This window comes from Bacillus fungorum, assembly GCF_002746455.1.
Classification (GTDB): Bacteria; Bacillota; Bacilli; order Bacillales; family Bacillaceae_G; genus Bacillus_A; species Bacillus_A fungorum.
Genome location: NZ_NWUW01000003.1, coordinates 1 through 57671, shown reverse-complemented (window position 1 = coordinate 57671; position 57671 = coordinate 1). Strand labels below are relative to the sequence as shown.

The window sequence follows — 57671 nt, the reverse complement described above, 5'->3', positions numbered from 1 at the left end:
TTGATCCACCAACTGGTATTACATATGGTGTATTACCTTTTTCACTTACTTCTTTCGCAACTTTATGCATCTCGTCCATAAGATCTGCTCCGTTTGGTACAACAATTACGTTTTCAGCACCTAATAAGTGATATAAGAAATAGTTTCCGTTAAAGTCTGGCTTCTCTTCTGGCTCAAGCCCTTCTTCTAATACAAGGATACACTTCATTTTTTCTTTTACCGCAGCTGCCAGTGTTAATCGGCAATGATTAGACTGAATACCACCAGCTGTAATTAACGTATCCGCACCTTTTGCCTGCGCATCCGCAACTAGAAACTCTAACTTTCTCGTCTTATTACCGCCTGCTGTTAAACCAAGTAAATCATCTCGTTTAAAATAAATAGTTGGCCCACCAAGTGCCTCAGAAAAATTATTTAATTTTTCAATTGGTGTATATGACTCTGTATATTTTTTTCTCGGGAATTTAGCTAAATTCATAAATAACGCTCCTTTTGTACTTATTTCACAATGTATGTAACGATACTATTATTACATGTAAAAATGATGAAGTCATCTTTCTGGGGTAAAAATGTTAATGTAATTTCATTTCGGTACATGAAATTTATACCGACCGATATTTCAAATATATCGATTTACCAACAAAAACGACAACACAAAAAAAGAGTACTACTCTCCTCAAGCATTTCTCTTTTTCATCCAGACGATAGATGTAAAATAAATTATTGGAAATACAATATATAAATCCCATAAAATGGTTATTGAAACTACACTAAAATACAGATCCCTAGATAATAACCAAACTCCACAAAGGACCATCAAAATAAATTCCCTCACAAGCACTACAATAACAGCTAAAAAAAAGACGGAAGCAAAAGCAACGTGGCCAATAGGGTACATTACGTTCTCCTTTAGCATTGCTACTTACACTTTTACATTCATACTACATATTCTTTGAACCAACGAATTCCCCTTCCAATAACCATATACTTACTACTTCCCAGCACTACATCCCATTTCCTTATTTCCCCTAAAAAAAGAGACACAGAGATTTCTCCCCATGCCTACTAATCCTCTACTTCTTCACCGCATGCACATAATGTACCGTCTCAAAAGCTTTTAAATAATCGTTTCGTCCTTCAAAATATAATGTATGAATATCCTCTGGCGATAAATGTTCATAAATGAGTAAGCCCGCCTTCTCTAACAGTGCTTCCATTTCGGCATAAGAAAAACATGATTTCATCGGTTCTCCGCCTACCGCAGCCATTTTTACCATATTTTCCACTCGATTAGATAATCCTTTTTCCGTAAACAAGTTTTCATCAGGATAATCGAAAACGATAGAACTCCCCTCTGGAACCATTTCAATTAAACATTCTATTAAACTAGAAAGTTCCTCTTTCGTTAAATAGTACGTAACACCTAATAGACTAAAGAACGTCTTTTTATTTTCAAATCCTTCATTCCGTAACTGCTCATAGGAAAATCCTTTCGTGAAATCCATCGAAACAAAATGAAGGTTGTTTGGAATTTCAAACTCTGCTTCTTCTATTCTCTCCTTCTTAAACTGCTGCGTAGAAGGATGATCCACTTCAAATATTTCTATTTTATTTTCGAATTCTCGGTGTCTAAAACTGAACGTGTCTAAGCCTGCACCGAGTATGACGTATTGTTTTGCACCTAATGTAATTTCATGTAGTAATACTCTTTCACAATATGCCGCACGTGCTAAAGGTGTTGGTGATAACTGAACTTGCGTAATCCATTTTAATATTTCTTTCGGACTGTCTTGAAACTGCTCTGCAATGTCTTTATTAAAAAAATGTATTCCTTGAACCATGTTCGTTTCAATTTCGTTACGTTCTTTTGGCGATATGAATTCTTTAGCGATATAATCATCAAAAATTTTAGAACTATCAAATTCACTATGATATGCCCTGCTGAAAGCTGATACTAACGACGTTACACTTGATTCACCTTTTTTCACGCACATACACTCTCCTTCATTTTCCCAACAATAATAGGGTTCCCCTGGCCAGGAGAACCCTATTATACACGTTATTTTTATATTGGTAAATTATAGCATAAATAAGTTTTTTTGTCAAGTTTTCAGCCTACTAACACTCCGACATTTTGTATATTCTCTGGCAGGAAAATTGTCGATTCACAACGAACATTCCTGATTATAACAATACTTATGGAGGCCAATATGAAACGATTCGTCATTATTACAGTAGGAAAAACACACAGCGGAAAAACTACATTTGCAAAAGCTTTAGAAAAAGAGTTACCCTACTCTTTCGTTATGGATCAAGATAACCAAGCTGAATTTATTAACACGCATTACGAAAAATTACAGCCGGCTAAAGGTCCTAATACATTTAAGCACGGCCTTTCAAAATTCATTGTTGATTATGCAAAAGAACATACAAGTTTACACCTTATTATTTGTAACTCTAATCGCAGTAAAAACGGCAGATTATATTTACTAAATGAGTTATTTCCGCAAAATGAATATGTACGCATACTCGTTCATTTTGACATTCCAGATGATGTACTTTACGAAAGAGTAGCTCGAAGCACGCGAAATACCAATATTTTTAGAGGCGGTTACTCTAGTTTCAAAGAAGTTCTGAATTGGCAACAAGCTGAATCACTTCACGAAGATGTGGTAGATCCTATAGAAAACGAGGCTGATTATTTGTTTGTTATTCGCAATAGTAAGGATGTAAACTCTACTATTGAAGAAATTGTTCATCTTGCTGAAGATTTGTCTCCTACTCCCAAATAAGAGAATTTGAAAATTACATAATCATAGATTATTATGCAAATCCTTCCTCTAAGCGCCGAACATGGTATATAATGATAAGATAATCTACTTCTATATGCTCAATTTTACACAAAACAGTTCATGCATATGAAAGAAAAGAGGTACAAAAATATGAAAACAAAACAAACAATTGCTGCGTCTACACTAGCTTTAGCAATGATTGCTGGCGCAAACTCTGCTCATGCGGAAGTAACTGATGCTACTCCTCAGCAAAGTACAGGAGATCGATTAGCTGAAATTAAGCAACATAAACAAGAGTTAGATGCGAAATTGCAGCAGCACAAAGAAAATGTTGATCAAACATTGAATGAACTTAACAAGGTTAAGGAAAATGTTGATACGAAGGTGAATGAACTACATGAACGTAAACAAGTTGCTGATGAAAAAATTAACGAGATTAAACAACATAAACAAGAGTTAGATGCAAAACTTCAGCAAGACAAGCAAATCGCCGAAGATAAAATTGCTGAAATTAAAGAGCATAAGAAACAAGTAGAAGATAAAGTTGCTGAAGTAAAAGAACATAAACAAACTGTCGATGAAAAAGTGAATGAAATTAAGCAACATAAAGAAAACATCGATCAAAAGGTTAATGAACTTAAGGAAGTAAAAAAACAAGTAGATGAAAAATTAGCTGAGTTAAAGAAAGCGAAACAAACTGCTGAGGACAAACTTGCTGAGTTAAAAGAAAACAAGCCAAATACTGGTAACACGTTAGAGGAACTTAAGAAAATTAAAGGCAATTTAGATAGTCTTTCCGCTAACTTGGAACTAGCTAAACAAGATGTGAAAAACAAACTTGCTGCATTACAAGAAGCTAGACAAGATTTAATCAATAAAATTAACGAAATGAAACAATCGAAACAAACTGTTTCAGACGATTTATCAAAGAAAAAACAAGACTTAGATATTAAAATCAACGACTTTAAACATACTGAGAAAAAAATTGATGACAAATTAGCTGAGGTACATACAACGAAGCAAAATGTTGATAACAAAATTAATGAAGTATCACAATCAAAACAAACAGAAACAAAAAATGGTACTACAAATACAAACAACAATGCTAGAGAACTTCCTAACGCTGGTAGTGAGCAATCAAATAATATGGCTTTAGGTATGTTATCTGTCTTAGGCGGCATTTTATTACTTGCGCGTAATAAAATTAAAACGTTATTCTCAAAATAAAGCCATTATACTTATTAAAAACAATTATACAAAAGCCAACCGTATGTACGGTTGGCCCTTTTTCTTTATATTAATTGTCCATCTCGAAGTGTCAATATACGATCACATACATCAAGCATTCTTTCATCATGCGTAATCATAATTGCTGCTTTTTGGCTTTCTTTCACTTCACGTTTCATCATTTCAACGACTTCACGTGCGCGTTTTGAGTCTAAGCTTGCCGTTGGTTCATCCGCTAATATTAAATCTGGGTTATTCATAAACGCACGAGCGATTGCTACCCTTTGTTTTTCTCCGCCAGATAGTTGATTTGGATAATGATTTTTTCTTTCTCCTAATCCAAATGCCGCTAATAAATGATCCGCACGCTTTTCGGATTCTTGTTTGTTTTCTTTTTTAAGCTTTGCAATGTAAAGCAATTGTTCTTTTACATTTAAATATGGAACAAGATTTGCGAACTGGAAAATGAAGCCGATTTTTTTCAAACGAATGTCTGTCATTTCCTTTTCCGATAACTTCGTAATATTTTGCTCACGAATGTAAATATCTCCTTTTGACGGTGATAATAAAGCACCCGCGATTGATAATAACGTACTTTTCCCTGATCCAGAAGGACCGACGATTCCGATAAACTCTCCAGCTTTCACATCAAGCGATATCGGATGAAGGGCTGTTACCTCCGTATTCCCTTCTCCGTACACTTTACTTACTTTGTCTAATTTTAATAATGAAGTCATTACATCCCGCCTCCAATTGCTTCTAGCGCATCAACTTTTAATACTTGGTATAACGAAATAAGTGTTCCTAAAATACTAATGACGATAAAGATTGCTGCATATTGTGCAATCATCGGTGTTGTTAATAAGAACGGCATACCTGCTGGTAAAATCTGTTCTAATCCTTGTACAAGAACAATACTAATTACCATCGCAACGACTGATAAGAATAAAGCCTGCACGACTAAGCTATTTGCTAAATAAGAGTTCTTCGTACCGATTGCTTTTAATACACCTAATTGCTGTGTTTTTTGTAGTGTAATGACGTAGAAGAATACACCGATTAGTAACGCAGCGATAACAAGTAAGAACGCAATGATCATCGTTAATGTTCCTTGCTCTTCTTTAAACCCTGGAATACTTTGTAGTACTTCTTTTTTATCAATAACATGAGCATTTTTAATCTCTTTATCTGTATTAAGCGCAATTGCACTATAATCTTTTTGGTTTGGTTGTGAGATAGCCCCCCATACATCTTCATTTACATATACGACTGGTGTATGGCTAAACATTTGGTCTTTCGTAAATCCAACGATTGTAAATTCTTTTTTTGAAACAGGATCAATAATTGTATCCCCAATATCGATTCCTTTTTCTTTAATTGATTCGTCAGCAACCATTTCGTTATTTGCTGTACCTAATTTCTCACCTTTTACAATGTTCGGTTCTAAAAATGAATCTCGTTCACTTGAGAAAATAGCGACATCCACTTTTTTCGAACTATCTTTCTTTTCATACGTTGAAACTTTCACACGAAACGGAACGGCCTCTTTCTCGCCTACTTGATTTACTACGTTATCTACATCTTCTTTCTTAATTTGTGAACGAAGTAATTTATTTTCCGCATCATCTGCTAAAACGAACTTATTTGCCTCCATATTTTGAATCGATGAAGCATTATCATAAGATAGTCCATTTGCTAATCCTGAAATTACAAGGACTAAAAATGATAATAACACCATAATCAGTCCGATTAATCCGTATCTTAATTTTGATTGTTTTAATTCACGCAGAGCTAAAAACATTTCGCTCGCTCCTTCCTCTTTCTTTCTATGCACTTATCATAAAAAAGAAATATGAACGGAATATGAACAGAAGATTACAGAGAGGAAGATTTAATTTTCAGAAAGCATTGAAAATATTCAGAATCCTTGATACAATTCAGTCAAATAATCTTGACCGAGTAATTTCATTTGAGGAGTTGATCATGTTGAAGCCCATGTTGACACTAACTACTTATAGCCAACTAAAAGCAATAAGCGATCCACTACGTGTCGAAATGATGATGCGTCTATGCGAACTTCCTTATACAGGACAATTACTATCTGAGAAATTCGGCATTCCAAGGGCGAAAATTCATTATCATTTAAAAGAATTAGAAAAGAACGGTTTTATAGAAATTGTTTATACAGAAGAAAAGAATGGCATCGTTCAAAAGTTTTATCAATCTGTTGCTAAAGGCTTCACCCCTGCGGCGAACCTATTACCACATTTAGAAATATTAAGCGAATCAGGTCGCCAAATCTTTTTACAAATGACGGAAAGTAAGCGAAGATCCAGCTGAGTGGAATTACGTTTCATCTTGCTGGGAGTTTGATGCCACGCCAGAACAATTTCAAGTGTGGGTGAAAAAGTTTCATGAATTGATGGCTGAATTAAACGAGATTGCAAAAGATGCGGATAAAGATCCAAATAGTAAATCTTATTACATTTCTACTACTGCACTACAAATCGATGAAAAAGCAATGCAGCGCTTTGTGAAAAAAGAAGAAAAATCGTAATACGATTTTTTTTACATAAACAGTCAAATTTATTTTACCGAATAAATTTATTATAAAGGAGTAGAGTGAACTACTCACCACTTAACGTCCTTACGGACTGTTTGAAGTGGGAGCTTCTTGGGAAGTAGATACTTTTATTAGCTATCTATATTTACCAAGCTATAAGGGTAGTACCTACCCCTAAAGAAAATACCAATTACGTGGCTAATTTTAGTAAGTTTATACTTGCGTTTACATCTCTATCATGATGGCTATTGCATTCAGGGCAAGTCCACTCTCTAAGGCTTAAATTCTTGACTTCCTTATTTTTATAACCACAGCAAGAACACAATTGACTACTCGCATAATTCTTAGGTGCGACTATCAAATCGCGACCTTTCCATATTGCTTTATAGTCAAGGTGCTCTCTGAATTTAGCCCAAGATACTTCACTGATTGCTTTTGCTAATTTGTGATTCTTTTGCATGTTCTTCACTTTCAAGTCCTCAATCACAATTACTTGGTTTTCGTTTGTGATTTCATTGCTTATCTTGTGAAGAAAATCATTGCGTTGATTCGCAATCTTCTCATGAAGTCTTGCAACTTGTAACCTGTCCTTATTTCTATTGTTTGAACCTTTCTTTTTGCGCGACAAAGAGCGCTGCAGAAGGGCTAATCTTCTTTCGGCTTTTCTCAACCATTTAGGGTTCTCATATTTCTTGCCATTAGACAATATTGCAAAGTCTTTTAGCCCAACATCAATACCAACTTTTGCATCAACTTTAGGAAACAATTGTACATTTTCTTCTACTAAAATCGATACAAAGTATTTACCAGTAGGTGTTTGAGACACTGTAGTAGACTTAATTAATCCAAAGAATTGTCTGTGCTGTTTAATCCTTACCAAGGTCTTTAGTTTGGGTAGCTTGATATAACCACTCTCAATGTAAACCGTGCCTTTTTGGTTATTTGTTGTATAACTACGATGGTTATCTTTCTTACTTTTGAATTTCGGGAATCCAACAGATTTATCCCGGAAAAAGTTAGCGTATGCTTTATTCAAATTCATTTGAGCATTCGCCAACGCAAGGCTATCCACTTCCTTTAGGAATGGAAATTCAGCCTTATATTGTGCAGGCGTAGGATATTTAACAGATTTATCAAGTTTATCCTGTAATTCTTGATAAGATTTGATTCTATCTGCAAGCATCTTGTTGTATACAAATCGAACACATCCAAATGTTTTTGAGAAAAACATTTGTTGTTCTTTATTTGGATAGATACGATATTTGTATGATTTTAACATTTCCTACACCTCACTTTTCCCTTGATTTTCAATGTATTTCTTTACTATATCTATCGGTGAACCACCCGTAGTAATCAAGCAAAAGCTTCTTGACCAAAACATTTCTTTCCAAAGTTTCTTTCTCACATGGGGAAAGTCTCTCTTGATGAGTCGAGAACTTGCACTTTTATAAGCATTAATGAACTTTGTCATTTCTGTATTCGGATGTGCCTTGAATAAGATATGCACATGGTCTACATCATGATTCCATTCAACTAATGTGATGTTATAGTTTTCAGATAGTCGGACAAACATGTCTTTTGCATAGTCCGATATATCATCATCAAATACATTTCTTCTGTATTTCACGACCAATACAAGGTGATAATACAATAAGAACACTGAATGATTATTGCTATCTAACTTCATTGATATACCAACCTTTACCCTTTATAAGACTGATTATATCGGAAGTGAAAATAAAAGGAAAAGCCTTTTGACTGCGCAAAACCGAAATTCATCTCCCACCTATCGTTGGGCTATGCCCTTCACACGCTTGAGGAAGGAGAACTCTTTCGGGAAATTCGTTAAAAGGAAACTCTCTCTTTTCATTTGCGTATCAAGGTATTGATTTAATTTGTACGACTCTTTCTGGAATATTAGTAGCACTACTTGGTGCCATTACTTTATATGTGGTCGACTCCTTAACATTCGCGATTACTGCCCTTTTGTTCTTTTCACTAAAAATGCCAAAGCAAGTAGAAACCAATACATCGCTATCAACTAAACAATATTTCTCTGATTTAAAAGAAGGTTTTTCAATCGTCTTCCGTTCATTAATGGGCGTATTCTTAATCGGTTCAGTAGTCGCTAATTTTTCAATCGGTATGACGATGGCAATACTCCCTTCTTTCGCTGATTCTTTAGGAGGCGTGAAATCATATGGCTTCTTCTTAGCTGCTATATCAGCAGGTAGTCTCCTCGGTGCATTATTCAGTTCATGGGTTGGTAAACGTAATATTGGCCGTGTCTCTATTATTGGCTTTGCGACTGGCGCTAGCTTTTGGTTTCTCTCTACGATCGTACCGTTTCAATGGCTGTCTATTTTTTTATTCGGCCTAGCTTGGATTCCAATTGGTGCAACCAACATATTATTTGCGACAATTAGTCAAATGGTAATTCCAAATCAATATATTGGACGCATTAACTCAGTCATGCGAAGTATGGGCACAATTGCTATGCCGTTCGGTTCTTTAATTGGTGGATATGCTGCGAATGTATTTAGTAGCCAACTCATTTTCGCACTCGCTAGCATCGGAATTTTATTTATTTCTCTCGTATGGCTACTTCATCCAAAATTACGAGCATTGCCGAAAGCTGATGAGATTACAGCGGATACTTTTGGGGTTCGGTTTAAAGTAGAGCGCGGGAAAGGTGCAGCTTTATAGCAGAAGTGGCAGTACGTGAAATTTATATCAGCGATTTTCATAATATATCGGCGCAACTCAAAATATATCAGCGATTTTTCAATTATATCGACTTACCAACAAAAAACGACAAAAAGAAGAGGCTGTTCCCAAACAGCCTCTTCCATCTATTTCGGAAGCTCCACTCGAACGTTAGTCCCTTCTCCTTTGGTGCTATATACCGAAACGGTTCCTTTATGCAGTTCAACAATCTTCTGCACGATAGATAATCCTAAGCCACTACCTTCTACGTTTCTTGCCCTTGCTGTATCTACTTTGTAAAAACGATCAAAAATACGATCCATTTCTTCTTTTTCCATACCGATTCCGTTATCGGATATAGAGATTATAACGCTAGATTCTAACTCTTCGACAAAAAACTCAATGGTCCCACCGTCATTTGAAAACTTGATGCTATTCGTGAAAATATTACTCCATACTTGATGAAGTAAGTTTTCGTCACCTTTTATGACGATATCCGGTACATCAAATTCAACGGCGATATCTTTTTCGCGCCATTTCCACTCGAGCATAAAAATGACGTCTTTAATTTGCTTCTGCAAATTGAATTCTTTTATTTGCAACACTTTCTCTTCTTTATCTAATGAAGCGAGCGTAAGTAACTGTTTACATAAACTAGACATTCGCTTACTTTCGCCCTCAATAATTTGTAAGTAATGGTTTCTTTCTTCCACGCTCATCTTTTCTGTTTGTAATGTCTTTGAAAAACCTTGTATAGAAGAAAGCGGTGACTGGAATTCATGTGAAACGTTCGAAACGAATTCTTGTCTCATTTCATCTAGTTCTTTAATACTTTTCGTCATCTTTTGGAAGCTTGTAGATAACGTCCCTATTTCATCTTTTCGTTTTACGTCTAATTCAATTTCATATTCCCCACTCGCAATTTTTTGCGTAGCCCTTGTAAATTTACGAATAGGACGAACGATATAACCTGCTGCGATTGCGATAAAGATAATGCTTAATAGTACGATAAACCCTAGTAATACCGCTAAGAAAATTCGCATCTCACCAAATTGTTGCTGTATGTCAGGGCGAATGAATAAAGCGTACTGTTTATCACCGTGTTGCACTGGTACACCTACGCTATTAATTAATTCATTGTCGAAAAAACCTGTAATGAAAAGACGCGTTGGATAAGTAGAAACACCATTAAACGTTTCACCTTGCAATACTTTATGAACGGTATCATCACTTATTGTCGTTTTACGAAACGCATTGCCGATACGCTTTCCATTCTTTTGATCATCGACAATATAAATTTCATATCCTAGCTTCGCAATAGACTGTAAGTATGCCTCTTGATTTTCTTCACTTTGCTTTTCATATAACGATTTTACTTCTTCCGCATACATTAAAATCTTTTCACTATTGTACGGTTTTAACTTCACTTGATAGTACACATTTGTTAATAAAAAACCGATAATACTGCTAAGTAGCATGATTCCAACCGTCATAAAAACAAATCTAGAATATAATGATTTCATTTTATTTCAACTCCAACTTATAACCGAGTCCACGTACTGTCGTAATTTGAAAATCATCCGTTCGTTTTGAGAAGCGATCTCTCAGTCGTTTCACATGAACGTCAACTGTTCGTTCATCTCCTTCAAAGTCCATTCCCCATACTAATTCAATTAGTTCTTCTCTTGAAAATGTTCTTCCAGGATAACTAGCTAGTTGTGATAACAATTCAAATTCCTTTAATGGAAGCAAAATCGTTTGACCGTTACACTTCACTTCAAAGCCTTTTCGGTCAATTGTCGTACCGTGTAGCGTAATCATATCAGCACTCAGCATTTGATAACGACGCAGCAACGCTTTCATGCGGAAAATGACTTCAGCTGGCTCAAACGGTTTTACAATATAATCGTCTGTACCAGAAATAAATCCTTTTTCTTTATCAACTAACTGATCTTTCGCCGTTAATAAAATAACCGGTATATCATGATACTTCCGAATTTCTTCACATAACGTATAGCCATCAACAAATGGCATCATAATGTCTACTATCGCAAGATGAATATTTTCTTTCTCTAATACGTCTTGCGCTACCTTTCCATCTTCTGCTTCAAAAACTTTAAACCCCTCTTTTTGTAAATGGTAATGTAACAACTCTCTAATATGCTTATCATCATCAGCTAATAAAATATGTATCATCTTCATTAAACCCTCTCTTGTTCATCCTTCTACATTTCTTACATTAAGAAACAATTGGTTTTTTTGCAAGAAAAAGAATCTATTTTGAAAAAAGATGATTCAAAATAGATTCTCACATTTTAGTATTAAGATTAGTTTAATCAAAAACAATTTTTAAGCCTTTGAAATATCAACAAATCCTTCTCCAAACACATCACGAACATCGTGTATAGCGATGAACGCAGCCGGATCCGTAGTTTGAACAATCCTCTTTAGCTTCACTACTTCTTGCTTATTAATAACAACATAAAGAATTTCCTTCGGCGTTTTCGTGTAATAGCCATGACCTGAGTACACCGTAACCCCTCTGCCCATTAATGTAGTCACCTTACCGGCGATTTCATTTGGGTTATCAGAAATAATCGTAATAGCCTTCTTCGGATTTAAGCCTTCAATTACAAATTCCATCACTTTCGTTGCTACATATAGCATAATAATTGTTATCATCAGTTTTTCTGCACCAATGATGAAATAAGATGAAAACGCAACGATTAAATCGAAGAACAGTAGACCGTAGCTAATGCTCCATCCTAAATATTTATGCGTCATCCTTGCTAAGATGGTAGTACCTGCAGTTGTTCCGCCAACGCGAATGATAAGACCAATCCCGCACCCAATAAATATTCCTCCGAAAATGGCATTTACAAGCATTTCATCCGAAGCAATTGTCCATCCCTCTGTCAAATGAAGGAATAGCGAGTTCGTAACTACAGCGATAATCGTATAAATTGTTGTAATCTTATTTAAAAATTTATAACCAACTATTAACAAAATTGCATTTAAAATTAAGTTAACTAAGCCTGGTGACCACTCAAATAAATAGTACGTAATAATCGTGATACCTGTTACCCCGCCTTCACCGAACTCATTCGGGATAACAAACAAATTGACACCTAATGCAAAAAGGAATGCACCAATAATAATAAAAATAATGTCTGTCGTTCTTTTTTTCATACAGTACCTCACTTCTTATATAAATATTTCTTCAGATATAAACTCTCATCATTATATCGTGGAATATTCAAATCGAACAGTGGTTTATTTTTATTTTAATATAGGATAATAAATCAACTTTATCCTATATCCACATGCAATTAAAAAAGTATAATAACTGTATTCATTATTCTCAAAAATTCACAAAATAAAAAAGATCGTCTTCATTGCAGAAAGATTGCAGGTGCCAGTGGATACCCTTTTTTGTTCATAGTACGATACCTTGTAAAAAAATTGAAAAATCAAATTTCATAATAGAAATAAAACCTTTGAATCTGTATAATAAAATTAATAGTGATATTTTAATACAGAAAGGTTTTGGTAACATGCTAGGTATCGATGTCAAAAAAACAGATGAAGAATTAATTATTTCATGGCAACTAGCTAAGGTTCAAATTCCATTAAGTGAAATTATTGAAGTTACAGAAGATGAAACCTATGCTGGTGTAGAAGAAGAAAACGTAATCCGAATTGGAACAGCATACGCTACAACAGACCGGATTTTAATCAGAACAGTAAAACAAAATTATCTATTATTTACGACGAATAAAGTCGCAATTTTGAATAAAATCAATGCATAAACAGTGCGCTAAAACACTTGTCTGTATAGGTTTATCCGATTCAGCTATATACCCACATTTTTAAAATTATTATAGATACAATGATGTTCCTTAGTCCCGAATATAAAATAAAGAAAAAGTACCCATCAAATAATCATACACATGATCATTTGATGGGTACTGCATGATACATTTTTTATTTATAGCAGTCTAATTAAGACCAAATCCATACATCATCATTATTTTCAACGTTATTCTTTGCCTCATGAACTTTTTCAATATGATCCGTTGTATTCCAGTTAATAGAAGTTCCGCCCCAGCTCACATACTTCATATCAATTTTCACTTTATCACCCGTATTAAATACTTGTCCCTTTGTTAAGTCCACTTCGATAATAGATTTCTTGCCATTTACCGATGGATACTCAACTACGACATATTTAATAGAACCTTCTACCTCATCCTCCATCGTAGCTACTTTTGTTATTTCCCCAATCACATAATCAGGGGATCCATCTTCTTTCATGTGCATACCTAACTTGTTTGTTGTATTTTCAACTGCAGTTGCCACCATATATTCTGTAAAATTACGCATCATAGATCCAGTAGCTTTTACTTCATCTCCTACTTTCACATTTGAAAGTGAATCCATATATACACTAACAGGTTCTTCGTATTGCTTAGATTTAACTACAATCACACCGTTATCTACTTCTACTACTCGTCCTTCTAACGTTGAGAAATTCGATTCAATAGAAGCTGCACTCGCTTTTGTTAGTTCTAATCCTGGTAAATTTGTTCCTGATAATGCTGCGATACCTAAAGCACCTGCTAAAATTAATTTTTTCATACCCATTATGAAACATCTCCATTCATGATGATTTTATTTTTTTGATTGGATACGACCAACCTGTAACCATTATAGTTACAAGTTGTGCAAAATAGCAACCATCTTTCTCATGCAATGATGCATAACGTAACTTTTAAATATAAAACAAAATGAATTTATTCTCGAATTACAATAGTTAATTTAATTGAAAGCTAAAATAACCTTATGAGCACGATATAAAGAAATTAAGAGCTGTTTTCGATCCTAAAGTTAGCGAATAGCTTTATAAAAACTCAATTAAAATCTATTCAACTAATAGAAAAATGAACTATGTCGAATTTTGTTTTTATAAAATTCAAATTTCAAGAAGGTTTTACAAAATATTACACAGAATTATTCATATATCGTAATGTATTTGGAAATTTTTTATGATTCATTTCATTTTATCTACCACGTTTAGACAAAATGAAATAAAACAATACAAAAGGAGAGAGATAGATTGAAAAGAAAAATTAGTACAGCTGTTGTAGGGTTATCGGTGTTTAGCTTTGGTCTTTTTGGTGTAAATATTGGGGAGGGTGGCGTTGTAAAAGCAGAGCATGGTGAAACTTTTGCTCCGAAATTAGAAAGCCATGCTGATTTCGCTGCTCCTAAACTAGAGACACATGCTGATTTAAGCTCGAAATTAGATTCACATGGCGACATTTGGGCTCCTTCTTATAATAGAGGCGACGGTGGGGTTTCCCCTGCCTACACGAATACTCATGGAGAAGGAATGGCTCCTAAAAAAGAGGGTCATGGCGATCTTCCTGCTCCAAAATTAGATGCTCATGGCGATACTCCTGCTCCAAAATTAGATTCACGTGGCGATACTGGCGGCGCTCCTGCTAATTCTGAACATGGTACAGGTATTTAAGTTACCAAAATTGAAATCTATTTAGTTTACCATCTTCATATATTTACAAGAAAACCATTCGATGTAACGAATATTATGTATATACATGATTTCTATTGTGATACACTCTCCCCGAGAGAAATTTCTAATACATATGTGGTTTTCAAGTCTAAAAAATACACCTATTAATTAGGTGTATTTTATCTCTCTATCTACTAATCAATGAATAATCCTAGAAAAACTCCCCTTCAATACTTCCTTTTCAAGTTGATTCCTACATATAAACATCGCTATAATTTTCGTGCATTTTTCCATCCCCCTCCTCAAAAACTCTTTTAAAATAAGAAAAACCGAAACTAAAAATCATTTCGGTTTTTCAATCTAAAGAAGTCTATATTTACTTTAAAGAATGTACAAATAATCCGCTGCGAAGTTTCGGTTCAAACCACGTTGATTTTGGTGGCATAACTTCCCCGGCATCTGCGATTGCTAATAAAGCTTCCATTGATGTCGGATATAGTGAGAACGCCGCTTTATATTCACCACTGTTCACAAGGCGTTCTAGTTCTTCTAACCCGCGTATTCCTCCAACAAAATCAATGCGTGAATCAGATCGCGGATCATGTATTTCAAGTACTTGGCTTAATAAATGATCTTGCAGAATAGATACATCTAAACCTTTAACGAGATCATTCGCATCAAACGTTTCTTCTTTCACAGTGAGCTTATACCACTTCTCGTTTACATACATTCCAAATGTTTTTGGTTCATTTGGTTTATACGGAGAAATAGATGCTTCTTCTACATAAAAGTATTGCGTGATTTGCTTTAAAAATTTTTCTTCTGATAAGCCATTTAAATCTTTTACAACTCGGTTATAATCCCAAATAGATAATTCATCATGAGGGAATAAAACAGATAAGAAGAAATTAAATTCCTCTTCTCCTGTGTAATTCGGATATTGTTCTCTTCGCATAAGCCCTACTTTTGCCGCTGATGCAGAGCGGTGATGTCCATCTGCAATGTACAAGTTAGGAATATCTTCAAATAAGTTTACTAAACTTGCAATTACTTCTTCATCAGCTATTTTCCAAGCAACATGCCTAACGCCGTCTTCTGCTGTAAACGTATAGATTGGCGCATGTTCTTCTTTCCAGCTGCTAATTAAACGTTTCACGTCTTCTTTTGTACGGTACGTTAAAAAGATAGGACCTGTATTTGCGTCACATACATCTACGTGACGAATACGATCAAGTTCTTTTTCATGACGTGTTCTTTCATGTTTTTTAATTGTATCATCTTCATACTCATCAATAGACGTACAAACGACAAGGCCTGACTGCGTTCTTCCTTGCATCGTCAGTTCATAAATGTATAGTGCTGGCTCTTCGTCTTGAATGAACACTTCTTCTCGTATAAATTGATTTAAATTTTCACCCGCTTTTTCATATACACGATCATCGTACGGTGAAAGTACCGGGTCTAAATCAATTTCTGCTTTATCAACGTGTAAGAAAGAATACGGATTCCCTTTTACAACTTCTCTTGCCTCTTCACTATTTAATACGTCATACGGTAAAGCTGCAACTTCTGCTGCTTTTTCTTCTACTGGACGGATGGCCCGAAACGGTCGGATTTTTGCCAAATTTTCCTCTCTCCTTTACACAATCATTCGAACGGCTACAACACCTGTAATTTTGCTTATATTTTCCACTATATTCTCTTTTATTATATCATCAATTCCGTTATCAATATCAATCATTGTATACGCCCAAGAATGTTTACTACGATTAATCATATCTGCAATATTAATATGATGTTCTGCTAAACACCCTGTAATTTGTCCTACCATGTTCGGGACGTTTTGATGCATAATTGTAATTCGTTTTTTTCCGATATACGGAAGTTCTACGTTTGGATAGTTTACTGAATTTCGAATATTGCCTGTCTCTAAATATTCTCGTAATTGGCGTGCTGCCATGACTGCACAATTTTCTTCCGATTCAGACGTAGATGCACCAAGGTGAGGCGTCGCTGTTACATTTTTCATCTTTATAACATTTTCATTCGGGAAATCCGTTACGTAATGTGTAATAATATCTTCTTCTAACGCTTTTTGAAGAACCTTTTCATCTACAAGTTCTCCTCTAGAGAAATTGAATAGGCGCATTCCTTTTTTCATCTTTTCTACAGCGTGTTCCCCAATAACCCCCTTCGTTTGATTCGTAAGCGGAATATGAAGGGTAATATAATCACATGTTGCAAAAATTTCATCTAAACTAAATGCTCTTTGCACATGTGTAGAAAGGCGCCATGCTGTTTCAACTGAAATGTAAGGATCGTATCCGACAACATCCATCCCTAAAGCTAACGCATCGTTCGCAACTAAAGCACCGATTGCACCAAGTCCGATAACCCCTAGACGTTTCCCCGCAATTTCTGATCCAACAAATTGTTTTTTCCCTGTTTCAACAAGCTGCGGTACTTCTTCACCCTCTAAATTTTTCGTCCAGCTTACGCCATTAATAATGTTACGTGAAGACATAATAAGGCTGGCGATAATAAGTTCCTTTACTGCATTGGCGTTAGCTCCTGGCGTGTTAAAGACTACAATTCCCTTTTCTGTACATCGCTCGACAGGAATATTATTTACACCAGCACCAGCTCTTGCAATCGCCTTTAAATCTTTTGAAAACTCTTCTTGATGTAAAGAATAGCTGCGAAGTAAAATACCGTCGGGGTGATTGATTCTATCCCCTACTTCATAGCGCTCTTCGCCAAGAACTTGCAAACCTTTTTCTGCAATTTGATTTAACGTTTGAACACGAAACATATCCCCATCTCCCTATCTATTCTCAAGCTCAAATTCTTTCATATAATTTACTAAGTGTTGTACGCCTTGTGCTGGCATTGCATTGTAAATACTTGCACGCATACCACCTACTGAGCGATGTCCTTTTAGCGTAACAAGGCCGCGTTCTTTCGCTTTTTGTAAAAATTGATTGTTAAGCTCTTCTGACGGCGTTGTAAACGGAATGTTCATAAGTGATCGATACGTAGGATCAACTGGTGAAGTAAACAATTTAGATTCATCTAAGAAATGATAAAGAAGTGATGATTTCATTTTATTTTGTTCTTCCATCGCAGATACCCCGCCTTGCTCTTTCAACCACTCTAATACAAGTTTCGTTACGTAAATACTAAAGGACGGCGGTGTATTATATAAGGAGTTATTTTTACTGTAAGTTTCATAGTTTAACATTGTAGGACAAGAGCGATCTGCTCCTCCAATTAAATCTCTTTTTATAATTGCAATTGTTAAGCCCGCTGGTCCTAAATTCTTTTGCGCTCCCGCATATATAAGGCCAAACTTCGTAACATCATATTGTTCTGATAAAATATTTGAGGACATATCCGCAACGAGCGGTACTCTATCTAAATGTGGAATGTCCACATATTTCGTCCCCTCAATTGTATTATTCGTTGTAATATGTACATAATCTAGTTTTTCATCGCCTAGTAAACTATCCAGTTTAGGAATTGTAGTAAACTTCGCTTTTTCAGAAGAAGCAATCACTTGTACTTCCCCTACTTTTTCAGCTTCTTGCATTGCCTTTTTAGACCATGATCCAGTCAATACGTACCCTGCTTTTTTATACGTATTCATTAAATTCAGTGGTATCATAGAAAATTGTAATGACGCACCGCCTTGTAAAAACAATACTTCATACTCATCAGGAATGTTCATTAATTCACGAAGTAAGTTACTCGCTTCCTCTATAATACTTTGAAAATAAGAAGATCGATGACTCATTTCCATAATTGACATGCCTGTCCCGTTATAATTTAATAGCTCCTTTTGCACTTTCTCTAAAACTGGCAAAGGGAGTATCGATGGTCCAGCTGAAAAATTATACACTCTCTCCATCACCCTAATAACCTCCCTATTTCTCATTTTTATTGATTTTTAAACTTTCTGAATTATAACCCAAAATATAATATATGGTCAATTTGTTTTCTGTTATTACGGCGCAAGACGCAATGGAACCGTTCGCATGTGCAAACTATTTTTTATAAACATACAAAAAAGTGTTAAGTACATAATCGTACTTAACACGCTAGTAATAAAAGAATAATAGCTAATTGTTCGTAAAGAACCGATCAAAAATTTGATAAATAGCAGAAAGACCAATGAGCCAATAAATAGTGTCCACAAGCGCCGGCATAGAACCAAACCATTTCTCAACTACATTGTAATCTAACGCTACAAATAACCAATTCAAACCGCCAAGAATCACCAAAATTACTGTAAGGTAAGACAAAAATTTCATTATGATTGCCCCCTAGGTGATAAGATGGTGAAAGGCCTTTCACTAGAAATATATGTAGTAAACTTCAAAACTTACCTATTTTATAAAATTTATTTTCGGTACCAACCGTTAATAACTGCCTCTGCTTCTTTACTATGTATTTGATACGCATGCGTACTATTATGAGAACCAATAAACCAAATTGAAAAACCTTTAAAGTACGGTTTCGGTTCTAATACATCACGGTAAGCGCGCCATCCGTTTAATTGTACGTCTTTTGAAAACACATTAGAAACATCTGGATTCCACGGATTTTGTAGTCCGAAATCACGCGCTGGAACGTTAAATCCACCAAAGTAAACCGGCTTTCCTGTTGCCTTATGTAATTGTTCTAGTTGCTGAACAACATTTTGTCCACGGTTATACACTGTCGTCGCAAATAAACTTTTCTTTACTTCTTCGTATGTTGGATTTCTTTTTCCTGAAACTTCAAACCAACTGTCGATACTTACAATATCCACCTTTTTTAAATACGGACGATTGATTTTCTCTTTAAACTTCGCTTCATACGAAAGATCAAAGCTTGCTGTTAACCACCAATTCATTTGATACAAAACATTTCCTTTATACTGCTTACGAACAAAATCAATCGTATCGCTCCAATATCCTTCTGCATATTCCATATTCACGAAATTAGAGGCAATCTTGAGTCCATACACATTGTATTTACTTGTAATGGAATTAAAGATGTCTTGTAGAATAACCGTTTTCCAATTCCAGAAGAAATCATTAATATTACTCGGATTCCATTCCGTTTCCCCAACATTTCCTTGCTGAATATACGGGAACGGTTCCACTATAACTTGAATATTACGCTTTAATAATTCTTGAATTAAAATAATAGCCTTTTCCTTTTGCGCCTGGTTAATTACCATATTAGTAGAAGTGACATTCGGAATATCAACTTGAATCGGTACATTTACTGTATTTAAATTTAAGCGATTCACATCAGCTAACACTTTCGATGCATTTCCAACTTCCCATACCGTTACATTTCCTGACTTTATTTTTCCTGATTGAACAGTATTCACATCTGCCTGTACATTTCCTTGGAAACAAAAAGAAAACAACATAATACACACTCCTAACAAACTTACTAAACTCTTATTTCTCTTCACAACTTTCCCCCTATAATTTTTGGCATACTTGCTTATTCTATACAACGTTTCACAAATATTCCAGAAAAAACCCCAATGAATTGTCACAATAAAAATGCTATTCATCCTTTATTCACATCTTATTCATACTAAGCTCCTAAAAATAGTAAGATAAATAAAAAAGGAACGGATTTCCGCTCCTTTTTTATCTTTTTACGATTATCAATCCATTTCCCTTTTAGGCTCTACCAACATGATGTGGGATTCCTTTTCAGTGAAAGGTTTATGCTCAACGCCTCTCGGGACAATAAACATCTCGCCCTTAGAAATTTTCACCTGTCCATCACGAAAATCGATGAACATCTCCCCTTCAAGCACAATAAATAGCTTATCCGTATTAGGATGCTCATGCCATATAAAATCTCCATTAGCTTTAAAAAGCTGAATTTGATCATCATTCATTTCACCAATCACTCGTGGATACCAATAATCGTTAATTTTAGATAACTCGTCATTTAGTTTAATAGGTTGGTAATGGATAATAATCCCTCCTCATTTTTAACTTCCACTATATTACAGTAATCTAAGTAAAAAAGTCGTCATTACGCTTAAAAAGAAAATGATCAGGCCAGAACTTTTCATTCAGATAGTACAAAGGAGTGATTTCAATGAAAGTTCTTTCAATCCAATGTTTCCTTTAACTCTCCATAAGTATAGAACAGTGATTTTCAAATAAGAATGGACCCTTGTTGACATTAGTATGGATTATTGATGAACTTCTCGCGATATTTAGTAGGCGAAATGCCAACTCGCTTCTTGAAAACTCTACTAAAATAAAAAGGGTCTGCGATTCCAACAGCCTGCGCAATTTGTTGTACAGGCACACCACTTGTACATAACATTTTTTGAGCCATCTTTATACGATAGTTCAATAAATATTCTGCTGGCCCCATACCTGCATGCTTTCTAAACACGTAAGAAAGACGATTTCGATTAACATTATTTTGTTCTGTAAGCGTATGTATTGTAATATCTTTATAATAGTATTTATGAACGTAACTAGATATTCGTTTGAATAAAGTATGCGACTCATAGTTATTCTCTCTATTGACAACACTTAATAAAGCTTCATTCAACGCTTCGCGAAACAGCATTTCAGTCTGAAACATCGAAATGCCTCCACGCTGATTATACACATCCCAAAGACGCATAAGTAATTCGACAAGACGAGGAGATTGTCCTGTTAATAATTCAAAATGCTGATGAGTAAAGCCAGAGTCTTCTCGTTCTGAATTGCTTATCCGATATAAAACAAGAATATATTCCCAGTTTATTTCACCAAGCATTTTATGGGCTAATGTCATTTTTGCACCCCCATGTATAACTTTTCCTGGGGAAAGGATATACGGCGTACCATTAAATTGAAATTGCGTCTTCCCTGTAAGTGGAAATACAAATCCTGGGAAAGAATCTGTAGACTCAGCACAAGGCACACCTGGATTTTTAGCATAACGATATACTCCTTCTACTTGGAAAGGATTATTGGCAAGATACTCTGCTAACTCATTCACGTCCAACTTCACAATGCACGCCTCATTTCAATAATAGTTTTCTTGTAATTCGCGAGATTAATTGGTGTACATTCTGGGCAACGCTAAACTAAAAATAGTACATACGACTTAACAAGATCTGGTTATTAACCTATAAATATATTGTTTTTCATTTATTGACAAAAGTATCCTCCCTATATTATTGATAATGATTTTCATTGTAGTTTGATAAAAAAACATTTGTCAAGTTGGATGGCCTAGAAAAATGACGAAACAAGGGGTACAGAGGGACAGTTCTGTTGCAAATAATACCTGGTCTTTGTTAACTAATTCCCCTCAAAACTGGATTGATCATGTTAATAGTTGTAATAGCTTTATTAGTTACAGCACTTGCAGCATGTGGAAATAATCGTAATCCTGAAGAAGTTGCTACAGCGTATTTCGAAGATGCAAAAGAAGGAAATGTTAAAGAGTTTGGCGAGTTATTCACTCCTGAAGCGAAGAAAATCGTTGCTTTTGTGGGCGGAAATGCAGACCTAATGAAATCGGTTAGCAAGAATCTTAAAAGCTATAAAATTCGAAAAGTCGAAGAGAAAAATGAAATTGCTATTGTAACTGTTGATGCTGCATATAAAGGTAATCCTAAAAAAGTAATCGTAATTGAACTTGAGAAAACGGATGATGGTTGGAAAATTAGTAAATCATAAAAAAACGGTCTAGAATTCTAGACCGTTTTTTAGTTCCCTCAATCTTCTTCTTCAAAATCACGTAGATATCTAATTCTTGCACAATGTTAAACATCATTGGCTTTGCTTCATTTATTCCCAAACGTTCTATGTAGACAACGATTTCGAATATGGAAACAGCCTACTATCAAATTAAATAATAGTAGGCTGGCTGTTAAAATTATTTAAGAACTGGGTTATGTTCTAAATGATAAGCTTTCATTATCAAAAAGATTATTACTAGTCCCCTCCACAAACAAAAACACCCTATCACTTCGGCTCTAAATTTAACACCTTCCCCTCTATTCCATCCGTATTCAGTGTAGTCGTATGATACATTCCATTTACCCAATCATCTATTTGATCATGATACCAATCACTTCTAAAATGTCCTGATTGTCCTGGCCCTACGATATGATAACCGTTTGACATATCTTTCGTATCAATAACGAACCGCCAAGAAGCTCCGTGATTTACAATACCGTTATCTCCGTAACTCGCCGCTTGAACGGTAACTTGACTTCCGCCAATTGGAACTGGTTTCTCACGATTAAATGCAAGTAGTGCTAACATACTAGATGATTTTGAGATTGGATGTGTAAAAGCAAGTTGATGGTAGTCGCCCCACTTCCACTCCGCAACATTGGGTCCATACTCCTTCTGTAATTTCTTCATTACATTCTCGTACGATGTATGCACAACTTTCGTGAAGCCTCCGTACTTCGTAAACCAAGCGCTCTTTTCCCCTGCTACTTCTTTTCGAATCAATTCATCAACAACTTGTGACTTCCCTTCAAATAACTCCATCACATCTTTCGGTATTTCTTTTGAAAATAACGTATTTGAAATCTCTTTCATTAACAAATGGAATATTAACGGTGCCGCTTCATCTTTACTATCGTAAAAATTCCACTTCGTTAATTGTTTTACGCCTTCTTTCTCTACTTCATTTAAAGATGCTTTATTTAACTCTTTTAAAAATATAGGAGTAAACTCTTTCCCATATAAATTTTTTTGATCCATTTGTAACTCTTCTAAATCTTTCACTGTATATTTTTCCTTCTCTTGTAAAAACTCTTGAATACGCATTTGCCTATATGGCTGCGCCCACGTATTACTAATATGGTACGGATAATTATCATCCACAATTTTATTATTCGCAGTAGAAATAAACCCTTGTTTTGGATTGATTACTTTTGGAAGTTGATCATATGGGATATACCCTTCCCATTCATATTCATCTGTCCATCCTGGCACTGGCAGACTACCATCGCCTTTTTTACGCACTGGTATATTTCCATTTGCTTTATAAGCAATTGTGCCATCATTTGATGCAAATACAAAGTTTTGAGTCGGGGTATGGAAATCTTGAAGAGCCGTTTCAAACTCATTCCAGTCTTTCGCCTTATTCATATTTAATACAGCCTTTAACTCAGCGGAAGGCTCCAAAGCAGTCCATTTCAAAGCAAATACTGTTTTCGTTTTCTCTTTCCCTTTATCCGCAAACTCTGAAATGACTGGACCATGCCTCGTAACCGTAACGTTATACGGAATTGTTTTCCCGCCTTTTACTTTAATAGACTCATCAACAACGGTAGCTTTTTCCCACTTATCGTTATACAGAAATTCATTTTCATTATTAGGATTTCGCTTCTCAATATATAAATCTTGCACATCAGGACCTGTATTCGTAACGCCCCATGCTATTTTGTCATTGTGTCCTAATATAACGCCTGGTACTCCAGCGAAAATAACGCCACTCACATTCAAATCTTTCATTTCAAGTTTCGATTGATACCAAATAGAAGGCGTCGCAAGAGATAAATGAGGATCATCCGCTAAAATCGGCTTACCAGACGCACTCTTCTCACCGCTTATGACCCAGTTATTACTACCATTAAACTCTGGCGGAATGATCGTTTTTGCAAAACTTTGTGCTACGTCTACATTTGTATTTTTTAGTTCAGCTAGCAATCTGGGGGCATCTTTCGGATATGTAGGAAATAGCTCATTTGCTTGCTCTTTCGGTAAATTTTTCAGCGCCCAATACCGAAACGCCTGTCCGTGCCAATGTCCTCCTAAATCAAACGCCATATACTTTCCAATCGTTAACGTATCAACAATAGACCATTCAGCTGGCTCATAACCTAATATAGTAAATTCGACCGGCAATTTCTTTTCCTCTTTCGCCTCACGTATAAAAGCATTTATCCCATCAGCAAATGACTGCAGAGCATATTTCGCTTCCCCGTCATATTGACTAACAGACGCTGCTGCCGCTCGCCGTAAACCGAGCGTTCGAAACAACTTATCTCGATCAACAGCTGCTCCCCCTACAACTTCACTCAACATACCAGAAGCTTGCCTTCTACTTAAATCCATTTGAAACAACCGATCTTGCGCTTGTACATACCCTTGCGAAAAATATAAATCATGTGCATTTTCCGCTTTAATATGTGGTACACCTTTACTATCTCGCTTCACCGTAACAGCATGTTGTAAATCCTCTAGCTTTATCGTTCCATCTATCTTTGGCACAGATCTAAGCGTATATATGTTCAAAAAAATCGCAGCACAAATAACTAACAAAAGAACGATACTACTAGACCAAATAAAAATTCTCTTACCCCTAGTTCGTTTCTTTTTTATGACGACTTGCATAAAACCCCCTCCTTTCTCAAACTATTCGCCTCTATTTTGAAAGAACCTTTTTGAATAGGAAAAATCCTTCTTTTCTCATGCTATGGATCATGTAAACTAAATACTCCTTCCTTTCCTTCACTTAAATTCCCCCGTCCTTTCTTACACCAATTCCTCAAAATCCCCTTCACATAAGCGAACGTTCGCTTATTTTGTTCAAACGCAATTTTAAGCGCCTCTAGCACTGTCTCTCCTGAAACTTTTTGTATCCACTCCTTCAATTCCTTCACGATATATGGAGATAAACTACTTATATTTTGTTCGTAAAACTTGTAAACTTCACTATTGGGAACGGCCTCTTCTATACTTTCTACCTCTTCTACTTCTTTCTCTTCAATAACTACTTGCGAACTATTATTATCCTCTTCTTTAGGCATGCCAAAATGCTGCAACAACAATGGAATCTTCCATTCTTCTTCCAGACATTTACGTAAAAACATATGTATAAACTCTTTATTTTTCACAGTCTTTAATTCACGTAACACACACTTCTCTACATTCGTATTTAAAATAGGGTTGTAGTGTAGCCAATTTATGATGTATAATTCTTTCGTTTCCACATCGTATAAAATCTTTCCGTATTCAATAAACCTGTTCAACAATTTCTCAACAGTCTCCATACTGTAGCCTGTTTCAAGTTCTGCCACACGCTTCGGTAATACGTAAATTCCACATTGCTTCGTTTTCGTACCAGTTAACAAATATATGTAAAAATAACGCTCCTCTGGCGTTAAATCTAATATGAATTCATCTTGCCAAAAGTTCACTTGCACATTACGGTACACCGCCATATGTTTACCTCCCCCTTATATTCATAAAAAGGCAGATTTCAATCCTTCCATATACATATAGGAATGAGGGCTTGGTTTTTGCAGTTGAATTCCAAATTTTTTTAACTACTACAACGACGCTTTTATTTTTTCGCGCTTTTTGTTCTTGTAGTTGTTTTTGTTTTGTTTTTTCTTAGTGATTTATTACTTGGTAGGTGCTTATAAGGGGCTTGGAAGAGGCTTAATAGTGGCTAATATAAAAAGGAGCTGTTCTATTTGAATAGCTCCTTTAAAATCCTTATTACTTTTTCTTGTACCAGTACAAACTACTACATACAATTCATTTATTTCTGCATAGAGTCTAACATCTTCACTAAAAAGGCAGCTGCCTCACCACGAGTTGTTGTCCCTTTAGGATTAAACTCATTATTTCCAACACCTGTTACTACCTTTAAACTGTATAATCGTTGAACAGGCTGTTTATATGTGATCAAATGTTGATCTGTAAATGGTAATGCGACTAATTCACCTGTAACACCTTTATACTGTAATGCTTTGTCAATCATAACAGATGCCTCTTCACGAGTGATTGGTGCATTCGGGTCAAAAATCCCCCCACCACGACCGCTAATAATTCCTGCACTTGCACTACGTTTAATACCGCTATGAAGTGATGGATGCGCTTTGTTAATATCTACAAATGACTTATTTCCTTCTGGTAGCTTTAGAGCATTTGAGATTAATGTCGCAAACTCAGCTCTCGTTACATTACGATAAGGCGCAAATATACCATTTCCTTCACCGTGCATAATTCCTAGGCTGTTCAGCTTACGAATATGCCCTTCAAACCATCCACCTGTAATATCATCTTTTGGTTTTTCTACTTCTTTATTTGGCACATTATAGTTTATCTTAATCCAACTTGGGTTATAGAAAATCCACTCATCGTTACCTACTTTATACCAACCGTTTTTAACTGCTAATACTTTGTAACGGTCTCCATTTGAAGCTTTATGAACGATATGATGTTCAAGTCCTGCACCGCTACGTACGTTTATACCGTCACCATTCACTACAAGCTCCATATTAGGTTCAGCTGGATTATATTCATTTGAATCAAATAACTCATTTCTTTCTTGTAAAGGCGAGTCAATTTGTGCGTTAACATTTGCATACCATTGAATACCTTGTACGAAGCCAGTCCAATTCCCACGAGAAATTAAAATATCAGGACAGTTTTTTCCGCTCCATTGTTGATGCCTATAAATGTGGTCCGCACTAATACCTTCTTTGTTCATTAAATAACCTGCAAGTCGCTTTGCATTCTCTAACGCTTTATTGTAATCTCCATCTTGGTTAACTGAAATTTCGATACCGATAGACTCTCTATTCCCTGAACCATCCCCATCTCCTGCATGCCATCCATTTTCATTTGTTGGTAAGTGCTGATAGATTTGTTTATCGTCTACAGTAAAATGCCATGAAGCTGTTCGGAACGTGCCTTCCGTTGCTTGTTTATACAAATATTTCGCATGATTTTCAGCATTTGCACCGCGGGCAGTGTTTGCAGTCTCGTGAATTGTAATGTAACGTGCTTTCATCTGATTTGCAGGGCGAATATCAGGATTTCCTGCTGGAACAATCCACTCTACAAACGGGACACCTGCGAGTGTTCCATATTTCTTTGTAGTCATCGATGCACTATATTGAATAGCTCTTGGCTTTTCAACCGGCTTCATTTCGCGAGTAGAACCATCATTTCGACCGTCTACATGTTCAAATGCCTTTTCAATGTTTGAAATAGCTTCATCTTCCGCTACTTGACCTTTTTTTGCTTCTTTCATTTTATATAACTCTTCTGTTTCATCATGTTTATGTGTATATTCTTCTAGAAGAATTTTCTCGTTTTCTGATACTTCCGCTTCGTTAATTTGCATGTGATCAGGAGTTTCTAGATTGAAATCAGAATAACGTAATCCGCTCGTTCCACGCTCCCCTTGCGCGATACGAAGTTGATCAGTTTGAGGGATTTTTCTCTCTTCTGCTGATGTTGCTAAAGGTGTACTCCCTAACATTACTAAACTTGTTGATAATATGATTACTCGTTTTTTAATATTCATTGCTGTAATCGATACCTACACTGTTCGTGTAAATATCTCAACCTCCCTTTATTTTCTCATTCGTGAAAGACTATGAATCTACTATGTATAAAAATATATTTATTCCGCCTTTTTATAAACACTTCATTTTATCCCCAGCAGGCGAATTATAGTTTCTAGAAAATCCCTTAACAGACATTATTTTATAACCAATTGCTATCGCCGTCAAAAGCACTTATGAAAAATAAAAAACCTACACTCCGATAGCTACAACACATGCTACTTCTTTTTTCTCTATTACTTTCGCCATGCATATGCAAGGGATTACAGAAAATAGACATACCTCGTGATTACGATTAGAATTGGAAAGTGAAGAAGATTTAATAAGAAATATAAACTAGATGCTCGCAATTAAAATGATATTTATATGAAGGAAGTGCACAGCTTTGGATTTTAAAACAGTGATGCAAGAGCTTGAAGCCCTAGGCAAAGAAAGAACAAAAAAAATCTACATATCTAACGGTGCGCACGAGCCAGTTTTCGGCGTAGCTACAGGTGCTATGAAACCAATCGCTAAAAAAATAAAATTAAACCAAGAGTTAGCTGAAGAACTTTATGCCACAGGCAACTACGATGCTATGTACTTTGCAGGCATTATTGCGGATCCGAAAGCTATGAGTGAGTCTGATTTTGATCGCTGGATAGACGGAGCATATTTTTATATGTTGTCCGATTATGTAGTGGCAGTAACTTTATCAGAATCAAATATTGCACAAGACGTTGCTAATAAATGGATTGCAAGTGGGGACGAGCTTAGAATGTCTGCAGGCTGGAGTTGCTACTGCTGGCTTTTAGGAAATCGCAAAAATAATGAGTTTTCTGAAAGCAAAATTTCCGATATGCTTGAAATGGTGAAAAATACGATTCATGATTCGCCAGAACGAACAAAATCCGCTATGAATAATTTCCTAAACACTGTAGCAATTTCATATGTACCACTACACGAAAAGGCAGTCGAGATTGCAAAAGAAGTTGGTATAGTTGAAGTAAAACGTGATAATAAAAAAAGCAGTTTACTAAATGCTGCAGAAAGTATTCAGAAAGAACTTGATAGAGGAAGACTTGGTTTCAAGCGTAAATATGTAAGGTGTTAGATGATTAAAAGGGTGTCAATCTAAGTAAGATTGACACCTTTTTTGATGAGAAAAATGAATGAATTCCCCCTGCACACCTTATCCTTTAAACATTTCTTCATTCAATTTATAAACCCTATCTCTTTTCTCATCACTTTTGACAAAAATAAGCTTTCCTTCTTTAACAAATCCTTCTAATAGTAAGCATACTTCTCCATATGCTTTCGGCTTATTCGTTGTGAATCTTTCATCTGATATTTTGCCAGATCGTATTAATTGTTCGCATAGCTCAAGTGCACTTATTTCTTCAGAATCCACTAATTCCAATATATCTCTTTGCAATGGTGATAAAGGTACTGGTATTTCAGCTACCTCCACCTTTTCTTTCTCGTTTTCTTCTTCAAATAAATCTTCAAATGAAATTTGATTCATTACTTCTTTTCCTTTCTAACGATTGATTTGTATAAAGCGTAGTTATTGTTATGTAGTACGTACCTTAATACATACATGTCAAACTCATGTACATCGTTTCATATAGTATATTTCGATTATACCAAATATACGTTCTGTTTTCTATCGTAGAATGGAAAACAGAACATTTTACTGTATGTACCATTATTAAATAAAGCTGAATATTAATTATCCAAATATTACATTTTTGGTTATATTATCAAAAATCCATCCACATTACGGAAATAAATGACAAATAATTATAATTTACATGTTATAATTACGATGCATGCATCGTAATTAGTATATTTAATAAAGTTAAATGAAACTGGGGAGGCTTGCGCAAATGGGCAAGAAAACAAGCAAAGCTAAAAAATTTTTTGGATTCGTAATCACCGCAGCACTAGCAACTACAACGATGGTAGGCACAGCTAATGCACAAACAACTACGAATAGCTATAAGGTAGCTGCCAATGAGAACATTGTATTTACAGATGTACCGAAAGACCACTGGTCAAAAGATGCTATTGATTACTTAGCGTCAGCAGGGATTTATAAAGGATATGGAAATGGAAAATTTGGTTTTGGGGACAACATTACTAGAGGACAGGTAGCTTCTTTAGTCAATCGACATTTAGGTTTAATTGCAGACGATAAACAAGGAAATATGTTTAGTGATATTACAAATCATATGTTTGAAAAGGACATCAAAGCCATTGCGCAAGCTGGAATTATGACAGGTAATGGAACAGGTACATTTCGTCCAGATGATGTATTAACTCGGTATGAGATGGCAGTAATATTACAAAAAGCATTTCATTTAGAATCAAAAGAACAAGGGAAATTTAAAGACGTACCAAAAGGTCATTGGGCCTATGAAGCTGTAAATACACTGCGTAGTAACCGTATAGCACAAGGTGACGAGGCAGGTAATTTTAATGGAAACACATTTGTGAAGCGTGAGCAGTATGCACAATTCTTCTATAATGCCATAGCAAAAAACAGATCTTATAATTTCAACATCAATTCAAAAGAAGAACTGAAACAAATGTTAACAACAGCTTTACAGGATGGGACGTTTGGCCCATTTAAATTAAATGTACTGGGTAAAGATATATCTGAGGTAAAAAAAGAATTTGGAGTGCCTGATGTTTTGAAGCAAGCACCATGTACAGAATGTGATGCACCTAATACGGCAGTATATGGAAATTACAATATCGATATGTACCCTTCGGACGCTAGATATATATGGGTAAAAATGGATATATCTATTAAAGAATTAAAAGAGTGGTTTGGTGAACCAGATGGAATCGGAGAGGATATGACTAGTGTAGGCTTTATATATAATCGAGGAAGCTATTCTCTATATTTCAGCTTCTCTGATGGTTATATTCAACGCGCTGAAATATCTAAAATTGAACATCATTAATACGTTACAAGCAATATACAATATATAAAGCATAAAAAAATCCTTCAAGAACACCCTTATTCTTGAGGGATTTTATTTTGTTCCTATCTATTTTACATAATATAAAGCTGTAAAACTCCCACTGATTAACGTTTCACTTTATTTTTCTTCATGCTCCGCATCCCATTCACTTAAATAAGTTGCATATTCTAATTCATCTGGATCATCATATAACATAGAAATAAACTCCAATTTATTTCCATCACAATCCAGAAAATATACGCTTGCAGCTGGCATCCATCTTTGGACAATTGGCTCTTGATTTCCTTTCCCCTGACTCCCTACTACCTCTATTCCACGATTCTCTAACCACAATTTAGAAATCTTTAAAAACTCTAAATCCACACGAAAAGCGAAGTGTTTCGTCTCAAAATCTTCATTAATATGTACTTCCCATAATCCGAGCATTTGTTTTTTATTTTCTCCTACCCAAAAGAAAGCAACTCGTCTTTTCGATAATTTTTTTGCTAGTGCTAAACCTAGCTTATTTTGATAGAAATCTATCGCCTTTTCTAAATTTCTTACATGTAAATGCGTTTCATATATGCTTTGTATCATGATATGTATTTCTCCCTCCCCTACATCCGCAACATTCAAATTTTCAAAAACATATTTTGTTTTTATAATACAAATAAATATATTTTAAATCATCCTACTTTTGTATAATTGTTCTTTCCTACAAAGGTATAAGTATAAATCGTCCAGCTTTCTCATTCATGTCCTGGCGTCGGAATTCAATAAATTAAGTATCCTTCAATTCACATTTTTATGTAGTTATTTTCTCTCCATACTACCTTTACTAACAAAGATCGCTAGCTAAGTCTTTCATTGGTCAGTAAAAAAATAAGCCATCCAACTCAGATGAATTGAATGGCTCTATACCATAAAAAAATTTGTTATTAGATTACTTCAATTTCCCCTCAAAAATAATCTTTCTACCGCACGGTTCAACTTCTGTTTTGCCGTTTTTCTTCACTTCATGAAAGATTGGCTCTTCCATGCGACGAGACGGTGCGTAGCCTTCTTGTTCCATACGTGCTAAGCAGTCTGTAATTGTTTCGTTTTCGAGTACTTCAAATTTCTTTTTATTAGGTTGTTTTGTCATGCCCTAACCTACTTTCTATTTTTCTTGATGCGAATTGATTCTTCATGTAGACCATATATACCATTGCGAGAGTTCCCATTATAATCATAACCGCAATAAAAAAGCTTGTATACTGTATTTTTTCTATAAATAGGCCTCCTAATACAGGTCCCATAATACTTCCTAAACTAAAGGCGATTCCAGATAATATATTACCTGCTGGTAGTAAATGTCTCGGTAATAAATCTGTCATAAATCCAAGACCTAATGAGAAGCACGATCCAATAACCATACCTGCTAACAGCATACAGGCAAAGACGATCCAGTAATATTGATCAAATACTGCTGCAAGTAGGAAAATGCCCGTACTTACACTGAATGTCCACGTTAAAATACGGTCTCTTCCGTATTTATCGCTTAATATACCGAGTGGAATTTGTGTAATAATGCCCCCAACTGCAAACGCTGGTAATAAGAAGGATACATCTGAAACAGACCATCCTTTACGAAGCGCATATACTGGTAAATTACTATTTAACATTGCTTCAAGTACGCCATATGCAAGTGGTCCTAGTAATGCAATCCACCCTAATCCAACAACTTGTTTATAACGAGAAAATGATGACTCACTCTTCACTTCTCTCACATCTTGCGCTGGGAATGCATTTTTCGTTGGGAGTAATAAAAGCCAACCTATTAAACAAAGTATAGTAGATATAATAAATGGCGTTGCAAGACCGTACTGAACAGTGCTTGCTAAATACGGACCAACGGCGAAACCAATTCCGAAGAATACACCGTATATCGATACTTGTCTCCCTATTTTACTCGGGTCCGATGTTGTCGTGATCCATGTTTGTGTTCCGACATGAAGCATATGATCTCCGACTCCAACTAGAAATCTTAGGATAAACCATACCCAGAATGAAAAAGTTTGTGTAAAAAAGAATAATGAAATAATAACGAGAAAACCACCAATGACGATAATTGGCTTCATTCCAAACTTTTGCATCGGTTTTTCAAGAAACGGTGAAATCACTAATATCCCAATGTATAATGCCGTCGCATGAATACCGTTAATACTTGAGCTAACCCCTTCTTGTTCAAAAATCATTGCAATGGCCGGTAAGAGCATCCCTTGTGATAATCCAGAAATTGCTACAATCCCAACCATAATCCAAAAAGTAAAACGCATCGACATCCTTTTTCCCACTCCTTCTCACACTTTCCACCTTTCATTATAAACTGTTTCTTCAAATGCGTGTACGAATATTCGTAGTAAAAAAGAAGCTAAAAGAATGAACCTTTTAGCTTCCTATCCTTCCCAAACTTGTGCTTTCACATTGTTATGGAATTGCTTGAAATACGGATTTTTATAAAATGCAGTTCCATATGAGTATTGATGTGCATTAACAATTGGTAGCTGTGGGTATTGCATTTGTAAAGGAACTACAGCTGGTGAAACTTGCATATACATCGGATTTATCACCATTTTTGTATATACATGATGACTATATGGCGAATAAGCGATTAAGGATGGTTGATGCATTGACATTCTCCCCTTTTACCTACAATGTTATAGTATATGCAACACCTTTCATTTCGGGGATTATTTCTGTTCTAACCATTCCTCTACATGTTGTATAAATACATCTAAACAATCAATAAATGGAGAATGCCCGCAATCTTCTAACACTTTTAACTCTGCATTCGGCAAATGTTTTGCTAACTCCTCACCGACTACTTGCGGTACGACATAATCTCTGTCACCTTGTATGACGAGTGTTGGAGCTTTAATACGATGAATTTGCTTACTTCCCTCTACAACCCCGTTATGTTCATCCGAAATATTAAATGTAATGAGCGCATAATTCACATCTACGAAATTACGCTGCGTTAACATATCGTCTAAATACTTTTCATAACGATCCGGTTCAGGTTGATTATGTGTATATATTAATAGATTCCATACTGTACGGTAATATAATTTATTCATATTTTTTATCGCATCTAGCACTGGAGCAATTTGTACTGGATCTTGCGCGATCTCTTCTTTCGTCTTTACTAAACTTGATGCGATCTGTTGCCCATTAATATCTTTTTTAAAAATTGGATATCCCTTCACACCCACTGATTCTACTAAAATCAACTTTTCGACAGACGTTGGATAATTCGCTGTAAATTGCATCGCAACCCCACCGCCCATTGACCAGCCCATTAATGAAAATTTCTCTACTTTTAATTGATCGATAAATAGTTTTACATCTCCTGCAAAGTCTTGTAATGAATCTATCGATTGATTATATGTTGATTGTCCAAATCCTCTTAAATCAAGAGCGTAAATATGGTATTGATCTTGCAGCTTTTCAATTACTAAATCCCAGTGTTGTGACGATGTCATGTTCCCGTGAATGAGTACAAGAATATCTGCATTTTGCCTTCCAACTTCCTGATACGCAATCGTTTCTCCGTTCGATAGTGAAACAAACTCCATTGTTGCAGGCTTAATCATCACAAGTTCCCCCATTCTTTTTAAATAGAAAGAAAATTCTTTACTTACTTAAAGAATAACATGCAGAATGTACGTTCTCAACATAAAACCTATACGAAAATTTTACATAAATCAACATGTCTATTACTAGACAACTATAATAAAAAAGTATATAGTTAGCTAGGTAACTAATTTGAAAGGATCAAACTATATGGACGAAAAACAACATTTTTTTCACGTCGTCAGCCAGACTTCTCGCAAATTTACGAAGAAATTTAATGAACGCGTATCTCCAACTGGACTATTTAGTGCGCAATGGGCTGTTATTTTCCGCATCAATCAAACTGGTTCTTGTACACAAACAGAATTATGCCAGTATTTAAATGTTGAATCACCAACGATGACTCGTACGTTAACACGTATGGAAACGATGGGTTGGATTATTCGTACAGAAGGAAAAGATCGCCGTGAGAAGCTCATTTCTTTATCTGATACAGCAATAAAAATGATCCCAGTATGGCAAGAAGAAGTTGATACTTTCGAAAAAAAGACGCTAGAAGGTATTAACGAAGATGATTTACATCAAGCATTTCAAGTGTTACAACAAATTATTAAAAACTTAGATTAAATTGGAGGGATGACGATGCAAAGTGAAAAACTTTGGACGAAGGATTTCCTCGGAACTTGTTTTAGTAGTCTATTTCTCTTTTTAACATTTTACATGCTTATGACTACTTTGCCTGTCTATGTAATAGACGGCCTAAAAGGAAAACCTGAGGAAATTGGTTTAGTTGCAACTGTTTTTCTTATTTCTTCTGTTTTATGTAGACCATTCACAGGAAAATGGCTCGATGATTTAGGAAGAAAGAAAATATTATTTATTTCACTTTCACTATTTTTAGCCGCTACTGTTATGTATTTCGGTGCGCAAAGTTTATTTTTATTACTAGCCCTTCGCTTCTTACATGGTATTGGGTTTGGGATGGCGACGACAGCAACTGGTACGATTGTAACTGATGTTGCGCCAGCTCATAGACGAGGCGAAGCACTTGCCTATTTCGGCGTATTCATGAGTTTGCCGATGGTAATTGGTCCTTTTTTAGGTTTAACAATTATTTCTCATTTTTCGTTTACTGTATTATTTATCGTTTGTTCCGTATTTTCATTACTTGCATTTTTATTAGGACTACTTGTCAATATTCCGCATGAAGCACCAGTAAGCAAACAAAAACAAGAAAAAATGAAATGGAAAGACTTAATTGAACCATCCTCTATTCCGATCGCTCTTACAGGATTTGTTTTAGCCTTTTCTTATAGTGGTATTTTATCCTTTATTCCTATCTATGCGAAAGAGCTCGGTTTAGCTGATATTGCAAGTTATTTCTTTATTGTATATGCACTTGTTGTTGTAATTTCTCGTCCATTTACAGGAAAAATTTTTGACCGCTACGGTGAAAACGTACTGGTTTATCCAGCTATCATTATTTTCACGATTGGGATGTTCGCATTAAGTCAAGCGCAAACTCCGTTTTGGTTCCTAAGCGCAGGTGTATTAATCGGTTTAGGTTATGGAACATTAATTCCAAGCTTCCAAACAATTGCAATTTCTGCCGCTCCAAATCATCGACGTGGTTCTGCAACAGCTACGTACTTCTCATTCTTTGATAGTGGTATTGGATTTGGTTCTTTCATTTTAGGTATAGTCGCAGCGAAATCAAGTTACCATAATATGTATTTCATCGCAGCTATTATCGTTGCGTTCACTTTACTTCTCTATTATGGATTACATGGAAGAAAACAAAAATTCAAGAAACAACATACAGACGGAAAAGTTTCCGCTTAACATAAATAAGGAAAGTAAACTTCCCCGTTTACTTTCCTTATTTTGTATTTCTTTCAATAGAAGCGTATACTTATAATAGAAATAATAAGGAGGGACCCCTATGAAACTAAAAAAATCTCCCCTACTCTTACTCATAATCACATTCATATTTGTAATTACAGGGCTCGGTTTTACATACTTCAAACATAATAAAACAATCCCATCAAAAAATAACGTGACGAAGAAAAATTGGTTAGATGATCCTTACTTACGTTGGTCGTACACACATATGAAAGAATTCACTTTAGTTAACGAGGTAAATAATAACCCGGATCAAGTTTCCCACTTCTCTACCGCATTGCAAAACTTAGACGACTTTGCTGTGCAGCGTAGATTTGGAAATACAACTCCTCTAAAAAAACTTTTAGACGATAACAAAACAGATGCGTTTGTCGTTGTACATAATGGGCAACTTGTTTATGAACGATATTTCAATGGATATAACGAGAGTGAACCGCATGGTATGGCTTCATTAGCAAAGGTCTTTACCGGGGCAATGATACAATCTCTCGCTGAAGAAAATCGTATCGATTTAGAGAAAACAGCTGACACTTATATAAAAGAATTAAACAATACACCGTTCGGTAAAGCTACACTTCAGCAATTAATGGACATGCAAGTTTCTGCACAGTACCCTACTCACGGATATGAACATCCAGCGTTAGAAAATCAAGATGCACAACTATATTTAGCGAGCAATATTTTACCTCGAGGTAAAAACTACGACGGTCCGATGAAAATTTATGATATGTTACGAGAAGCAGAAGAAACTGCACCGCCTGGTTCTGCCTTTTCTTACAATAACGGATCAGCAGAAACACTCGCTTGGGTTATTCGAACTATCACTGGTAAATCATTAGCAGAAAATGTTAGCGAGCGAATATGGTCTCAAATTGGTATGGAAGAAAACGCGTATTATGTTACAGATGAAACGAAAATAGAACAAGCAAGCGCTGGATTAAATGCAACTGCTAGAGATATGGCTAGATTCGGGCAATTACTATTAAACAACGGGGACTATAACGGAAAGCAAATCCTCCCTTCTTCTATTATTGAAAGTATAAAAAATGTCCAAGAAGGTGAACTTGCAGTTGGCCCTGGAGCTTCCATTTCTTATCATAATCAATGGTGGATTCCGCACAATGAACAAGGTGCTTTTGAAGTGTTAGGTAGTTACGGACAAACACTTTACATCGATCCGAAAGCGAATATGGTCATTGTCCACTTCTCTTCTAACGCTACGCCAAGTAATGAAATACATTCAGTTTACTCCAATATGTATATTGATATTGCACATCATTTAGAAAAGCTTCCACAGTAGTGGAAGCTTTTTATTGTTGGGGTGTTTTATTTAAACCCATTACCCTCATCACGTTTATTCATAATTAAACTTTTTATTAGCAATCCAATAATACGTTACGAAAAGTGTCAATAAAATCCAAACTATAGCTAGTAATCCATTGATTATTGCGTTTGAATTTACTCCCCCCGTCACTAACGTTTCCATTGCATACTTACTCATACTGGCTGGATTAAGCTGATCCATTATTGGATTCAAACCGACGATTACTCTACAGGCTAGAAGGAAAACAATTGAAATTAATGCAATAATACCTTGACTGTGAAAAATGGCACTTATCATTGTAGTGAAAGATACGATAAAAAGCACCCAAATGAGATAAAATAGTAATCCTGTAATTAGGTGTGCAAATAGAACAGCATTAAAAAGATAATTTACATATAGATAAGAGGTAATGTATCCAATTGTTACACTAAACGCTGCCATTACATAGTTTGACACTATTTTCCCACCAACATATGAAGTAACAGTAACCGGCCTTGTTAAAATAAAAGCTAACATACCATTGGCTTTATCTGTTTGAATAGTACCCATTATAGATATCACTAGAATCATAAGTCCAAGCTGATCAAACTGGGATCCCAAAGTACTCGCTAATACTTCGCCTCCTTTTTGTGCTGCCATACTTGGATCAATGGTAATTCCCTGTCCTCCACCTAACGCTTCTAAAATTGATGGCAAATAATGAGTTACTATCGGTTGTGTTGCGCCTAAAAATATAAAAACAATTGGTAGCCAAATGATCTTAAAATCACGTAACATTTGAACAAATTCTTTTTTTATCAATACTAGTAAGTTATTCATTTTTGCACCACCAATTTCAAGAAAATTTCTTCTAACGTATCGTTACTCATTTCAAATTTAACGATGTCCACTTTATGTTTGAGTGCATTTTGTAGCAATAAATTTTTACTTATTTCGATACTCTCAACCTTCACTTTGATTTTAAGCCCAACCACTTCTACGTCCTTCACATACGGTAACTTTTTTACAACTTCAATCCACTTTTGATCTTTAGCTGTTATTTCAATCATTAATTTATTTTCACTATTCCGGTGTAAAAGTTCCGTAATCGTTGTATCTTCTATTTTTGTTCCATCTTTTATAATGACAAATCGTTCACAGATTTCTTCTGCATCGCCTAATATATGGGTTGATAATAAAATGGTTGTATCTTTTTTTATTTCTTCAATTAAATTCAATACTTCCCGTCGGCCGATTGGATCTAATGCGGATACCGGTTCATCCATGACAATAAGTGACGGTTTATGCAATAATGCTTGTGCAATACCAAGTCGTTGTTTCATTCCACCAGAAAATGTACTAATCTTTGCGTTTTCTTCGTTCCTTAGTCCAACTTTCTCCAAAATCTTTGGAATCAACTTTGACACTTCATCTCTTTTCAATCCCGAAAGTTGGCCCATAAACGTAAGCGTTTCTCTTGCTGTCATCCAATGAAAAAAATTAGGATATTGCGGTAAATAACCAATTTCACTTTTCATTTTTGATATTTTTATCCCTTTCAATAAAACTTCACCAGCAGTTGGATGAATGATATCCGAAATTACTTTTATTAATGTAGATTTCCCTGCTCCGTTTGGTCCAATTAATCCGACGCATTCCCCCTCTTGCAGTTCCATCGAGAAATTATTGACAGCAATTTTTCCTTTAAATGATTTTGTTACGTTTTTAATCTCTAGTTTCATAATTTCTCACTGTCCTTTCTCCCTATAACGAAGTAGAAAATAGGTCCCAATATATTAACGAAAAGAATAATGAACGTCCATACAAGTACATTTTTTCTTGTTTTTCTATGTCGGTATAAATCAATGAATGCAATGAAAACTAAAAGTGCCCCCACTGCAATAACTGGCAATATAATGGGTAGAAAAGCCATAATATCAATGTCTTTAAGATCATTCAATCCATAATGTAGTTGCATTATTGTCATTCCTCCCTAAATTCATTCTCATTATTGATAATGATAAATCATAAACGAATGAATTGCAAACATTATTCTCATTATTTATAATGAGAATAAAAATACATGATAAATAAGGTGAGCGAATGAGTAATAAAGTTGAAATTTTAATGCATCCGGTAAGAATGAAAATTTGCCAAGTGTTAATGAGAAATAAGGAAGATGGGCTAACACCATTAGAAATGGTAAAAATCATTAAAAATGTCCCACAAGCAACACTATATAGACAGCTACAAACTATGGTTGATTCTGGTATCGTTCATGTAATTAAAGAAAAAAAGGTAAAATCTGTTTCTGAAAAATATTACGCAATCAATGAAGAAGATGCAAAGATTGAAGGCAGTGAATGGAAAGGATTATCTGATGATGAAAAGTTAAACTACATTTCCTATTATCAGTTATCACTTATGACACAATACCAAAGTTATCTTAAGAAATTAGAGGAACAAAACAGTCAAGAAGATAGTGCTACTTTCTCTGTAGTAGAATTAAAGCTAGATGAGGAACACTTTGGAAAGTTTCAAAACGAGCTTAACGAATTAATGATTAAATACTACAATAGCCAAAGTACAGACGAAGAAATTGAGGCTCCGGTTCGGACCATCGCTATTACAATTATTCCAGAAACGTGAACTAACTCAACATACATAATACAAGCCGATGCTTCCTTGCCATAGGAATCATCGGCTATCTTCATTTCGAAAATTGTTTTGACTTCTGCCGTATGGTTAGTGAAAAAACTGATTTAGAAGCTGAAATGTTTTAGAATCTAGAATTCGAATGTGCTTAAAGTTGCTATCTATATTACATGAATTCTTTTCTCATGTTAGTCTTATACGACGATCCACACTCTCTCCAAACACTTTTTAAAAAGAAGCATGGATAAACTAATAAATATAAATTAGGAATCCACCAAGACATATCAAAATCTAAACGGATTGTCCAAAATACTAGAGCTTGTAACCCTGAGCAAAAAGTTAAAATTAATGATACAAACGCAAAGTGGCTCCAGATCTGTTTTTGTTTAAATTACGACTCCAACTAAAATAAAAAGAATTGCTAGTATCTTAATTATATTGATACTTTCTCCAAAATAAACAAAACCAATTGTTGTAATCGTAACAATTCCCATACCTGACCATACCGCATATGCTACGGACATTTCCATCCCTTTTAATGCAAATGACAGAAATGCAAAACTTACTACATAAAATACAAAAATAAGAATGCTTGGTACAAGTTTCGTTAATCCATCAGATAGTTTCATCGCAGTTGTACCTGCTACCTCAAATAAAATTGCTAAACTTAAATAAATCCACTGCACTATTCTCCCACCTTCTATTTTGAATTAGAAATTCCGTACAATAACATGTCCATAATAGATTCAAGCATACTTCCTAATGTATAATCACTCTTTTCTATAAACATAGGATCATATATGCGATTCAGTGCCCCCAAATAGACTTCAATAAAAAAGGGAATTTGAATTTTTCTTATGCTTCCTTCTCTCATTCCCTCTTCTATTAAACCAATTACAGTAGACCACCCTTCACGTAAAAACTGATCTAATTTTAACCATTGATTATAATGATGTTTTTTTAGTTCTACTAATAAACGTGCATCCATGAATTGAAATTGTTGTGGAATGCAAATTAAAATGAGTCTTATTTTTTCAGCTATTTGTAACGTATCATCTTCAGCGATATTTTTTTCCTTTTCTTGAATACTTTCTATTACATTACAAATAACTTCATCTACTATTTCATCTTTTGAAGAAAAGTGCTCATAGATTGTCCTCTTACTGACAGCTAATTGTTTTGCTAAGTCACTAATTGTAAATGTAAACCCCTTCGTTTGAATTTGATGAGTTGTTTCTGTTACTATTCTTTGTTTCATAATCCGCCCCCTAAACCATTGGTACCAACTTGGTTTTTTCGGTACCATTATATTTTACAATATTTAACACAATATACACAACGAATATTTCGAAATTTCAAACTCCTAGTTCAAAACAAGTAAAACGTGAGAGCAATGAGGGTCATACCTGCATATTCAACAATCAAGTAAATGATTGAATAACACTGATACATGAAGCTTTAAATAAAGTTAAATGCAACTCTATAATATTGGTATATATTCTTTTTTAGCTTGATGGGTATGGATAGAAAATATCAGTCACTAAGCACTAATATTTTTTAATGAGTAATAAAAAAGGGTTACAAATTCAATTGTAGCCCTTTTACCAAGTGTCTTTTGTTTCATATGATTCCTATAACAATTACAAAGCTGAATAATCATTGTTGGAGCTGCTTGCTTCTGCTAAAAAACTATAAGAAAATACACTCTTATAGGAGTTTATTTTCTACTCTCTTTAAAGAATTTATATCAACCTCATAAGTATTCCCATATGGTCTAAGCGACGGAATCTCTTCCTTTGGCCCATAAAATAATAGTTTCAAATCATCATCTTTATACTGAACTACGAAGAAGTCATCAAATTGGTCAAATGTGTTTTGATTGATCGTGATAAACCCTTTTTCTTGGGCAGTTGTTTTAACACTTATTCTTCGCCCATCTTTAATGACATCATATCCATGCTGATTCGTCACTTTGGATAGCTCACCATTTGTGTAAAGGACACAAAAAAATTCACCTAGACGACCTATAAGATGCCTTAATTCAGTCGCCTTACAACCAAGAACATTCATTTCAAATCTTAACATTTCAAAGTATGCCTCATATAACTTTTTAATTTGTGAGATTCCTATTTTATCCTTATCCTTATAAAAAAGAAGTTTCCCATTATCCCACTCACCTACAACTGATTCACAATCTGCCCCTTTAGGCTTGTGAAAAACTAATCCTGTATAAGGATAATTTTCACCTACATATCTATAAGTTTTTTTATTTATATATACAAACAGATTTTTATTAACAGCTCTCCCTTTGTTATAACGGTTATAGCAATAATCAGCAGGATTAATACTCCTCGGGTTCGTATTAAATTTTGTTATTAATCTGTCCTTTATCTCTGCAAATGTTACAGTATCGCCTATTTTTTCTTTAAGAGCCTCTATGAATTGCTCATAAATAGTCAATGTAATCCTCTCCTCGTGTTTCTCAATATTTTTAGGCCTAGTAGAACTTTCACTCTATAATTCGGCCTGATTGTGGAATAATATATTTAAAGTTCTTTAGGAATTTGTATAACTCTCTATATAAATTTTACATTTAACTACTTAAATTTCATAGACTATTAGAGTAAAATATAAATGGGTTGGGAACCGCAGATATATTTTGGAAACGCCAATCACTTTCACTTAAGTAAAAAAAGCGCCCTGTAAACAAGGCGCTTCGCTCCAACCTAATGACTAATATTAGCAGTTGGATATAATGTTGTTCCTCCAATTGAAACCTTTATTTCATTTGTTAATGGAACATTTTGTTCATTAATGATGGTTCTCCACCATTCCCATGCAAGACCTGTACATTCTCTTGCTACGATTTTTATATTTTTTGAATTTGGTGGAAGAGGGATTACTGTAGAGTAATGAGCTGTTTTGTCTTTGCCACTACCTTCCCATGTTTTATGTGTTAGTACTTCTTTCCCATTTTGATCAAATGTGAATTCATCCCAAGATACATCAAATTGAGCAACGTAAGCACCGTAATGATCGAGTGTCATTTTAGCACTTGAATATTCTGTAGTTGTCGTCTCGATATAATCTGTATTGTTATGAACAGCAGCAGTTGCATTATCTTTTAAGAAAGTGCTTGTATATGAAATTGGGTATGCTGGATTTTTAAAACTTAATTCAGCATTATCTTTAATGATATTTCGAATTTCATTGAAGTCTTTTGTAACAACCTTGTTATGCTCTTTCGCATCTCCACCTAATACTACAGCAGTAAAGGTACTTTCTTCAAAAATATCTTTGTACTGTCCACTCGTTTCGATGCTGTTATTCTTAAGTAAGGCTTTAAAAGCAGCTTGTACATCTTTACTCTTAGATGTTGTTTCTAATTTTACATAAACCGTTCTACCATAAGCTACATTTGAAACCATAACAGGTGGAGCCGAATTACTTACTCCTTTACGAGTTAACTCATCAAAAGTAACACTATTATCAAAAAGATCGGATGGATTGTTAGGTAGTTCAGCACTTACAGTATAAAATATTTGTTTATATGCGGCCACCATCACTTTTTTCTCTCCATTTGCAACCGCATTAAAATCAATGTTTAGACTGTTATCAAGATATTTAGCGTTAACATTAAGAGCACTTGCGATTTGCGATTTACTATAAACCATAGATTCTGTATACTGCATTCTTGCAGGTAACGTATGTGTTGTGGAATACTTTTCATTCCAAGTAGATACTAAATCGTCTACTGCTCCAGCTACATTGCCATATGTCGGATTTTGGACAGTGATTGTATTTTCTTTTCTCATACCAGGTAAGTCTATACTAATATTCAAAGGCTTTCTCTTAGCCACTAATAAACTCGGTTGATTGTCTGCAAAAGCTTTATTGGCAAGTTGTACAGCTCCTGGATACGTGCGATTCACTACAGAATCAATAATTGAAATATCGACTGGTGACGTTGTAAGTGATTTTTTCTCGCGTTCCACTACTACAAATTTACCATTTGAATTAATACTTTCTTTCGGAACAAAACTCTCTACTTTATCACCGTTTACAGCTAAAACCTCTTGATTATTATATGTAAGATTTGCTATGCCAGTATCAATGCCACTAGCATTTTTAGTTACATCAGTTGTATTACTTACTTGTGTTTCTGCGAAGGAAATAGATGAATAATTAATAGTACATAGACTAACTAATAAACATGCAAGGAACTTTCTTCTTTTAGTGTTTTTCTTAACATTCAGAAAAATCACCCCATTCTTTTTTAGTAAAATATGATAATGATTGATAAATGATAGCTAACTAATAAACTTACATAAATGCTTTTAATAGTTCTTGAACTAAAGGAATTACTCCACCTAAAAATTTTAAAACTGCCATTGCGATTTCCATATTACTTCCTCCTCTTTGCTGTATTAAGATGTGTTGTATATTTATGCTTTCATTATAATAAGCTTTTGCATTTGCATCAATTCATTTTTATATGCAATATTTCATATTGAGGAAAAGCAACTTTTTCTGTCAGGGTGATGATGGTTCTACTCTTCTTTAAAATATTTCAACTCAAAATATAATAACGTTTCGACGTAGAATTTAAATCCCTTTAAAAGATATCAGAATTTTCTAACTTTAAAAGGTTATCTCCAAATCAACCTCGAATAATTGTAATAAACATACATAAGGAGGTTGATCTATTTTGTTCCGTTCTTTTACAAATGGTTGTGTCGCCCTAGTACAACGTTTCTTGCCAGAACCGTTTATTTTATCATGTTTATTAACTGTTTTCGTTATTTTCTTTGGCATGTTTGCAACGCACCAAACACCTGTGGAAATGATTAATCACTGGGGTAATGGCATTTGGGGACTTCTTGCTTTTTCTATGCAAATGGCACTTGTCCTCGTGACAGGATCTGCTTTAGCAAACGCTCCTCTTATTAAAAAAGGATTAACGACAGCTGCCAGGCTACCAAAAACGAATGGCCAAGGTATTATTGCCATTTCAATCGTAAGTTTACTTGGTGCATACATAAACTGGGGATTCGGTATTGTTGTATCTGTTTTATATGCAAAAGAAGTGGCAAGGCAGCTGGAAGGATTAGATTATAGACTAGCAATTGCCTCTTCTTACTCTGGATTTCTCATTTGGCATGCGGGGCTTTCTGCTTCTATTCCTCTTACGTTAGCAACAGGCGGCGAAACGTTAATTAAAACGACAGCTGGGAGTATTAAAGAAGCGATTCCAATAACAGAAACGCTATTCTCACCATACGCTCTCGTTCCAGTTGTTATCTTTTTAGTTACGATGCCTCTCATTAATCGGGCCATGCATCCAGATGAAAAACATACGATAACTGTGGATCCTAGCGTGTTTCATGAAGAAGCCGCTGCTCAAGAAATAGAACTAAAAACATTCGCTGAAAAAATGGAAAATAATATCATTATTACACTTTGCGTTGGATTATTAGGTCTCATTTATATTTCCAACTACTTTTATACGAAAGGCTTTAACCTTACACTCGATATCGTTATTTTTATGCTATTAATTGCTGGACTTATTTTCCACCGTACTCCGATTCAATATATTCGTGCTTTTTCAGATTCTACGAAAAGCGCTTCTGGTATTTTACTTCAATTTCCGTTTTACGCAGGAATTATGGGAATGATGATTGGAGCAAATAGTGAAGGACTTTCACTTGGAGGAGCTATCTCGAATTCCTTTATTAGTATTTCAAACGAAACGACTTTCCCGCTCTTTACTTTCTTAAGTGCTGGCATCGTTAATATTTTCGTTCCATCTGGCGGCGGTCAATGGGCTGTGCAAGCACCCATTATGATTCCAGCTGGTGCTGAACTTGGTGTACCTGCTGCAAAAACAGCAATGGCCATTGCGTGGGGAGATGCTTGGACGAATTTAATTCAACCTTTCTGGGCATTACCGGCATTAGCGATCGCTGGTTTAGGTGCTCGTGATATTATGGGATTTTGCGTTGTGAACTTACTATATGCAGGATTCATCATTAGTCTATGCTTCTTATTTATTTAAACGAAAAGCTAGTTTTATACTAGCTTTTTTACATAATGAATCACTTATTTCCCATGCAATTTATAATGATCCTCCACTCTATATCCGTAAGATGTAATGCCTCATATGCAAAAAAATCTTCACATACTTTTTCAATTAGATGTGGATTTTCTCTCAAGAAATTCCACTGTAACGCTTTAGGAAGAAAATATGTTTCATATTCTTTACTTCCCCGTACTACTTCATCAACTTCTCTTTCACAAATTCCTCTTATTAAATAATCATTTCTTAATTGTATTTGAATTTGTTGAAACGTTTCGCTACATTTCTTCAATTGGACTAAGCAATTAATATATGTACGAAGAAGTTCGTTATCATAATTGCAACACTTTATGATACGTTCAATTTCATTCATAATGTACGAGCCTTTTCTTCCATTTCTAATAACCACTTTTCCCGCTTCTCTCGTTTACTCGTTTTCACAGATTGAAAAACTGACCTTTTTATATCGCGCATGCCGCAAAAACGTAAAACACCTCTCTTCATCATAATCCAATCTGCTGATCGATATAATAGTGCGACATACCATAACGGCGAGTCTAACGTATTAATAACCCACGCCTTCTTACCTTTCAATAACCCTTTCGGCAGGGCGCCTTCATATTTATAAGCAAATCCAGCTACAAAAATGCGATCAATAAACCCTTTTAAAATAGCTGGCATCCCCCACCACCATATTGGATAAATAAAGAGAAGAGTATCCGCTTCTTCCACTAACGTTCTGTACCGAGCTGTTTCTTCTTCATTTACTAAATCACGCCTTTTCTTCTCTTCATTAAAAACAAGGACGGGATCAAATTGTTCTTTGTATAAATCAAGTACAGTAACTGAATGATTTGTTTCCTGTAATCCTTTTTGCACATGATCTAAAATCGCCGCGTTAAAACTTGAAGGACTAGGATGAGCGTATATAATTAGTACATTCACTACAAAACAACTCCCTCTATAAATTAAAGTTTCCCCTTCTTTAACATCTTCTCTACAATTTGCACGTTTTTCGAACTTTGTAATAAACGATTCAATACTGTTAATAACTCCTCTTTTTCTAAAGCATGCAACTTCTCTTTCACTGTACTCTCGCCAGCACCTTGAATATCATAAACAACCGCCGCCATATGTTTACAATAATTTTCATAGGGACACTCACAGCTACTTTCCGAAAAATCTTCAAGATCAATAATCACTTCATAATTCCCTGCATTACCAGTTACAAACGCAAATACTTTATTATTATGTATTTCAACATCTTCTACATGTCCTTCTTCAAAATATTCATAACCTCTATCAATAATATGTTTCGGAATATACCTATATATCTCTTTTAACAAATAAGCGTACATAACAACACCTCTTCCTTTAATTCCCTTTTGACTTCCACAACCCCTGCATGTTATTCTAATAACTGTCAAATAGCAAGTATATATGACAAAACGACTGACACCTATTCGGCGAAGGTGTCTCTTTTCATTTGCAGCCGATATGAATTGCCTTTTTCAGGCACATTTAATTTTTGACACTACACACTCAACACCATTCCCTGTATCAGGCTGCTTTAGCAGTCTTTTACTCTACATACTTCAAAAAAAAGAGAGCTCAGCTCCCTTTTCTCGCCTTATAAAATACCCCTTTTTCAGTATAGAGATATTCATCAGCTAATGTAATTTTCCCATCCAGTTTCAGTTCATCTAATAGCCTTGATAAATAAAATTGATGTAACATCTTTTTCGTGAATTTTCCTTCATGATGCGAAACGATATGTTCTTGAATATCTAACAATGATATTGGCTTATCTTGCTCTATCATATATTCATAAACTGTACTACGTAGTTTTACGTATTTTTCGAGTGTCACAGTAATCCGCAACCCCTTTCTTCTTAATATAAATTTTCGTAATTGGTTTTTTTGCAACAAAAAAACCTCTCCGATAAGAAGAAGTTACGTATATATCTTCGTCTTATCTCCCAGAACAAATATGTTCTGCTGGAATTAGCACCTGCATCGCGGTTGCTGGGTTTCATCGGGCCAGTCCCTCCACCTCTCTGGATAAGAAAATATTCACTTAAATCTTACTATACGTAATTTCACTTTAATTGTCAAACAAATATAACAAATTATATTTTCTCTCTTCCTGTTCATACTATACATATATGAATATGCAAGGAGGATTATGGAATGCACGAAAACGCTCGCGGATATGTACAAGACTCTTTTCAATCCTTACAAGAAGCAAAACATTGTTTAGAAGAAGCATTACAGACTGTTGAAAAAGATTTTAATCGCGCTCGTATTGAGCAATCTCTTTATGCGATCGAACAAGCTATTCAACGTTGCGATTACACGGTTCATATTTTAGAACAAGATTGAAAAAACTTCCCATCATAAGGTGGGAAGCTTTTTCAAATGGCATACTTCATAATTATTGCCGTTATGATTAAAAAATATACAGAAAAATGCTCCTTACAATATGTAAGAAGCATGAAAGAGGCAAACGAATATGTAAGTCGCGACCCTACCTCATATAAGTATGCTTTTCTATGCCATGTTATGCTTATCTAATATGCCGTATTTTCTTTTAAATCTTGTAAGAATCGTAATCCAAGAAGTACTAAATAATAGTAAGAACACAACATTCGAAATCGCATGGCTCAAATCGAAATAAAAACTTGCGATATAATACGAAATGACAGCTTCCCATGTTGCTTCACGTATAAAACCGAGAAGCCCCCAGAAATTCATGATCCAGCCAAATAAAAATCCAACAAACAATCCGTACAGGAGTCTTCCCCATAGCTTTTTCATTAAAAATGTATTACGCAATAATCCAGCTATAAAACCAATCATGCCCCATGAAAACATTTGCCACGGCGTCCATGGACCTTGTCCTAAAAAGATGTTAGATACGATAGCCGCTGTTGCACCGATCATAAAACCCGTTTCACTTCCGAACACAATTGCAGAAACGATAATAACAAAAGAAGTTGGTTGTACACTCGGTAAAATAGAAAATGGTACGCGGCTCACTGCTGCAATTGCCGCTAACACGGCAACGAGAACAATTTCACGTGAAACAAACGCCTTCCTTTCAAAGCGGACATAGAAAGGTAACATAATAACAACTAATAAAAACAAACTACTTAACATGTAATACCCATCCATAATAAATGTCGTAAAGAGCAATGTGGCTATTATAACTGCAAAAATACATATTATGAATGCAACATATCGTTTGGACACGCTTCGTACACATCCTCCCACGTTAATGCATATGGCAATTCTTTTCGAATGAATCGATTGATAGATGTTGTATAAAAGAAGTTACCACTAAAAAATTCTTTCGGTGCATCATTCATAATAACTGCTCCGTCAAATAACATCATACATTGATTCACGTATTTTGCTGCAAACTCAATATCATGCGTTGCCATTACAATTGTTGTACCTTCTTTTTGCAGTTTTCTAAATAGCTCTCCTACTCTTTCTTTCTTCCATGGATCTAATCCCTTTGTCGGTTCATCAAGTAATAATAAAGTCGGCTTTGATAATAACGTTGTACATAATGCCAGTAGTTGTTGCTCTCCCCCGCTACAATCATGCGGATGGCGTTCTTTAAGCGAATATAGCCAAAACTTTTTAAGCTGATTTTCTGCTATTTCTTTTCCTTGTTCTCCGTATAATTCACTTGCACGTTCATATACTTCTTCCCACACTGTATCAAATGTAAAATGATAATACGGATGCTGTGATACATACCCGATCTGTTTAAATCGTTCTTTCGAATCAATTTTATGTATCACTTTCCCATTCCACTTTACTTTCCCTCTTCTCGCTTTTTGTAATCCCGCTAAAATCGTTAACAGTGTAGACTTCCCTGTACCATTTTCCCCAACGAGAGCCACCCATTTTCCTTTTTCAATCGAAACTGTTAAATCACGTAAAATAAGTGGACTATTTTTTTCATATTGAAAAGATATATGTTCTGCATTTAAAATTACTTCTTGCTTTTCACCTTGTACTATTGGCTCATTCACATCTGACATGGCTGAAAAATCATTCATTTTCATTTGCGCTTCTCGCACTGTAAACGGAATATCTTCCGCGTTCCATTCTAAAAACAACCTTGGAATTTGCGGAATAAATGGACGGAACTTTTCTACTTCCCACATGTTCGCGATAACCGTTTTAGGATTTCCATCATACACAATTTGACCATTATTCATACAAATAACGCGCGTTGCAAGTGGTATCACTTCATCTAAGCGATGTTCACTTAAAACAATCGTAATGCCAAGTTCTTCGTTAATACGCTTTAACAATCCTAAAAATTCTTTCGCAGCAATTGGATCTAACTGCGCCGTTGGTTCATCTAGTAATAGTAACTTCGGCTGCATAACTAATACTGCAGCTAAATTGACAAGCTGCTTTTGCCCGCCAGATAACGTATGAACAGATTGGTGCAATAAATCTTGAAATCCTAAGAAACTAATGAGCTCCGCTATTCTTTTTTGAATAATATGTGATGGTAACCCGATATTTTCTAAAGAAAATGCCAATTCTTGAATCACTGTATCCATTACGAGCTGATTCTCTGGATTTTGAAATACCATGCCAATTTCTTGAGCAGATAATAAATCCGGTACTTCCCCTAATAAAACGCCATCATAAAAAATTTCTCCTGAACGTGTACCGATTGGAAGTAATTCCTTTTTAAAATGTTTTAATAAAGTCGTCTTCCCAGATCCTGATCCTCCAGCAAGTGCAATAAACTCTCCTTTTTGAACAGAAAGAGAAATATGCTGTAACGCTTTTTCGTTTTCATCAGCATATACAAATGATAAATTGTTTATTTCTGCATGCGCCACCATATCCATTCCCTTCCTTCCATTATGATTGGTAAACTAATAAACATCGTAAATACGACAAACATCATCCCATCGTATTGCTGAAATAAAATAGATTCGACTTTCGGATAAATGATTAACTTTCCTCCGCCATACGTACTACATATAATAGCAATTATAAATAGAATACTTAAATAACTGAGCGTATACCAATCTCGTCTTTCCATTCTATACCGCATATATGTCGTACGCTTCGTTACACCAAATCCACGGGCTTGCATAGAATCTGCCGTTTGCAGTGCATCTTCTAATGAACAAATTAATAATACTTGCAATAATTGCATACCATTTTTCACACGTTCAACAATTGAACCTGCATCTACTTGTACACCTTTCGTTTTTTGAACGAGTGTTATTTTCTGTAATCGCCTAATAAACAAAGGAACAAATCTCACTGTAATCATCGTTAACAATGCTACTTTCGGTGAAATTCTAGAAAATAAATATAAAAATTTATGACTTGAAATAATATCATTATACGAAGCAAACGTAAACATAATCGCAACTAGTAATAACCCCATTACTAGTCCAAACATAATCGCCTCAAGCTTAATACGACTATCACCTAACAAAAATAATGTAGTTCGCCCTCTATGCGTTAATAACGAATTAAATAAAATTACCATAAAAAAGAAAACGATTGTGCTCGGTAACATCTTTCTTATCTTTTCGCTATTCCCTTGCATCACATTTAAAATAACAATTAATACAATTGCTCCAATTAAAAAAAGAGGATGAAGACACATCATACATAGTATCATCACCCCGATATAATAAAAAAAATTCACAAAAGGATGTAAAGAAGAAAAACTTATTTTCATAGTCCTTTACCGAATGCCTTTCTTATTTTAATACATAAACCCACTCGATTGTATCTCCTGGTTTAACTGTAACTACACCCGCACTATGGTTTGGAAACGCACCGTTCACACGATATTTCCACCCACTAGTAGCTGTAATATCTTTTTCATATAAATCATTAATCCCTTTTACATAAACATCGCCTTTAGATCCACTCGCATCCACATCTAAACCTGTACGCTGCAATACTTTATAGACAGTATCGCCTTCTTGTACATCCATCTTTTTCGCACCTAATAAGTATCCTTTATCACCTTTTACTGAGATAGTGACTTGTTTTGCTTGTGGTTTTGGTGGTTCTGGCGGATTAGGTGGTACTGGTTTCGGTGGTGTTGGAAGAGTAACTTCTTTTCCACCTTTATTTGGATCTTCTTTTTGCTCCTGCTTCGGTGTTTCTTTCGGCTGATTCACAGCCTTCGCTTCTTCTTTTACTTCTTGCGTTTTCGGTTGCTGTTGTTTTTCTTCTTGTGCTTTTTGTTGTTCTGGTTGCTTAGTAGCGACAGGCTGTTCCTGAGGTTTTTCTTCTTTCTTTACTTCCGGTTGTGCCTGTGGCTTTTCTTCTACTTTTTGTTCTTGTTTCTCTTTCTGTTCGTCTTGCTTACTTTGTTCTTGTTCAGCTTGTTTTTCCTCCGGTTTTTCTTCCGGTTTCGCTTCATCTTTTTTCTCTTCGTGTTTTGCTACCTCTTCTTGTTTTGGTTCTACTTTCTTCTCAGGCTTTACAGCTGCCTCTTCACATCCGGCAAGTAGCCCAAGGGAAAGCAGTAAAGAAATAAACCATTTCATCTTACTCATGTTGTCTCTCACCTTTCATATTAAAAATTAGGAGCAAATAATTGCTCCTAATTTTTGTTAAGCTGCTTTACGTCTCCATAATACATATGCAGAAGCAATACATAATACACCCATACCTACTTCTGTAGCTGCACTATGAGAAGATGCTCCTGTTTTCGGTAGTGTGCTACCGTTTCCGGACTTTATATTTTTAACTGGTTCGTTATCAACAACAACTTTTAAATTGTCATCTTTCGTTTCTTGTTGTACTTGTTTTTGTTCTTGTGGTTGTTCAGTAACTTCTTTATCTACTACATTATTTTCTGGTTCAACAATCTTTTCTGGCTGTTCAATTGGTTTCGGCTTAATTACTTCACCAATGACTACATTCGACCAATCATAAATCGATTTTCCAAGGTCTTTAAACTGAAGTAAAGCTAATAACGCTTGCTCTGTTGCCATTCCGCTACCGTTTTGATCGCCTGGTAACCATTTAAATTCACCATTTGGAAGTTGATATGACAATAGATTTTGCACTGCCTTATGTAGACGGTTTTGATTTACATCTTTCACAAGTGATAATCCAATAATAGCTTGCGCAGCACTATTAGAATTTTCTTGTCCATCAGCAGAAAAGCCACCATTTTCTAGTTGTTCATTATATAAGTATGCAACAGCCTTTTGCACAGCTGGTTTCACATCTTCTCGATCTTGATAAGGAGCTAATGCTGATAAAACCATACCTGTTACATCAACGCTACTAGCACTGTCTTTACTGCTTGCGCTATCGTAAGTCCAGCCGCCATCTGTATGCTGTGCGTTTAAAAGCGCGTCTACTAAAGCAACTCGATTCCATTTTGAATTCACTGGAACTTCATATTTCTTCGTATCAAATGCAAGTAAAGCAAATGTATAACCTGTAACAGAATTCACTTTATCTGATTCGTACAATTTTTGAACTAAATTATGTTCGCCTACCTTTGTAGGGTCTGCATGCATTGCATTCATCATAATAATCGTTCTAGCTAAATCTGTCGCTGAAAAACGATTAATACGCTTTTCTACTTTTTCAGTTACAGTCTTAACATAATTTAATTTCGCCTCAATTGGTATATCCTTTCCAGAACGAGAAAGGCCTAATGCTACCCAATCACTTTCAATTCCATCTTGTAACATCTTTTCAGATGTCTTATAGATTGCTTCATTTACTTGCGCTGCTGGAACTTGAATGTTCTCTTGCTTTGGTTGTTCTGGTTTTCCATCATTTGTTTTTGTTCCATCTGGATTTTCTTGTTTTGGCTCATCCGTCTTTGGTTCTTCTGGTTTTTCTTGTTTTGGATCATCTGTCTTTGATTCTTCTGCAGTTTTACAAGTACCAAATTTATCTAATGTTTGCTGTAGTGTTTCCTGGCTCATATTGCTCCAGTCTGAAACAAAGCGGAAAACAACAACATCTCCAGATTTTAATTTATAACTATCCGCTCCAACTTCTGCAGATTTATCATTTACATCATACAGCCAGCCGCTTGTGTCCCCAGCCATTAAGCCGTCAATACCTTTGACATACGTTCCAAACGACATCGTCTCTGCTGTTACTTTGTCCCCCATGACTTTTTGTAACAAACTTAAAGCTGTTTCCCCATCTGTAATTTGCTCTTCTTTCGGACATAACATAATTCCCTTTTGTGATTCACCAATAATTGCAAGTTTTGCTGTATTTCCTTCAGCAAACGTAATATGTACTGTATTCGCAAAAGAAACAAATACAAGTGTAACTGCCATTAAAGACGTAAGCAGCCATTTTTTTAACATTGCCATCCCAAAATTTCCTCCCTTACTACTATTTACACAAAAAAAGGCCCTTCAAGGGCGTGCAATTGACACTCTTTTTTTGTAAGTGTCGAACAAACTGTGCAACACCTCCTACCCGCATCATTCGCGGCTATATTTGTATAGGAAAAAAATTTTGTTTATGAACGTATCATTGTGATAACATTCACTTTTCTAGGCACAACTTATTTCCATTTAAGTTATTGTAAAACGATACACCTATACATTCTGTTAATTTTAAATTTCTGTATTATTTTACTATTGACAAAGAATTTTGTCCATGCTTTATCGGATTTATTTTATAAGAATAGTAACTTACTAACCTTTAACTAAGCAAACTCTTTTCACTAATAATGACGCCATCTTCATCCACATAAACATATTCATTCGGCTTCCATTCTACTTCTCCAAATTGCAATGAAATATTTCGTTCTCCTTTACCTTCTTTAACACTTCTATTCGGCATCGTTCCTAACGCTAAAATACCAATATTAATATTCTTTAGTTCACTAGAATCACGAACATATCCATTTACAATAATTCCTGCCAGCTTTCTTTCCTCTGCAATAGCTGCCAAATGATCACCCAGTAACGCACAATTCGTAGAGGCGCCGCCATCCACAACTAATATCGTTCCTGCTGGCAATGTTTGCAATCCTTCTTTTACTAGTACATTATCATCCTTCACTTTTACAGTTGCAATTTTCCCGTAAAACTGTTCCTTCTTCCCAAACGACCGAAAAGACTGACGACATATTTGTAATTCATTCTCAAACTCATCACATAAATCCGTAGTTTTCCACATCTTTTTCCCTCTTTTCCTTTTACTTTCTATTTAACATATTCTTGGATTATTTTCGTTTCCCTGTCTAATGTTGCAATAATTTGTATTGCAGGAAAAGGACAGAAAAACTATTGCCTTAGGGAGCAACCTTTATTATAATCGATTCCACAGATAAAATTCAGAATATTAAAAATTAACTAAGTGAAAAAGGAGGTTTTTTATGCAATTACATACCGAGGTAAAAAAGCAGCCGAGTAAACGAAAGTTTAAAATGCCTGACGCGTACGTACTACTATTTTTTATTGCTTTACTATGTGCAATAGCTACTTATTTCGTTCCTGCTGGAGAATTTAAAAGAGTTACAAACGGGACTGTTACAACGACAATACCAGGAAGTTACCATTCTGTTCCGCAATCGCCCGTAGGATTTGTTTCTTTTTTTACCGCTATTGAAAAAGGAATGACCCTTGCTGCTCCGATCATCTTCTTAATTTTATTTACAGGCGGTGCCATTGCCATTCTTGAAAAAACAGGTGCTCTTGACGGTTTAATCTATCATGTTATTAACAAATTTCGTAACCAGCAATTACTTTTCATATGCATTGTCGCCGCACTTTTTTCTATTCTCGGAACGACGGGTATTATCGTTAACTCGGTTATTGGCTTTATCCCCATTGGCATCATCGTTGCCCGCACATTAAAATGGGACGCTATCGTTGGTGTAGCAATTATTTATTTAGGCACTTATGCTGGTTTTAATGCTACTATTTTATCTCCCTCACCTTTAGGCATTTCACAAAAAATCGCGGAACTCCCAATGTTTTCAGGAATTGGTTTACGTACAGCAATCTATATCTCTTTTTTAATTGCTACCATCCTTTATATTAATTGGTATATAAAACGCTTAAAAAAATCGAATAAAGGAAGCATTCTCGGCGACAACTGGTTTCCAAGTAATGCTCTTTCAAGCGGGAAAGAAACAGAGAAAACAGAAGTTCCTTGGACAATACGTCATAAATTAATTTTACTCGTTTCAGCTTTATCGTTAATTACATTTTTGATAGGTGCTTTTCGTCTACATTGGACAGACGCAGAAATGACCGCTACTTTTATTTTCATAGCAATTACAGCCGGAATAATAGGTGGCATGAAAGCAAACGATATCGCTTCTACTTTTCTAGCAGGTTGCCAAAATCTCATATACGGTGCTTTAATCGTCGGAATGGCTCGTTGTATTTCAGTCATTTTAGAACAAGGCAAATTACTTGGTACAATCGTTAACCAACTCGCACAGTCTCTCGAAGGACAAAGCCCTGTATTTGGTGTTATCGGCATGTATGTAAGTAGTGCCGCATTACATTTCCTTATTTCATCCGGGACAGGTGAATCTGTTATTTTCATTCCGATATTAGCTCCATTAGCTGATTTTATGCACATTACACGCCAAGTTACAGTACAGGCTGTTATGCTCGGCGAAGGTGTAGTGAACTGCCTCAATCCAACTTCCGGTGTTTTAATGGGCGTTCTCGCAGCGAGCGGCATTTCTTACGGAAAATGGATTCGATTCATGGCCCCACTTGCATTCATTTGGTTTATCATCGGACTTATTTTTCTTATTGTTGGCGTGAATATTGAGTGGGGACCGTACTAAAACTATATAACTCTCTACCTATTATTTCGCCGTTATCTTATATAAATAATGAAAAAAGAGGTTGTCCCAAAAGTAGCTGAATAGTTACTTTTGGGCAACCTCTTTTTTTGCATAAAACATAAAAAAGAATCGTCCAACTTTGATATAATTAAGTCACCACAACCAAATCACCAAAAGAAAGGAA

Annotated in this window: 55 protein-coding genes, 6 pseudogenes and 1 riboswitch (1 of these 62 running past the window's edge); of the genes and pseudogenes, 16 read left to right on the top strand and 45 right to left on the bottom strand. The window is 35.3% G+C overall.

The genetic code is table 11. The features are described from left to right. On the bottom strand, nt 1–478 hold the start of the coding sequence (gene cuyA, locus CO726_RS04905; protein ID WP_099683496.1) for a D-cysteate sulfo-lyase. The gene continues 518 nt to the left of window position 1, outside the view; only the first 478 of its 996 coding nucleotides appear in the window; it begins with the start codon at nt 476–478; its stop codon lies off the left edge, out of view. A 595-nt stretch (nt 479–1073) separates the two neighbouring features. Continuing rightward, the gene (locus tag CO726_RS04895; protein WP_099683494.1) at nt 1074–1994 is read right to left on the bottom strand and encodes a class I SAM-dependent methyltransferase; all 921 of its coding nucleotides are present in this window, start codon (nt 1992–1994) and stop codon (nt 1074–1076) included. Between the two features lie 216 nt (nt 1995–2210). On the opposite strand from CO726_RS04895, the gene CO726_RS04890 reads away from it, so the two are divergent. Further along, entirely contained in the window at nt 2211–2792 is a 582-nt protein-coding gene (locus CO726_RS04890; protein WP_099683493.1) for an AAA family ATPase, read from the top strand. Between the two features lie 150 nt (nt 2793–2942). After that, a complete protein-coding gene (locus CO726_RS04885; protein WP_099683492.1) occupies nt 2943–4019 on the top strand; it encodes an LPXTG cell wall anchor domain-containing protein in 1077 nt (358 codons plus the stop codon). Between the two features lie 65 nt (nt 4020–4084). On the opposite strand, the gene CO726_RS04880 is transcribed toward CO726_RS04885, so the two are convergent. Continuing rightward, a complete protein-coding gene (locus CO726_RS04880; protein ID WP_000202584.1) occupies nt 4085–4756 on the bottom strand; it encodes an ABC transporter ATP-binding protein in 672 nt (223 codons plus the stop codon). Next, nucleotides 4756–5820 carry an ABC transporter permease gene (locus CO726_RS04875; RefSeq protein ID WP_099683491.1) on the bottom strand — a complete coding sequence of 355 codons (1065 nt, stop codon included), beginning with the start codon at nt 5818–5820 and terminating at the stop codon, nt 4756–4758. The genes CO726_RS04880 and CO726_RS04875 overlap by 1 nt, the downstream gene beginning before the upstream one ends. Before the next feature lie 182 nt (nt 5821–6002). Here CO726_RS04875 and CO726_RS04870 point away from each other — a divergent pair. Then, nucleotides 6003–6576 (top strand): annotated as a pseudogene (locus tag CO726_RS04870) (ArsR family transcriptional regulator). Nucleotides 6577–6772: 196 nt separating this feature from the next. On the opposite strand, the gene tnpB reads toward CO726_RS04870, so the two are convergent. Together tnpB and tnpA are read right to left on the bottom strand one after the other, a co-directional pair. After that, on the bottom strand, nt 6773–7861 hold the full coding sequence (tnpB, locus tag CO726_RS04865) for an IS200/IS605 family element RNA-guided endonuclease TnpB (RefSeq protein ID WP_099683490.1): 1089 nt from the start codon (nt 7859–7861) through the stop codon (nt 6773–6775). 3 nt (nt 7862–7864) lie between these two features. Next, entirely contained in the window at nt 7865–8269 is a 405-nt protein-coding gene (tnpA, locus tag CO726_RS04860; protein ID WP_099683489.1) for an IS200/IS605 family transposase, read from the bottom strand. Between the two features lie 158 nt (nt 8270–8427). Between tnpA and CO726_RS04850 the strand changes: the two are divergent. Next, a pseudogene (locus tag CO726_RS04850) lies at nt 8428–9288 on the top strand (MFS transporter); the annotation flags it as partial. 146 nt (nt 9289–9434) lie between these two features. Here CO726_RS04850 and CO726_RS04840 read toward each other — a convergent pair. The 3 genes from CO726_RS04840 to CO726_RS04830 form a co-directional block, all read right to left on the bottom strand. Further along, entirely contained in the window at nt 9435–10811 is a 1377-nt protein-coding gene (locus CO726_RS04840; RefSeq protein ID WP_099683488.1) for a sensor histidine kinase, read from the bottom strand. A gap of 1 nt (nt 10812) precedes the next feature. After that, on the bottom strand, nt 10813–11490 hold the full coding sequence (locus tag CO726_RS04835) for a response regulator transcription factor (protein ID WP_074594141.1): 678 nt from the start codon (nt 11488–11490) through the stop codon (nt 10813–10815). A 147-nt stretch (nt 11491–11637) separates the two neighbouring features. Continuing rightward, the gene (locus CO726_RS04830; RefSeq protein WP_000747493.1) at nt 11638–12477 is read right to left on the bottom strand and encodes a YitT family protein; all 840 of its coding nucleotides are present in this window, start codon (nt 12475–12477) and stop codon (nt 11638–11640) included. A gap of 365 nt (nt 12478–12842) precedes the next feature. On the opposite strand from CO726_RS04830, the gene CO726_RS04825 reads away from it, so the two are divergent. After that, nucleotides 12843–13097 carry a SunI/YnzG family protein gene (locus tag CO726_RS04825; RefSeq protein ID WP_098759279.1) on the top strand — a complete coding sequence of 85 codons (255 nt, stop codon included), beginning with the start codon at nt 12843–12845 and terminating at the stop codon, nt 13095–13097. Nucleotides 13098–13290: 193 nt separating this feature from the next. Here CO726_RS04825 and CO726_RS04820 read toward each other — a convergent pair whose 3' ends face one another. Further along, nucleotides 13291–13932: an ATP F0F1 synthase subunit alpha gene (locus CO726_RS04820; RefSeq protein WP_098759278.1), complete on the bottom strand. Its 642-nt coding sequence runs from the start codon at nt 13930–13932 to the stop codon at nt 13291–13293. Nucleotides 13933–14404: 472 nt separating this feature from the next. Here CO726_RS04820 and CO726_RS04815 point away from each other — a divergent pair. Continuing rightward, nucleotides 14405–14809 (top strand): annotated as a pseudogene (locus tag CO726_RS04815) (hypothetical protein); the annotation flags it as partial. 210 nt (nt 14810–15019) lie between these two features. Here CO726_RS04815 and CO726_RS04810 read toward each other — a convergent pair. From CO726_RS04810 to CO726_RS04770, 8 genes and pseudogenes are all read right to left on the bottom strand, one after another. Beyond that, nucleotides 15020–15103: pseudogene (locus CO726_RS04810) on the bottom strand (enoyl-CoA hydratase); the annotation flags it as partial. A gap of 94 nt (nt 15104–15197) precedes the next feature. Further along, entirely contained in the window at nt 15198–16445 is a 1248-nt protein-coding gene (locus CO726_RS04805) for a DUF1015 domain-containing protein (protein ID WP_099683486.1), read from the bottom strand. 15 nt (nt 16446–16460) lie between these two features. Further along, the gene (locus CO726_RS04800) at nt 16461–17633 is read right to left on the bottom strand and encodes a 3-phosphoglycerate dehydrogenase family protein (RefSeq protein WP_099683485.1); all 1173 of its coding nucleotides are present in this window, start codon (nt 17631–17633) and stop codon (nt 16461–16463) included. 12 nt (nt 17634–17645) lie between these two features. Then, nucleotides 17646–18728 (bottom strand): 3-phosphoserine/phosphohydroxythreonine transaminase, encoded by a 1083-nt coding sequence (serC, locus tag CO726_RS04795; protein ID WP_099683723.1) that lies wholly within the window; start codon nt 18726–18728, stop codon nt 17646–17648. A gap of 211 nt (nt 18729–18939) precedes the next feature. Further along, the gene (locus tag CO726_RS04790; protein ID WP_062822221.1) at nt 18940–19131 is read right to left on the bottom strand and encodes a DUF378 domain-containing protein; all 192 of its coding nucleotides are present in this window, start codon (nt 19129–19131) and stop codon (nt 18940–18942) included. Nucleotides 19132–19220: 89 nt separating this feature from the next. Then, nucleotides 19221–20288, bottom strand: a complete 1068-nt coding sequence (locus CO726_RS04785; RefSeq protein WP_136699381.1) for a glycoside hydrolase family 113 — start codon at nt 20286–20288, stop codon at nt 19221–19223. Between the two features lie 201 nt (nt 20289–20489). Then, nucleotides 20490–20729 (bottom strand): cupin domain-containing protein, encoded by a 240-nt coding sequence (locus CO726_RS04780; RefSeq protein ID WP_000997182.1) that lies wholly within the window; start codon nt 20727–20729, stop codon nt 20490–20492. Between the two features lie 293 nt (nt 20730–21022). Then, complete coding sequence (locus CO726_RS04770) at nt 21023–21850, bottom strand: AraC family transcriptional regulator (RefSeq protein WP_099683483.1); 828 nt, start codon at nt 21848–21850, stop codon at nt 21023–21025. Between the two features lie 320 nt (nt 21851–22170). Between CO726_RS04770 and CO726_RS04765 the strand changes: the two genes are divergently transcribed. Continuing rightward, nucleotides 22171–22524: a DUF4878 domain-containing protein gene (locus CO726_RS04765; protein WP_136699379.1), complete on the top strand. Its 354-nt coding sequence runs from the start codon at nt 22171–22173 to the stop codon at nt 22522–22524. A gap of 288 nt (nt 22525–22812) precedes the next feature. Here the strand turns inward: CO726_RS04765 and CO726_RS04760 are convergent, their stop codons facing one another. The 3 genes from CO726_RS04760 to CO726_RS04745 form a co-directional block, all read right to left on the bottom strand. Then, nucleotides 22813–25203 carry a penicillin acylase family protein gene (locus CO726_RS04760; protein ID WP_099683481.1) on the bottom strand — a complete coding sequence of 797 codons (2391 nt, stop codon included), beginning with the start codon at nt 25201–25203 and terminating at the stop codon, nt 22813–22815. Between the two features lie 80 nt (nt 25204–25283). Continuing rightward, entirely contained in the window at nt 25284–26033 is a 750-nt protein-coding gene (locus tag CO726_RS04755; RefSeq protein ID WP_099683480.1) for a DnaD domain-containing protein, read from the bottom strand. Nucleotides 26034–26356: 323 nt separating this feature from the next. After that, entirely contained in the window at nt 26357–28132 is a 1776-nt protein-coding gene (locus CO726_RS04745; protein WP_099683479.1) for an S-layer homology domain-containing protein, read from the bottom strand. Nucleotides 28133–28557: 425 nt separating this feature from the next. Here CO726_RS04745 and CO726_RS04740 point away from each other — a divergent pair, with 425 nt between their 5' ends. Beyond that, nucleotides 28558–29265: a DNA alkylation repair protein gene (locus tag CO726_RS04740; RefSeq protein ID WP_099683478.1), complete on the top strand. Its 708-nt coding sequence runs from the start codon at nt 28558–28560 to the stop codon at nt 29263–29265. Between the two features lie 78 nt (nt 29266–29343). On the opposite strand, the gene CO726_RS04735 is transcribed toward CO726_RS04740, so the two are convergent. Continuing rightward, a complete protein-coding gene (locus tag CO726_RS04735) occupies nt 29344–29676 on the bottom strand; it encodes a DUF3895 domain-containing protein (protein ID WP_099683477.1) in 333 nt (110 codons plus the stop codon). 364 nt (nt 29677–30040) lie between these two features. Here CO726_RS04735 and CO726_RS04730 point away from each other — a divergent pair, with 364 nt between their 5' ends. Continuing rightward, entirely contained in the window at nt 30041–31123 is a 1083-nt protein-coding gene (locus CO726_RS04730; RefSeq protein WP_099683476.1) for an S-layer homology domain-containing protein, read from the top strand. A gap of 138 nt (nt 31124–31261) precedes the next feature. On the opposite strand, the gene CO726_RS04725 is transcribed toward CO726_RS04730, so the two are convergent. From CO726_RS04725 to phaZ, 5 genes are all read right to left on the bottom strand, one after another. After that, nucleotides 31262–31720, bottom strand: a complete 459-nt coding sequence (locus tag CO726_RS04725) for a VOC family protein (protein ID WP_099683475.1) — start codon at nt 31718–31720, stop codon at nt 31262–31264. Between the two features lie 346 nt (nt 31721–32066). Next, nucleotides 32067–32267 carry an NETI motif-containing protein gene (locus CO726_RS04720; protein WP_099683474.1) on the bottom strand — a complete coding sequence of 67 codons (201 nt, stop codon included), beginning with the start codon at nt 32265–32267 and terminating at the stop codon, nt 32067–32069. After that, nucleotides 32251–33447 carry an MFS transporter gene (locus tag CO726_RS04715; RefSeq protein WP_099683473.1) on the bottom strand — a complete coding sequence of 399 codons (1197 nt, stop codon included), beginning with the start codon at nt 33445–33447 and terminating at the stop codon, nt 32251–32253. The genes CO726_RS04720 and CO726_RS04715 overlap by 17 nt, the downstream gene beginning before the upstream one ends. Nucleotides 33448–33561: 114 nt before the next feature. Further along, nucleotides 33562–33795, bottom strand: a complete 234-nt coding sequence (locus CO726_RS04710; RefSeq protein WP_099683472.1) for a hypothetical protein — start codon at nt 33793–33795, stop codon at nt 33562–33564. 60 nt (nt 33796–33855) lie between these two features. After that, nucleotides 33856–34758, bottom strand: a complete 903-nt coding sequence (gene phaZ / locus CO726_RS04705) for an intracellular short-chain-length polyhydroxyalkanoate depolymerase (RefSeq protein ID WP_099683471.1) — start codon at nt 34756–34758, stop codon at nt 33856–33858. A 190-nt stretch (nt 34759–34948) separates the two neighbouring features. Between phaZ and CO726_RS04700 the strand changes: the two genes are divergently transcribed. From CO726_RS04700 to CO726_RS04690, 3 genes are all read left to right on the top strand, one after another. Beyond that, nucleotides 34949–35365, top strand: a complete 417-nt coding sequence (locus CO726_RS04700; RefSeq protein ID WP_136699377.1) for a MarR family winged helix-turn-helix transcriptional regulator — start codon at nt 34949–34951, stop codon at nt 35363–35365. Nucleotides 35366–35380: 15 nt separating this feature from the next. After that, nucleotides 35381–36580: an MFS transporter gene (locus CO726_RS04695; protein ID WP_099683469.1), complete on the top strand. Its 1200-nt coding sequence runs from the start codon at nt 35381–35383 to the stop codon at nt 36578–36580. Nucleotides 36581–36680: 100 nt separating this feature from the next. Next, on the top strand, nt 36681–37940 hold the full coding sequence (locus tag CO726_RS04690; protein ID WP_099683468.1) for a serine hydrolase domain-containing protein: 1260 nt from the start codon (nt 36681–36683) through the stop codon (nt 37938–37940). A gap of 54 nt (nt 37941–37994) precedes the next feature. Here the strand turns inward: CO726_RS04690 and CO726_RS04685 are convergent, their stop codons facing one another. The 3 genes from CO726_RS04685 to CO726_RS04675 are packed head-to-tail and all read right to left on the bottom strand — an operon-like array spanning nt 37995 to nt 39921. Beyond that, complete coding sequence (locus CO726_RS04685) at nt 37995–38783, bottom strand: ABC transporter permease (RefSeq protein WP_099683467.1); 789 nt, start codon at nt 38781–38783, stop codon at nt 37995–37997. Continuing rightward, nucleotides 38780–39685 carry an ABC transporter ATP-binding protein gene (locus tag CO726_RS04680; protein ID WP_099683466.1) on the bottom strand — a complete coding sequence of 302 codons (906 nt, stop codon included), beginning with the start codon at nt 39683–39685 and terminating at the stop codon, nt 38780–38782. The genes CO726_RS04685 and CO726_RS04680 overlap by 4 nt, the downstream gene beginning before the upstream one ends. After that, a complete protein-coding gene (locus CO726_RS04675) occupies nt 39682–39921 on the bottom strand; it encodes a PLD nuclease N-terminal domain-containing protein (RefSeq protein ID WP_099683465.1) in 240 nt (79 codons plus the stop codon). The genes CO726_RS04680 and CO726_RS04675 overlap by 4 nt, the downstream gene beginning before the upstream one ends. A 125-nt stretch (nt 39922–40046) precedes the next feature. Between CO726_RS04675 and CO726_RS04670 the strand changes: the two genes are divergently transcribed. Beyond that, the gene (locus tag CO726_RS04670; protein ID WP_099683464.1) at nt 40047–40592 is read left to right on the top strand and encodes a transcriptional regulator; all 546 of its coding nucleotides are present in this window, start codon (nt 40047–40049) and stop codon (nt 40590–40592) included. A gap of 172 nt (nt 40593–40764) precedes the next feature. Here CO726_RS04670 and CO726_RS04665 read toward each other — a convergent pair. From CO726_RS04665 to alo, 5 genes and pseudogenes are all read right to left on the bottom strand, one after another. After that, nucleotides 40765–40986: pseudogene (locus tag CO726_RS04665) on the bottom strand (DUF5360 family protein); the annotation flags it as partial. A gap of 1 nt (nt 40987) precedes the next feature. Beyond that, a pseudogene (locus tag CO726_RS04660) lies at nt 40988–41284 on the bottom strand (DMT family transporter); the annotation flags it as partial. A gap of 14 nt (nt 41285–41298) precedes the next feature. Further along, nucleotides 41299–41856: a TetR/AcrR family transcriptional regulator gene (locus CO726_RS04655; protein WP_099683462.1), complete on the bottom strand. Its 558-nt coding sequence runs from the start codon at nt 41854–41856 to the stop codon at nt 41299–41301. A 449-nt stretch (nt 41857–42305) separates the two neighbouring features. Continuing rightward, nucleotides 42306–43058 carry a DUF7225 domain-containing protein gene (locus tag CO726_RS04650; RefSeq protein ID WP_099683461.1) on the bottom strand — a complete coding sequence of 251 codons (753 nt, stop codon included), beginning with the start codon at nt 43056–43058 and terminating at the stop codon, nt 42306–42308. 266 nt (nt 43059–43324) lie between these two features. Next, nucleotides 43325–44863, bottom strand: a complete 1539-nt coding sequence (alo, locus tag CO726_RS04645; RefSeq protein WP_099683460.1) for an anthrolysin O/cereolysin O family cholesterol-dependent cytolysin Alo — start codon at nt 44861–44863, stop codon at nt 43325–43327. 443 nt (nt 44864–45306) lie between these two features. Between alo and CO726_RS04635 the strand changes: the two genes are divergently transcribed. Next, nucleotides 45307–46653 carry a short-chain fatty acid transporter gene (locus CO726_RS04635; RefSeq protein WP_099683459.1) on the top strand — a complete coding sequence of 449 codons (1347 nt, stop codon included), beginning with the start codon at nt 45307–45309 and terminating at the stop codon, nt 46651–46653. A gap of 40 nt (nt 46654–46693) precedes the next feature. Here CO726_RS04635 and CO726_RS04630 read toward each other — a convergent pair whose 3' ends face one another. The 4 genes from CO726_RS04630 to CO726_RS04615 all read right to left on the bottom strand — a co-directional run bounded on the left by CO726_RS04630 (nt 46694) and on the right by CO726_RS04615 (nt 48603). Further along, nucleotides 46694–47047, bottom strand: a complete 354-nt coding sequence (locus tag CO726_RS04630) for a group-specific protein (protein ID WP_136699375.1) — start codon at nt 47045–47047, stop codon at nt 46694–46696. Further along, the gene (locus CO726_RS04625) at nt 47044–47619 is read right to left on the bottom strand and encodes an NAD(P)H-dependent oxidoreductase (protein WP_099683457.1); all 576 of its coding nucleotides are present in this window, start codon (nt 47617–47619) and stop codon (nt 47044–47046) included. Before CO726_RS04625 ends, CO726_RS04630 begins: the two co-directional genes overlap by 4 nt. 23 nt (nt 47620–47642) lie before the next feature. Beyond that, nucleotides 47643–48032: an SWIM zinc finger family protein gene (locus CO726_RS04620; RefSeq protein ID WP_099683456.1), complete on the bottom strand. Its 390-nt coding sequence runs from the start codon at nt 48030–48032 to the stop codon at nt 47643–47645. Nucleotides 48033–48285: 253 nt separating this feature from the next. Continuing rightward, nucleotides 48286–48603, bottom strand: a complete 318-nt coding sequence (locus CO726_RS04615; RefSeq protein ID WP_136699373.1) for a hypothetical protein — start codon at nt 48601–48603, stop codon at nt 48286–48288. A gap of 40 nt (nt 48604–48643) precedes the next feature. Beyond that, nucleotides 48644–48742, bottom strand: a riboswitch (SAM riboswitch). Nucleotides 48743–48864: 122 nt separating this feature from the next. On the opposite strand from CO726_RS04615, the gene CO726_RS04610 reads away from it, so the two are divergent. Next, nucleotides 48865–49056 carry a hypothetical protein gene (locus CO726_RS04610; protein WP_000545000.1) on the top strand — a complete coding sequence of 64 codons (192 nt, stop codon included), beginning with the start codon at nt 48865–48867 and terminating at the stop codon, nt 49054–49056. Nucleotides 49057–49224: 168 nt separating this feature from the next. Here the strand turns inward: CO726_RS04610 and CO726_RS04605 are convergent, their stop codons facing one another. From CO726_RS04605 to rraA, 6 genes are all read right to left on the bottom strand, one after another. Then, a complete protein-coding gene (locus CO726_RS04605; RefSeq protein WP_099683455.1) occupies nt 49225–49926 on the bottom strand; it encodes an ECF transporter S component in 702 nt (233 codons plus the stop codon). Further along, nucleotides 49899–51560 carry an ABC transporter ATP-binding protein gene (locus CO726_RS04600; RefSeq protein ID WP_136699371.1) on the bottom strand — a complete coding sequence of 554 codons (1662 nt, stop codon included), beginning with the start codon at nt 51558–51560 and terminating at the stop codon, nt 49899–49901. Before CO726_RS04600 ends, CO726_RS04605 begins: the two co-directional genes overlap by 28 nt. Continuing rightward, nucleotides 51533–52411, bottom strand: a complete 879-nt coding sequence (locus CO726_RS04595; RefSeq protein ID WP_099683453.1) for an energy-coupling factor transporter transmembrane component T — start codon at nt 52409–52411, stop codon at nt 51533–51535. The genes CO726_RS04600 and CO726_RS04595 overlap by 28 nt, the downstream gene beginning before the upstream one ends. Nucleotides 52412–52433: 22 nt before the next feature. After that, complete coding sequence (locus CO726_RS04590; protein WP_099683452.1) at nt 52434–53243, bottom strand: DUF4430 domain-containing protein; 810 nt, start codon at nt 53241–53243, stop codon at nt 52434–52436. A 57-nt stretch (nt 53244–53300) separates the two neighbouring features. Then, nucleotides 53301–55040, bottom strand: coding sequence for a DUF4430 domain-containing protein (locus tag CO726_RS04585; RefSeq protein ID WP_099683451.1), 1740 nt, complete (start codon nt 55038–55040; stop codon nt 53301–53303). A 337-nt stretch (nt 55041–55377) separates the two neighbouring features. After that, complete coding sequence (rraA, locus tag CO726_RS04580) at nt 55378–55857, bottom strand: ribonuclease E activity regulator RraA (protein ID WP_099683450.1); 480 nt, start codon at nt 55855–55857, stop codon at nt 55378–55380. 199 nt (nt 55858–56056) lie between these two features. Between rraA and CO726_RS04575 the strand changes: the two genes are divergently transcribed. Next, nucleotides 56057–57487: a YfcC family protein gene (locus CO726_RS04575; protein WP_099683449.1), complete on the top strand. Its 1431-nt coding sequence runs from the start codon at nt 56057–56059 to the stop codon at nt 57485–57487. The last annotated feature ends 184 nt before the right edge of the window (nt 57488–57671 follow it).

Bases quoted from the DNA above. Each gene is read 5' to 3' on its own strand.
- CO726_RS04895 (WP_099683494.1), bottom strand. From the start codon at position 1,994: ATGTGCGTGAAAAAAGGTGAATCAAGTGTAACGTCGTTAGTATCAGCT.
- CO726_RS04890 (WP_099683493.1), top strand. From the start codon at position 2,211: ATGAAACGATTCGTCATTATTACAGTAGGAAAAACACACAGCGGAAAA.
- CO726_RS04885 (WP_099683492.1), top strand. From the start codon at position 2,943: ATGAAAACAAAACAAACAATTGCTGCGTCTACACTAGCTTTAGCAATG.
- CO726_RS04880 (WP_000202584.1), bottom strand. From the start codon at position 4,756: ATGACTTCATTATTAAAATTAGACAAAGTAAGTAAAGTGTACGGAGAA.
- CO726_RS04875 (WP_099683491.1), bottom strand. From the start codon at position 5,820: ATGTTTTTAGCTCTGCGTGAATTAAAACAATCAAAATTAAGATACGGA.
- tnpB (WP_099683490.1), bottom strand. From the start codon at position 7,861: ATGTTAAAATCATACAAATATCGTATCTATCCAAATAAAGAACAACAA.
- tnpA (WP_099683489.1), bottom strand. From the start codon at position 8,269: ATGAAGTTAGATAGCAATAATCATTCAGTGTTCTTATTGTATTATCAC.
- CO726_RS04840 (WP_099683488.1), bottom strand. From the start codon at position 10,811: ATGAAATCATTATATTCTAGATTTGTTTTTATGACGGTTGGAATCATG.
- CO726_RS04835 (WP_074594141.1), bottom strand. From the start codon at position 11,490: ATGAAGATGATACATATTTTATTAGCTGATGATGATAAGCATATTAGA.
- CO726_RS04830 (WP_000747493.1), bottom strand. From the start codon at position 12,477: ATGAAAAAAAGAACGACAGACATTATTTTTATTATTATTGGTGCATTC.
- CO726_RS04825 (WP_098759279.1), top strand. From the start codon at position 12,843: ATGCTAGGTATCGATGTCAAAAAAACAGATGAAGAATTAATTATTTCA.
- CO726_RS04820 (WP_098759278.1), bottom strand. From the start codon at position 13,932: ATGGGTATGAAAAAATTAATTTTAGCAGGTGCTTTAGGTATCGCAGCA.
- CO726_RS04800 (WP_099683485.1), bottom strand. From the start codon at position 17,633: ATGTTTCGTGTTCAAACGTTAAATCAAATTGCAGAAAAAGGTTTGCAA.
- serC (WP_099683723.1), bottom strand. From the start codon at position 18,728: ATGGAGAGAGTGTATAATTTTTCAGCTGGACCATCGATACTCCCTTTG.
- CO726_RS04790 (WP_062822221.1), bottom strand. From the start codon at position 19,131: ATGAAATTTTTGTCTTACCTTACAGTAATTTTGGTGATTCTTGGCGGT.
- CO726_RS04780 (WP_000997182.1), bottom strand. From the start codon at position 20,729: ATGAATGATGATCAAATTCAGCTTTTTAAAGCTAATGGAGATTTTATA.
- CO726_RS04765 (WP_136699379.1), top strand. From the start codon at position 22,171: ATGTTAATAGTTGTAATAGCTTTATTAGTTACAGCACTTGCAGCATGT.
- CO726_RS04760 (WP_099683481.1), bottom strand. From the start codon at position 25,203: ATGCAAGTCGTCATAAAAAAGAAACGAACTAGGGGTAAGAGAATTTTT.
- CO726_RS04755 (WP_099683480.1), bottom strand. From the start codon at position 26,033: ATGGCGGTGTACCGTAATGTGCAAGTGAACTTTTGGCAAGATGAATTC.
- CO726_RS04745 (WP_099683479.1), bottom strand. From the start codon at position 28,132: ATGAATATTAAAAAACGAGTAATCATATTATCAACAAGTTTAGTAATG.
- CO726_RS04735 (WP_099683477.1), bottom strand. From the start codon at position 29,676: ATGAATCAAATTTCATTTGAAGATTTATTTGAAGAAGAAAACGAGAAA.
- CO726_RS04730 (WP_099683476.1), top strand. From the start codon at position 30,041: ATGGGCAAGAAAACAAGCAAAGCTAAAAAATTTTTTGGATTCGTAATC.
- CO726_RS04725 (WP_099683475.1), bottom strand. From the start codon at position 31,720: ATGATACAAAGCATATATGAAACGCATTTACATGTAAGAAATTTAGAA.
- CO726_RS04720 (WP_099683474.1), bottom strand. From the start codon at position 32,267: ATGACAAAACAACCTAATAAAAAGAAATTTGAAGTACTCGAAAACGAA.
- CO726_RS04715 (WP_099683473.1), bottom strand. From the start codon at position 33,447: ATGTCGATGCGTTTTACTTTTTGGATTATGGTTGGGATTGTAGCAATT.
- CO726_RS04710 (WP_099683472.1), bottom strand. From the start codon at position 33,795: ATGCATCAACCATCCTTAATCGCTTATTCGCCATATAGTCATCATGTA.
- phaZ (WP_099683471.1), bottom strand. From the start codon at position 34,758: ATGATTAAGCCTGCAACAATGGAGTTTGTTTCACTATCGAACGGAGAA.
- CO726_RS04700 (WP_136699377.1), top strand. From the start codon at position 34,949: ATGGACGAAAAACAACATTTTTTTCACGTCGTCAGCCAGACTTCTCGC.
- CO726_RS04695 (WP_099683469.1), top strand. From the start codon at position 35,381: ATGCAAAGTGAAAAACTTTGGACGAAGGATTTCCTCGGAACTTGTTTT.
- CO726_RS04690 (WP_099683468.1), top strand. From the start codon at position 36,681: ATGAAACTAAAAAAATCTCCCCTACTCTTACTCATAATCACATTCATA.
- CO726_RS04685 (WP_099683467.1), bottom strand. From the start codon at position 38,783: ATGAATAACTTACTAGTATTGATAAAAAAAGAATTTGTTCAAATGTTA.
- CO726_RS04680 (WP_099683466.1), bottom strand. From the start codon at position 39,685: ATGAAACTAGAGATTAAAAACGTAACAAAATCATTTAAAGGAAAAATT.
- CO726_RS04675 (WP_099683465.1), bottom strand. From the start codon at position 39,921: ATGCAACTACATTATGGATTGAATGATCTTAAAGACATTGATATTATG.
- CO726_RS04670 (WP_099683464.1), top strand. From the start codon at position 40,047: ATGAGTAATAAAGTTGAAATTTTAATGCATCCGGTAAGAATGAAAATT.
- CO726_RS04655 (WP_099683462.1), bottom strand. From the start codon at position 41,856: ATGAAACAAAGAATAGTAACAGAAACAACTCATCAAATTCAAACGAAG.
- CO726_RS04630 (WP_136699375.1), bottom strand. From the start codon at position 47,047: ATGAATGAAATTGAACGTATCATAAAGTGTTGCAATTATGATAACGAA.
- CO726_RS04620 (WP_099683456.1), bottom strand. From the start codon at position 48,032: ATGTACGCTTATTTGTTAAAAGAGATATATAGGTATATTCCGAAACAT.
- CO726_RS04610 (WP_000545000.1), top strand. From the start codon at position 48,865: ATGCACGAAAACGCTCGCGGATATGTACAAGACTCTTTTCAATCCTTA.
- CO726_RS04600 (WP_136699371.1), bottom strand. From the start codon at position 51,560: ATGGATATGGTGGCGCATGCAGAAATAAACAATTTATCATTTGTATAT.
- CO726_RS04595 (WP_099683453.1), bottom strand. From the start codon at position 52,411: ATGAAAATAAGTTTTTCTTCTTTACATCCTTTTGTGAATTTTTTTTAT.
- CO726_RS04590 (WP_099683452.1), bottom strand. From the start codon at position 53,243: ATGAGTAAGATGAAATGGTTTATTTCTTTACTGCTTTCCCTTGGGCTA.
- CO726_RS04585 (WP_099683451.1), bottom strand. From the start codon at position 55,040: ATGGCAATGTTAAAAAAATGGCTGCTTACGTCTTTAATGGCAGTTACA.
- rraA (WP_099683450.1), bottom strand. From the start codon at position 55,857: ATGTGGAAAACTACGGATTTATGTGATGAGTTTGAGAATGAATTACAA.
- CO726_RS04575 (WP_099683449.1), top strand. From the start codon at position 56,057: ATGCAATTACATACCGAGGTAAAAAAGCAGCCGAGTAAACGAAAGTTT.